The 55,949-nt window shown below is 72.6% G+C and carries 50 protein-coding genes, 1 tRNA gene and 1 pseudogene (1 of these 52 running past the window's edge); 23 read left to right on the top strand and 29 right to left on the bottom strand.

Annotation, left to right across the window (positions count from 1 at the left end):
* On the top strand, positions 1–1,081 hold the 3' portion of the coding sequence (locus tag ACWD12_RS37720) for a TQO small subunit DoxD (protein ID WP_450103394.1). The gene continues 194 nt to the left of window position 1, outside the view; the window shows 1,081 of its 1,275 coding nt (coding positions 195–1,275); its start codon lies off the left edge, out of view; it ends in the stop codon at positions 1,079–1,081.
* A 268-nt stretch (positions 1,082–1,349) separates the two neighbouring features.
* On the opposite strand, the gene ACWD12_RS37715 is transcribed toward ACWD12_RS37720, so the two are convergent.
* Both ACWD12_RS37715 and ACWD12_RS37710 read right to left on the bottom strand, forming a co-directional pair.
* Positions 1,350–1,805, bottom strand: a complete 456-nt coding sequence (locus tag ACWD12_RS37715) for a PPOX class F420-dependent oxidoreductase (protein ID WP_450103393.1) — start codon at positions 1,803–1,805, stop codon at positions 1,350–1,352.
* Between the two features lie 128 nt (positions 1,806–1,933).
* Positions 1,934–3,043: an ABC transporter ATP-binding protein gene (locus ACWD12_RS37710; RefSeq protein WP_450103392.1), complete on the bottom strand. Its 1,110-nt coding sequence runs from the start codon at positions 3,041–3,043 to the stop codon at positions 1,934–1,936.
* Positions 3,044–3,251: 208 nt separating this feature from the next.
* Between ACWD12_RS37710 and ACWD12_RS37705 the strand changes: the two genes are divergently transcribed.
* Positions 3,252–4,391, top strand: coding sequence for a LacI family DNA-binding transcriptional regulator (locus ACWD12_RS37705; protein WP_450103391.1), 1,140 nt, complete (start codon positions 3,252–3,254; stop codon positions 4,389–4,391).
* Positions 4,392–4,655: 264 nt separating this feature from the next.
* Positions 4,656–6,530, top strand: a complete 1,875-nt coding sequence (locus ACWD12_RS37700; RefSeq protein ID WP_450103390.1) for a hypothetical protein — start codon at positions 4,656–4,658, stop codon at positions 6,528–6,530.
* 227 nt (positions 6,531–6,757) lie between these two features.
* Here the strand turns inward: ACWD12_RS37700 and ACWD12_RS37695 are convergent, their stop codons facing one another.
* Together ACWD12_RS37695 and ACWD12_RS37690 are read right to left on the bottom strand one after the other, a co-directional pair.
* Entirely contained in the window at positions 6,758–7,735 is a 978-nt protein-coding gene (locus ACWD12_RS37695) for a hypothetical protein (protein WP_450103389.1), read from the bottom strand.
* 263 nt (positions 7,736–7,998) lie between these two features.
* Complete coding sequence (locus ACWD12_RS37690) at positions 7,999–9,477, bottom strand: carboxylesterase/lipase family protein (RefSeq protein WP_450103388.1); 1,479 nt, start codon at positions 9,475–9,477, stop codon at positions 7,999–8,001.
* A 163-nt stretch (positions 9,478–9,640) separates the two neighbouring features.
* On the opposite strand from ACWD12_RS37690, the gene ACWD12_RS37685 reads away from it, so the two are divergent.
* Entirely contained in the window at positions 9,641–10,897 is a 1,257-nt protein-coding gene (locus ACWD12_RS37685) for an ROK family transcriptional regulator (protein ID WP_450103387.1), read from the top strand.
* 321 nt (positions 10,898–11,218) lie between these two features.
* On the opposite strand, the gene ACWD12_RS37680 is transcribed toward ACWD12_RS37685, so the two are convergent.
* Positions 11,219–11,767 (bottom strand): GNAT family N-acetyltransferase, encoded by a 549-nt coding sequence (locus tag ACWD12_RS37680; RefSeq protein WP_450103386.1) that lies wholly within the window; start codon positions 11,765–11,767, stop codon positions 11,219–11,221.
* Positions 11,768–11,889: 122 nt separating this feature from the next.
* Positions 11,890–13,341, bottom strand: a complete 1,452-nt coding sequence (locus tag ACWD12_RS37675) for a hypothetical protein (RefSeq protein WP_450103385.1) — start codon at positions 13,339–13,341, stop codon at positions 11,890–11,892.
* 445 nt (positions 13,342–13,786) lie between these two features.
* Between ACWD12_RS37675 and ACWD12_RS37670 the strand changes: the two genes are divergently transcribed.
* The 3 genes from ACWD12_RS37670 (at position 13,787) to ACWD12_RS37660 (ending at position 15,971) form a co-directional block, all read left to right on the top strand.
* On the top strand, positions 13,787–15,061 hold the full coding sequence (locus tag ACWD12_RS37670; RefSeq protein WP_450103384.1) for a hypothetical protein: 1,275 nt from the start codon (positions 13,787–13,789) through the stop codon (positions 15,059–15,061).
* A 124-nt stretch (positions 15,062–15,185) separates the two neighbouring features.
* On the top strand, positions 15,186–15,581 hold the full coding sequence (locus ACWD12_RS37665) for a DUF4180 domain-containing protein (RefSeq protein ID WP_450103383.1): 396 nt from the start codon (positions 15,186–15,188) through the stop codon (positions 15,579–15,581).
* Between the two features lie 135 nt (positions 15,582–15,716).
* Entirely contained in the window at positions 15,717–15,971 is a 255-nt protein-coding gene (locus tag ACWD12_RS37660) for a hypothetical protein (protein ID WP_450103382.1), read from the top strand.
* Between the two features lie 12 nt (positions 15,972–15,983).
* On the opposite strand, the gene ACWD12_RS37655 is transcribed toward ACWD12_RS37660, so the two are convergent.
* The 3 genes and pseudogenes from ACWD12_RS37655 to ACWD12_RS37645 form a co-directional block, all read right to left on the bottom strand.
* Positions 15,984–16,481 (bottom strand): hypothetical protein, encoded by a 498-nt coding sequence (locus tag ACWD12_RS37655; protein ID WP_450103381.1) that lies wholly within the window; start codon positions 16,479–16,481, stop codon positions 15,984–15,986.
* Between the two features lie 52 nt (positions 16,482–16,533).
* Positions 16,534–17,137, bottom strand: a pseudogene (locus tag ACWD12_RS37650) (SAM-dependent methyltransferase).
* Positions 17,138–17,234: 97 nt separating this feature from the next.
* Positions 17,235–17,308: transfer RNA gene (locus tag ACWD12_RS37645), tRNA-Thr, on the bottom strand.
* Between the two features lie 243 nt (positions 17,309–17,551).
* Here ACWD12_RS37645 and ACWD12_RS37640 point away from each other — a divergent pair.
* Both ACWD12_RS37640 and ACWD12_RS37635 read left to right on the top strand, forming a co-directional pair.
* Positions 17,552–17,830 carry a GlsB/YeaQ/YmgE family stress response membrane protein gene (locus ACWD12_RS37640; protein WP_450103380.1) on the top strand — a complete coding sequence of 93 codons (279 nt, stop codon included), beginning with the start codon at positions 17,552–17,554 and terminating at the stop codon, positions 17,828–17,830.
* A gap of 121 nt (positions 17,831–17,951) precedes the next feature.
* A complete protein-coding gene (locus ACWD12_RS37635; protein ID WP_450103379.1) occupies positions 17,952–18,794 on the top strand; it encodes an acyl-CoA thioesterase in 843 nt (280 codons plus the stop codon).
* Positions 18,795–18,851: 57 nt separating this feature from the next.
* On the opposite strand, the gene ACWD12_RS37630 is transcribed toward ACWD12_RS37635, so the two are convergent.
* Positions 18,852–20,444, bottom strand: a complete 1,593-nt coding sequence (locus ACWD12_RS37630; protein ID WP_450103378.1) for a GMC family oxidoreductase — start codon at positions 20,442–20,444, stop codon at positions 18,852–18,854.
* 215 nt (positions 20,445–20,659) lie between these two features.
* Positions 20,660–21,268: a flavin reductase family protein gene (locus tag ACWD12_RS37625; RefSeq protein ID WP_450103400.1), complete on the bottom strand. Its 609-nt coding sequence runs from the start codon at positions 21,266–21,268 to the stop codon at positions 20,660–20,662.
* 148 nt (positions 21,269–21,416) lie between these two features.
* Here ACWD12_RS37625 and ACWD12_RS37620 point away from each other — a divergent pair, with 148 nt between their 5' ends.
* Entirely contained in the window at positions 21,417–23,222 is a 1,806-nt protein-coding gene (locus tag ACWD12_RS37620) for an MFS transporter (RefSeq protein WP_450103377.1), read from the top strand.
* A gap of 23 nt (positions 23,223–23,245) precedes the next feature.
* Complete coding sequence (locus ACWD12_RS37615; protein ID WP_450103376.1) at positions 23,246–23,839, top strand: TetR/AcrR family transcriptional regulator; 594 nt, start codon at positions 23,246–23,248, stop codon at positions 23,837–23,839.
* Here the strand turns inward: ACWD12_RS37615 and ACWD12_RS37610 are convergent.
* The 8 genes from ACWD12_RS37610 to ACWD12_RS37575 all read right to left on the bottom strand — a co-directional run bounded on the left by ACWD12_RS37610 (position 23,836) and on the right by ACWD12_RS37575 (position 30,933).
* The gene (locus ACWD12_RS37610) at positions 23,836–24,417 is read right to left on the bottom strand and encodes a HutD/Ves family protein (RefSeq protein WP_450103375.1); all 582 of its coding nucleotides are present in this window, start codon (positions 24,415–24,417) and stop codon (positions 23,836–23,838) included. The genes ACWD12_RS37615 and ACWD12_RS37610 overlap by 4 nt on opposite strands.
* 351 nt (positions 24,418–24,768) lie before the next feature.
* The gene (locus ACWD12_RS37605; protein ID WP_450103374.1) at positions 24,769–26,259 is read right to left on the bottom strand and encodes a class I adenylate-forming enzyme family protein; all 1,491 of its coding nucleotides are present in this window, start codon (positions 26,257–26,259) and stop codon (positions 24,769–24,771) included.
* Between the two features lie 107 nt (positions 26,260–26,366).
* Positions 26,367–26,684: a cupin domain-containing protein gene (locus ACWD12_RS37600; RefSeq protein WP_358361692.1), complete on the bottom strand. Its 318-nt coding sequence runs from the start codon at positions 26,682–26,684 to the stop codon at positions 26,367–26,369.
* A 176-nt stretch (positions 26,685–26,860) separates the two neighbouring features.
* Entirely contained in the window at positions 26,861–27,922 is a 1,062-nt protein-coding gene (locus ACWD12_RS37595) for a D-2-hydroxyacid dehydrogenase (protein ID WP_450103373.1), read from the bottom strand.
* Positions 27,919–28,821, bottom strand: coding sequence for a thiamine pyrophosphate-dependent enzyme (locus ACWD12_RS37590; RefSeq protein WP_450103372.1), 903 nt, complete (start codon positions 28,819–28,821; stop codon positions 27,919–27,921). The genes ACWD12_RS37595 and ACWD12_RS37590 overlap by 4 nt, the downstream gene beginning before the upstream one ends.
* Positions 28,818–30,002, bottom strand: coding sequence for a hypothetical protein (locus ACWD12_RS37585; protein WP_450103371.1), 1,185 nt, complete (start codon positions 30,000–30,002; stop codon positions 28,818–28,820). The genes ACWD12_RS37590 and ACWD12_RS37585 overlap by 4 nt, the downstream gene beginning before the upstream one ends.
* Positions 29,999–30,352 (bottom strand): 4Fe-4S dicluster domain-containing protein, encoded by a 354-nt coding sequence (locus tag ACWD12_RS37580; RefSeq protein ID WP_450103370.1) that lies wholly within the window; start codon positions 30,350–30,352, stop codon positions 29,999–30,001. The genes ACWD12_RS37585 and ACWD12_RS37580 overlap by 4 nt, the downstream gene beginning before the upstream one ends.
* Positions 30,349–30,933, bottom strand: a complete 585-nt coding sequence (locus ACWD12_RS37575; protein WP_450103369.1) for a 2-oxoacid:acceptor oxidoreductase family protein — start codon at positions 30,931–30,933, stop codon at positions 30,349–30,351. Before ACWD12_RS37575 ends, ACWD12_RS37580 begins: the two co-directional genes overlap by 4 nt.
* A gap of 245 nt (positions 30,934–31,178) precedes the next feature.
* On the opposite strand from ACWD12_RS37575, the gene ACWD12_RS37570 reads away from it, so the two are divergent.
* The 3 genes from ACWD12_RS37570 to ACWD12_RS37560 all read left to right on the top strand — a co-directional run bounded on the left by ACWD12_RS37570 (position 31,179) and on the right by ACWD12_RS37560 (position 35,058).
* Positions 31,179–31,847, top strand: coding sequence for a TetR/AcrR family transcriptional regulator (locus tag ACWD12_RS37570; protein WP_450103368.1), 669 nt, complete (start codon positions 31,179–31,181; stop codon positions 31,845–31,847).
* 257 nt (positions 31,848–32,104) lie between these two features.
* Positions 32,105–33,898, top strand: a complete 1,794-nt coding sequence (locus ACWD12_RS37565; protein ID WP_358361710.1) for a diguanylate cyclase domain-containing protein — start codon at positions 32,105–32,107, stop codon at positions 33,896–33,898.
* A 224-nt stretch (positions 33,899–34,122) separates the two neighbouring features.
* Positions 34,123–35,058, top strand: a complete 936-nt coding sequence (locus ACWD12_RS37560) for a hypothetical protein (RefSeq protein WP_450103367.1) — start codon at positions 34,123–34,125, stop codon at positions 35,056–35,058.
* 14 nt (positions 35,059–35,072) lie between these two features.
* On the opposite strand, the gene ACWD12_RS37555 is transcribed toward ACWD12_RS37560, so the two are convergent.
* From ACWD12_RS37555 to ACWD12_RS37540, 4 genes are all read right to left on the bottom strand, one after another.
* Positions 35,073–35,888: an SAM hydrolase/SAM-dependent halogenase family protein gene (locus ACWD12_RS37555; RefSeq protein WP_450103366.1), complete on the bottom strand. Its 816-nt coding sequence runs from the start codon at positions 35,886–35,888 to the stop codon at positions 35,073–35,075.
* Between the two features lie 85 nt (positions 35,889–35,973).
* On the bottom strand, positions 35,974–38,772 hold the full coding sequence (locus ACWD12_RS37550) for a protein kinase domain-containing protein (RefSeq protein ID WP_450103365.1): 2,799 nt from the start codon (positions 38,770–38,772) through the stop codon (positions 35,974–35,976).
* A gap of 156 nt (positions 38,773–38,928) precedes the next feature.
* Positions 38,929–41,334: a glycoside hydrolase family 65 protein gene (locus ACWD12_RS37545; RefSeq protein WP_450103364.1), complete on the bottom strand. Its 2,406-nt coding sequence runs from the start codon at positions 41,332–41,334 to the stop codon at positions 38,929–38,931.
* Positions 41,331–42,119, bottom strand: coding sequence for an HAD-IA family hydrolase (locus tag ACWD12_RS37540; RefSeq protein WP_358362957.1), 789 nt, complete (start codon positions 42,117–42,119; stop codon positions 41,331–41,333). The genes ACWD12_RS37545 and ACWD12_RS37540 overlap by 4 nt, the downstream gene beginning before the upstream one ends.
* Positions 42,120–42,229: 110 nt before the next feature.
* Here ACWD12_RS37540 and ACWD12_RS37535 point away from each other — a divergent pair, with 110 nt between their 5' ends.
* The gene (locus tag ACWD12_RS37535) at positions 42,230–42,436 is read left to right on the top strand and encodes a hypothetical protein (protein ID WP_358362956.1); all 207 of its coding nucleotides are present in this window, start codon (positions 42,230–42,232) and stop codon (positions 42,434–42,436) included.
* Complete coding sequence (locus ACWD12_RS37530) at positions 42,433–42,738, top strand: type II toxin-antitoxin system PemK/MazF family toxin (protein ID WP_235053671.1); 306 nt, start codon at positions 42,433–42,435, stop codon at positions 42,736–42,738. The genes ACWD12_RS37535 and ACWD12_RS37530 overlap by 4 nt, the downstream gene beginning before the upstream one ends.
* 93 nt (positions 42,739–42,831) lie before the next feature.
* Here the strand turns inward: ACWD12_RS37530 and ACWD12_RS37525 are convergent, their stop codons facing one another.
* The 5 genes from ACWD12_RS37525 to ACWD12_RS37505 all read right to left on the bottom strand — a co-directional run bounded on the left by ACWD12_RS37525 (position 42,832) and on the right by ACWD12_RS37505 (position 47,800).
* Positions 42,832–43,695 carry a class II fructose-bisphosphate aldolase gene (locus tag ACWD12_RS37525; RefSeq protein ID WP_450103363.1) on the bottom strand — a complete coding sequence of 288 codons (864 nt, stop codon included), beginning with the start codon at positions 43,693–43,695 and terminating at the stop codon, positions 42,832–42,834.
* Positions 43,673–44,653, bottom strand: a complete 981-nt coding sequence (locus ACWD12_RS37520; protein ID WP_450103399.1) for a 1-phosphofructokinase family hexose kinase — start codon at positions 44,651–44,653, stop codon at positions 43,673–43,675. The genes ACWD12_RS37525 and ACWD12_RS37520 overlap by 23 nt, the downstream gene beginning before the upstream one ends.
* A 7-nt stretch (positions 44,654–44,660) precedes the next feature.
* On the bottom strand, positions 44,661–45,860 hold the full coding sequence (nagA, locus tag ACWD12_RS37515; RefSeq protein WP_450103362.1) for an N-acetylglucosamine-6-phosphate deacetylase: 1,200 nt from the start codon (positions 45,858–45,860) through the stop codon (positions 44,661–44,663).
* Complete coding sequence (locus ACWD12_RS37510) at positions 45,857–46,738, bottom strand: ROK family protein (protein WP_450103398.1); 882 nt, start codon at positions 46,736–46,738, stop codon at positions 45,857–45,859. The genes nagA and ACWD12_RS37510 overlap by 4 nt, the downstream gene beginning before the upstream one ends.
* Before the next feature lie 129 nt (positions 46,739–46,867).
* On the bottom strand, positions 46,868–47,800 hold the full coding sequence (locus ACWD12_RS37505; protein ID WP_450103361.1) for an SIS domain-containing protein: 933 nt from the start codon (positions 47,798–47,800) through the stop codon (positions 46,868–46,870).
* 187 nt (positions 47,801–47,987) lie between these two features.
* On the opposite strand from ACWD12_RS37505, the gene ACWD12_RS37500 reads away from it, so the two are divergent.
* The 4 genes from ACWD12_RS37500 to ACWD12_RS37485 all read left to right on the top strand — a co-directional run bounded on the left by ACWD12_RS37500 (position 47,988) and on the right by ACWD12_RS37485 (position 52,614).
* Positions 47,988–48,773, top strand: a complete 786-nt coding sequence (locus ACWD12_RS37500) for a DeoR/GlpR family DNA-binding transcription regulator (RefSeq protein ID WP_358362947.1) — start codon at positions 47,988–47,990, stop codon at positions 48,771–48,773.
* Positions 48,774–49,136: 363 nt separating this feature from the next.
* A complete protein-coding gene (locus ACWD12_RS37495) occupies positions 49,137–50,426 on the top strand; it encodes an extracellular solute-binding protein (RefSeq protein ID WP_450103360.1) in 1,290 nt (429 codons plus the stop codon).
* 180 nt (positions 50,427–50,606) lie between these two features.
* Positions 50,607–51,659 (top strand): carbohydrate ABC transporter permease, encoded by a 1,053-nt coding sequence (locus tag ACWD12_RS37490; protein ID WP_450103359.1) that lies wholly within the window; start codon positions 50,607–50,609, stop codon positions 51,657–51,659.
* A gap of 1 nt (position 51,660) precedes the next feature.
* A complete protein-coding gene (locus ACWD12_RS37485; RefSeq protein WP_450103358.1) occupies positions 51,661–52,614 on the top strand; it encodes a carbohydrate ABC transporter permease in 954 nt (317 codons plus the stop codon).
* Between the two features lie 163 nt (positions 52,615–52,777).
* Here ACWD12_RS37485 and ACWD12_RS37480 read toward each other — a convergent pair whose 3' ends face one another.
* Positions 52,778–53,119, bottom strand: a complete 342-nt coding sequence (locus ACWD12_RS37480; protein ID WP_358362940.1) for a cupin domain-containing protein — start codon at positions 53,117–53,119, stop codon at positions 52,778–52,780.
* Between the two features lie 263 nt (positions 53,120–53,382).
* Here ACWD12_RS37480 and ACWD12_RS37475 point away from each other — a divergent pair, with 263 nt between their 5' ends.
* The 3 genes from ACWD12_RS37475 (at position 53,383) to otsB (ending at position 55,819) form a co-directional block, all read left to right on the top strand.
* Positions 53,383–53,799 carry a DUF3263 domain-containing protein gene (locus ACWD12_RS37475; protein WP_450103357.1) on the top strand — a complete coding sequence of 139 codons (417 nt, stop codon included), beginning with the start codon at positions 53,383–53,385 and terminating at the stop codon, positions 53,797–53,799.
* A gap of 345 nt (positions 53,800–54,144) precedes the next feature.
* The gene (locus tag ACWD12_RS37470) at positions 54,145–54,849 is read left to right on the top strand and encodes a LytR C-terminal domain-containing protein (RefSeq protein ID WP_450103355.1); all 705 of its coding nucleotides are present in this window, start codon (positions 54,145–54,147) and stop codon (positions 54,847–54,849) included.
* Positions 54,850–54,985: 136 nt separating this feature from the next.
* Positions 54,986–55,819 carry a trehalose-phosphatase gene (otsB, locus tag ACWD12_RS37465; RefSeq protein ID WP_450103354.1) on the top strand — a complete coding sequence of 278 codons (834 nt, stop codon included), beginning with the start codon at positions 54,986–54,988 and terminating at the stop codon, positions 55,817–55,819.
* Positions 55,820–55,949 lie beyond the last annotated feature (130 nt).

Here is a 55,949-nt window from a genome sequence, read left to right as displayed (position 1 = left end):
CCGCCCGGCACGCGACCGGACCGCGGCCGCGCGGACCTCGCGTACGGCAGCCGCGCGCACCGCGGCTCGTACGGAGGCCCGGTCCTCGGCCGCGAAGGCGCAGCCTCCGGCGCCGACGAAGCGCGGGCCGTTGCAGCCGGGGACGTTCCTGCTGCCGCTGCGCGGGTTCCTGGGCATCGCCTTCCTGTTGGAGGGCCTGCGCAAGCTGTACGACCCGGCGTTCCTGGACGCGGACGCGCCCGATTCCTTCGCGCACCGCATCGAGGTGCTGCGGGGCGGCAGCTTCGTGCCCGGCGTCCTCGACCTCGCGTCGCAGCACGCGATCACGGTCGGGCTGCTGTTCGCCTTCGGGCAGGTGGTGGCCGGCGTCGGCGCGCTGCTGGGGCTGTGGACCCGGGCGATGGGCATGATCGGCATGCTGCTGTCGCTCGGCGTGCTGGTCGCGGTGGGCGGGAGTTCGTCGCCGTACCACGCGGCCTACGTGGTGTTCCTGGCGGCGTGGAGCCCGCTGGCACTCGCGGGCGCGCCGATGTATTCGGTGGACTGCTGGCTGTCGCTGCGCAATTGGCGCGGTCCGCTGACGATCCCGGTACGCGCCCGGCGCCGCAAGCTCGGGTACGGCTCGATCATCGCGGGTGCGGGCGTCGGCCTGACGCTGCTCGCGGGTGCGCTGTTCGGGCACCCGACGGCCCCCGACACCACGCTGCCGGCGGGCGGCACGCCCGAGACGTCGGTGTCCGGCCCCGCGGCCTCGGAGGAGGCGCCCCAGCTGCCGGGCCCGGCGGTCGCTCCGCCGCCCGCCCCGCAGTCGGGCAGCTCCGCCGCCCCGGGTACCTCGGGTGCCTCGGGGGCGCCGGGCGCGACCAAGGGCCCAGCGACGTCCCCGTCGACGGCTCCGAAGACCAGCCCGGCGGCCAAGACGCCGGCCGGCGCCACCGCGACCCGGAAGCCGGCGGCAACCACGGGCGGCAACAACGCCCCGGCGGCCGCGACGACGCAGCCGAAGGCCACGTCGCAGAAGCCCTCGAACGCGGGCGGCGCGAGCAACAGCAACCCGCTGGGCGGGCTGCTGGGGGGGTGATCGGAGACGCGGGCGGTGTCCGGTGAGGCGGCCGTGCCGCCGACGCAGGACGGGGGAGGCGAAGACGTGGGCGTGGCCCGGGATTTCCCGGGCCACGCCCGTCGCGTTGGGGCCCGGTCGTTCGCCCGGGCTTGCCAGGCATTCCCAGCTTGCCAGCCTTGCCGAATTTGCCAGCCTTGCCGGGTCCCACGGGTCTGCCCGGTCTACCCGGGCTGCTCGGCTTGCCGGGACCGCGGGTTCTGCGGACAGTTTGGAGAACCCGCTCCCGTCAGTCCGCGACACCCTTGTGCGCGACGACGTGCCGGATGTCCACACGGACCAGCAACTCGCCGGGAACGCCGTTGCGTTGGCCGTACTCCTCGGCACGGTCCTCGCCCATGTACCGACCGCCGATCCGGCCGGCCCATGTCCTCAGTTCCGCCGGATCGTCGATCAGCCGGGCCTCGCCCTCGACGACGACGTAGCTGAACGGCGGCCGGTCGTCGTCGACGCAGAGGCTCACCCGGGGGTCGTTCCGCAGGTTGCGGCCCTTGACCGAGGTCTCGGCGGTGTTGAAGACCAGTTCGGCGTGTACGCCGTCACTGTCGGGGGCGGCGAGTTCGTCGACGTCGAACCAGATGGGTGCGACGTGCGGCCGCCCGTCCGGGCGGACCGTCGCCAGCTTTCCGGTGCGCGGCCCTTCCCTGAGGAAGGCCAGTGTCTCGGCGGGCGTCATGCGTTTCATGGCGTCCAGTCTCCCCGGCCCGGGCCCGCCCGGGGGCGCGGTGGGCGTCGACACGCGTAGGGCCCCACCGGTCGCAACCGGTGGGGCCGTACGCGTCGCTACTGGTGGCGGAGCCGCGTTCCGGGCCGTCAGTCGGCCAGGCGCTCGCCGGTCACGGTGGAGAACAGGTGGGTCTCGCCCGCGTGCGCCACGACGTGCAGCGTCTCGCCCTTGTTCGGGACATTGCGGCCCGAGACCCGCACGACCAGGCTCTTGGCCTCGCCGTCGATCTGGGCGCTGCCGTAGACGTAGGCGTCGGAGCCCAGTTCCTCCACGACGTCGACGACGACCGCGAGACCGTTGCCGGTCTTGCTCAGGCCATCGCCGGTGCGGACCTCCAGGTGCTCCGGGCGCACGCCCAGCGTCACCTTGGTCGCGCCCTCCGCCGCGGCGAGTTCGCGGGCCTCGCGCGAGACCGGGACGACGACGTCGCCGAAGCGCACGCCGTCCTCCGCGAGGTCGGCCTCGATGAGGTTCATCGCGGGGGAGCCGATGAAGCCCGCCACGAAGACGTTGGCCGGCCGGTCGTACATGTTGCGCGGCGTGTCGACCTGCTGGAGCAGGCCGTCCTTGAGCACCGCGACGCGGTCGCCCATGGTCATGGCCTCGACCTGGTCGTGCGTGACGTACACGGTGGTGATGCCGAGGCGGCGCTGCAGCGACGCGATCTGGGTGCGGGTCTGGACGCGGAGCTTGGCGTCGAGGTTCGACAGCGGCTCGTCCATGAGGAAGACCTGCGGCTCGCGGACGATCGCGCGGCCCATCGCGACCCGCTGGCGCTGGCCGCCGGAGAGGGCCTTGGGCTTGCGGTCGAGGTACTCGGTGAGGTCGAGGATCTTGGCGGCTTCCTCGACCTTGGCGCGGATGGTGGTCTTGTCGACGCCCGCGATCTTGAGGGCGAAGCCCATGTTGTCCGCGACGGACATGTGCGGGTAGAGCGCGTAGTTCTGGAACACCATCGCGATGTCCCGGTCCTTCGGCTCCAGGTAGGTGACGTCGCGGTCACCGATGTGGATGGCGCCGTCGGTGACCTCTTCGAGGCCGGCGAGCATGCGCAGCGAGGTGGACTTGCCGCAGCCGGACGGGCCCACGAGGACCAGGAACTCGCCGTCGGCGATCTCCAGGTCGAGCGCGTTGACGCTGGGGCGGTCGGCGCCCTTGTAGGTGCAGGACGCCTTGCGGTACGTGACCGAAGCCATGGTGGTACTCCCCTTCACCGGCAGGAACGTGCCGGACGATCCGAGTGGAGGGCGAATGGTCTAGTCCACCTAAGTGGACTCGCGCCACCGTACCCGCCGTACCGGCCTGTTGTCAGCCCTGTACGTCACTCCCTTCTCCTGCAAGTCCTTGCATCTGATGCAAGCCTCTGCCGAAACCTTCTGAACGCTTCAACTACGCTGGACGGCCATGAGGACACGGTTGGCGGACATCGCCGCCCAAGCGGGGGTCAGCGAGGCGACCGTCAGCCGCGTGCTCAACAGCCGCCCGGGCGTCGCGGAGGACACCCGGCGTGCCGTGCTGACCGCCCTCGACGTCCTTGGGTACGAGCGGCCGGCCCGGCTGCGCCGCCGCAGCGCCGGTCTGGTCGGCCTCATGGTGCCCGAGCTCGACAATCCGATCTTCCCGGCGTTCGCGCAGGTCATCGAGCGTGCGCTCGCGCACCACGGCTACACGCCGGTGTTGTGTACGCAGACCCCGGGCGGCGCGACCGAGGACGACTACACCGAGCTCCTTCTCGAACGCGGCGTCTCCGGCATCATCTTCGTCTCCGGCCTGCACTCCGACTCGGGCGCAGACCTGTCGCGGTACGTGCGGCTCGTCGAGCGCGGCCTGCCGGTCGTCTTCGTCAACGGCTGGGCGGACGGCATCGACGCGCCCTTCATCTCCAGCGACGAGTCGGTCGCCGTCGAGCTGGCGATAGGCCACCTGGCGTCCCTGCGGCACCGGCACATCGGCCTCGCGGTCGGGCCGGAGCGGTACGTGCCGACCGCGCGCAAGATCGCCGGCTTCCGACGCGGCCTCAGGGAGACGTTCGGCATCGACGACGCCGACCCGTGGATCGAGCGCTCGCTGTTTTCGGTCGAGGGCGGCCAGGCCGCGGCCGGCACGCTGCTCGACCGCGGCGCGACCGCGGTCGTGTGCGGCAGCGACCTGATGGCCCTCGGCGTCATCCGGGCGGTGCGCGAGCGCGGTATGACCGTGCCGGGCGACGTCTCGGTGGTGGGGTACGACGACTCGCCGCTGGTCGCGTTCACCGATCCGCCGCTGACGACTGTGCGGCAGGCGGTCGCGCCGATGGGCGCGGCGGCGGTGCGTGCGCTCCTCGACGAGATCGGCGGGGGCCGGGCACCGCGAACCGAACTGGTGTACCGCCCCGAGCTGGTGGTCCGCGGTTCGACCGGGCCCGCAGCGGTGCCGACCGTGGTGGTCCCCGCCGACGTCGAGGCGGCTGCGGCGCACGACCGGGACGCGGTGGTGCTGCCCGCGCCCGTGGTGGTGCTGCCCGGCCAGGTCGGGGACGTACCCGCCCCTGCCGCGCCGGCGTGAGCACGCGCGCCGGATCCGGCTGAGCGGGCTGCCGGGGGTCCGGCCGGGTCGTCGGCTGCCGGGGTCCGGCCTGGTCGGCCTGCTCGCTCTGGTCGGCCGTGGGACGGCCTTGCCCCGCACGCTCCCCCCTCGACTAGTGTCGATCTTCGTCCAGTGCCGTGGGCGGGACCGGCGAAGCGGTCAGGTCGCGTCCAGTCGAGATCGGTCGTGTTCGGTCGTGTTCGGCGGGTCCGGTCGCGGCACCGGTGAACACATCGTGAGGCGATGAAGCACGAGCGGGGGCTCAGCACCGTGGCACACAACCATCCGCACGACTCCGGGGGCCGGGAGGGCGTCGGCGACCCGGTTCAGGAGGCACACGGCGAGCTGGCGATGGCCCGTCTCGCATTCGCCGACGGCGAGACCGGACACGCCGCCGTACACGTCGCGAACGCGCTGTTCTGCGAGCCCGCGCTGCCCGAGGCGCACGAAATGCTCGGCGTTCTGGCCTCCCGCGCGCCCGAGGGCGGCGTCGGCCTGTACGGGCCCGACGAGCACGGCGGCATGTTCGCGGGCAGTGCCGCGGCGCTCGCCCATCTCCAGGCCGCCGCGGGCGACTTCGACCGTGCGCTGACCGGCCTCTCCCAGGTCGCGGCACACGAGCCGCACCGCCCGTGGGCGGCCTCGGCCGGGTGGCTGGGTCCGGACCTCGTGCCGCGCCTGGACCCGGAGGCGTTCGCCCGCACGATGCTGGGCATGGTGCAGGTGCTCGACGACCCCGTGCCCGACGAACACCGGCCTCAGCTGGCCCCGTTCGCGGAGTTGGCGGTGGCGATGACGCAGGCTCACCCGGGCCACGGCTTCCTGCTGTGGGCCGGGTCCTCGTTCATGCGGCGGCTCGACGCGCTCGGCGAGGCGGTGGACTGGGCGTTCCGGGCCTGGACGCAGGACCGTTCGCTGGAGGCCGCCATCATGCTCGGCAACGCGTGGCGCCGGGTGGGGCGCGAGCGCGACACCGAGAAGCTGTGGGCCACCGTGCTGCGCGACCACCCCGAGGACCTGGACCTGCACGTCGACCTAGGCGAACTCCTCGCCGGACAGGGCAGATTCGACGAGGGCATCAGTTGGATCGAACGCGCGCTCGCGACCGACCCCACACATCCGAAGGCCGCCCCCGCGCTGCACGGCGTGCGGTGGGCCCGGGACCGCGACATCGCCCATCTGATAGCGCTGATCGACCACTTGCGGTCGCACCCCGACCACGGGTACGCCCATGAGCTGGTCGCGCGGGCGTGCTCAGGTGCGTGGTTGCGGCATGTGCCGTACCCCACCGAGGCGTTGACGAACACACTGCGCCAACTCCTGGACCAGGTCGAGCCGGGCGACGCGGAGATCGCGATCTCGCTCAGTGCGTTGGAACCGCCGAGTGCGCTGCTCGCGGTACGCGGGGCGTTCCCGCGCTTCGGGCTGACCGTGCAGTCGGTCCCGGAGCCGGACCCGCGGGCGCCGCTGCGGCCGGGCAAGTACGCGGTGTGGGCGTACGCTCCGGGCTCGACGGAGGCGCGGCCGGTGCCGGGCGTACCGGATCCGGCGACCGCGGAGGCGGTGCGCGGCCTTGCCGACCCGTCGTGGCCGCATCCCGCACTGGCCTACGACCGGGCCGTATTGCTGGCCGGCTGCGGCCTCGACGACCTGCTCGGCGTCCTGGCACACCCGCCCGCGCCCGACGACAGCGAGTTGGGGCAGACCTTCGCCCGTCACGAACCGGCCTTGTGGGTACGCCTCGTGCAGATCTGGGCCTGCCTCGGCATCGCCCACCACCGGGCGGACGAGCCGTGGGAGGGCTCGGTTCGCCGCGCGGTGCTGGTGGACCTGGCGTTCGGGCCCGAGGACTGGGTGAGCGACGCGGCGCTGTTCGCGCTCGTCGCGACCGCCTGGCTGGTGCCCGATGTCCGGGACGACGTCGCGGAGTTGGTGGCCCAGCGGTTCGTCGACGCGGTGACGGCGTACCGCACGCGCGAGGTGACGGTGCTGCGCTCGCTCGCGGACCTGGTGTTGGCGACACCACGAATGCCCCGGCAGATTGCGGAGCTGGCGCGGGAGCGCCTGGCCGCGTTGGACGCGGAGTCGGGGTCGTCGTCGGGGGCGGACGAGGGCTGACGCACCGGCGGACTCAACGGCTGATTCGCCCAATTCGACCGACGCGACCAATTCGCCTAATTCGACCGATGCGACCGACGCGACGGACAAGGTCGACGCGACGGATACGACGGTTACGGACGCAGCCGACTCGACCGGAGGATCGCACCGCACTGCCGCTGCGGTGCGATCCTCCGGTCGGTCGGCCGATCTGTCCGCCGATCTGTCCGTCGCTCCCCGTCGGCGTGTCACCCGGCGTGAGTGCCGTGCGTGCCGTGGTGGGCGTGGCCTTCGTGACCGTCACCCCCGGCGTGACCGGCATGCCCGGCGTGGCCTGCGTGTTCCCCGTGACCGGCATGCGCGTCGTGTCCGGCGTTTTCCGGCAGTTGCCCGCCCTGCGGCGCGGGACGCGCGGCGATCGCGGTGAACTCCGCGGTACGCACGACTCCTTCGTGCTGGAAGTCCAGGTAGAGCCGGTACGCCCCGGCGCTCGGCGCCGCCGCGTGGAACACGATCCCGGGACCCGCCGGCGTCACGCCGTCGCCCGGCTCGCCCAGCGGGTGCACGTGGAGGTAGCCGAGGTCGCCCTGCCGCAGCGCGACCAGGTGTCCGTACGCCTCCAGGTACGCCTCCAGGTCGGTCACCGCCTGGCCGTTCTTGGTCACCGACATAGTCAGTAGCCCGCCGTCGCCGGTGGCGAGGTCGCCGTCGAGGGTCACGGTGTACTCGTCCACGTGCGCGGTCCGGGAGGGTTCGGGCAGTGGGACCGGCTGGTAGACGCCCGCCACGGCCACGTCGGCGCCGAGCGTGAGGCCGCCCGCGGGGTCGCCGGTCGGCGTGAAGTCCGCGAAGATCCGGTGGTCGCCCGCGTTCGGGAAGGTCAGCGGGACGGACCAGGTGCCGTCGGCGCCGAGCACCGGGTGCACGTGCTGGAAGCCGGAGAGGTCCCGGCGGGCGACGATGAGGTGAAGTTCCTTGCCGTGCGAACGGTCGTACCGCGTCCAGGGGTTGCCGTCCGGCCCGATGATCCGGAAGCGGAGGTCGGTCGGCATGCCGACCTGCAGCGGATCGGAGGTCGGCACCAGGGTGTAACCGCGTTCGGAGACCTGGAGGCCGCCCGGAAGTGCCGCGCCGTGCCCTCCCGCGCCATGGGCGTGTGCGTGGCCGTGGGCCGACTCCGCGGCGGGGGCCTGGGTGTCGTGTCCGGTGTGCGTCTGGCGGTTCATGTCGGTGTTCCCTCCGTGTCTTCCGGAGGCGTCGTCCTCCGTGGTCGTTATTAGATACCCCCAGGGGGTATCGCGTCAATGCGACTCGCGATGCTGTCTCTCGCCCAGCTCGACAGCACTGCACAGGCCTCTACGCCCGGGGGGTATCCGGTGGAGCGCAGAAAGGCGGGAAGCCACCGTCCAGGAGGGCGGTGGCTTCCCGCATACGATGCGCGGCGGTTTCGAGGCGCGCGGAGGCGGCCGTACGAGCCGCTCGGGTCGGGTCAGCCCCGGCGGCTGCCCCACACTGCGTGCTCGGGCCCGTAGAAGTCGTAGGCCACGCTCGGGTCGGTGTTCCAGATCTGCGTGGCGCGCTCCTCGCCCGTGTAGCGCGGCCACGCGGCGCCCGGGTCGAGGTCGCGGATGAACGCGACCCACGCGCCGTGCATGGCGTCGGCGAGCTTCCGCGGCGCATCCGGGCCGGTCGACGCCTCGGCGCCCTCGGCGTCGAGGAGGTCGAACGCGAACGGCAGGTCGAGGCAGTGGAACGCCATGCCGCCCATCATCCGCGCTCCCGAGAGCCACTCGAACGCGTAGAGCCAGGTGGGGAGTCCGAGCGCGGCACGGTCCTCGGCCACGCGTACCGCCGAGGCGCGGAACAGGTGGTCGGTCAGGCCCTGGCCGAGGATCTTCGCGGGGCTCGAGCCCTCGTGTAGCCGCAGGTACGCCTCGATGGCGTCCGGACCGAGCCCGACCTGTGCGAGCATGCCGCGTACCGCCTCGATCGGCAGGTCGGGCATGCTGAACTCGGCCGCCATGTTGAACTCGTGGTGCGTCGCGCCGAGCATCAGCGGGACCGGGCTCGCGGAACCGTCGCGGATCGCGTCCGGCACCTGCTCCGGGATCAGGTCGCCGTCCGCGAACGGGGCGAGCACCAGCTCGGGCAGCGGCGCCGCGCCCTCGGCCGGTGCCGTCAACGCGTCCTGCAGCGCCAGCATTTCGTCGTCCGACAGGTCGCGCAGCGCGGCCACCGTCGCCGGTGTCCCGGTACGCGCGGTCAGGCGCTCGGCGACCGCGAGGCCGTCTGCGCGGCTCTGCGGCTCCATGACCGCACCCGACACCGAGATCGCGCCGCGAAACAGGTCGCGTGCCGACGGTGTCGCGAGCAGCGTCTGCACGGCGCCGCCGCCCGCGGACTGCCCGGCGATGGTGACCTTGGCCGGGTCGCCGCCGAAAGCCGCGATGTTGTCGCGCACCCATTCCAGGGCGGCGATCCAGTCGCGCACGCCGCGGTTGTCCGGAGCGCCCTCGACGTGCAGGAAGCCCTCGATGCCGAGCCGGTAGCCGAGCGAGACCACCACGATGCCGTCGCGGTTGAACGCGCGGCCGTCGTACCACGGGCTCGCCGCCGACCCGGCGACGAAGCCGCCGCCGTGGATCCACACCAGCACGGGCAGCGCGGACCCGGTGCCCGGGGCCGGGGTGAAGACGTTGAGGTTCAGCGTGCCCTCGCCGGGGACGGACGGCTCGGGGATGATCGTCGGCCCCTCGCCGTCACCGAAGGCGCGGCGCTGCGCGGTCGGACCGTACGCGGTGGCCGCCAGCGGCTCGGTCCACGGGTCCGGTGCCACCGGCGCGGCGAAGCGCAGGTCGCCGACCGGCGGCTTGGCGTACGGGACGCCCAGGAAGCGGGCGGACCGGCCCTGCCAGGCGCCGCTGACCGGGCCCAGGATGGTGGTGACGAGCGGCGGCTGCTGGGTCACGGTGGTGGTCCTTTGCGATGAGGTAACGGAAATCCGGCGTTCGACCCGAGTATCAGTCTGGCCGTTCATATATTGCAAGAGTTAAAAAAAATAGATGTGACGGCCGTCTCCAGGGCCGCCCGCCACCCCGCCCCCCGACCCGCCGCAGGGCACAATCGACCTCGTGAGAGCCCCCACCGACCGACCGCAGACGGCGCCACCCGCGGACACCGCGGCCGTGCGCCGCCACAATCTGGCGCTCGTGCTGCGGCACATCGCGGCGTACGGGCCCTGCGCGCGCACCGAGCTGGCCGCCGCCACCGGCCTCGTGCACGCGTCGGTCACCGGGATCACCGCCGAGCTGATCGAGCGCGGCCTCGTCCGCGAGGTCGGTTCGGCGGCGACGGGCGGGCGCGGTCGGCCGCGGCGGCTGCTGCGGGTGGTCCCGGAGCGGGTGATGGCGATCGCGGTGCAGGTGACGCTCGAACGGGTGGAGGTCATGGTCGGCGACCTCGCGGGAACGGTCGTGCACCGCGTGTCGGAGCCGCACCGCGCGCCGTACGGCTCCCCCCGGCCGCTCGCCGTGGTGATCGCCCGCGAGATCGAGCGGGCGGCCGCGGTGGTGGCGGGGCACGAAGGGGCGCACCTGGCACGGGCCGTCGTCGCGATGGCGGCGCCGGTCACCGGCCCCGGGCACACGGTGCCCGCCGCGATCGACTTCGGATGGCACCGCACCGACCTGCGCGCGCTCGTCGAGGAGCACCTGCCGTCGCTCGCCTGCCCGGTCGACGTCGTCAACGACGCGAACGTCGCGGCGCTGGCCGAATACCACGCGCGGATCGCGGCGACCCGGCCGTCCGGCGAACCGCCGCACACCGTCGCCTACATCAAGGCCGACACGGGAGTGGGCGGCGGGCTGCTGATCGACGGCCGCATCCACACCGGGTCACGCGGTATGGCCGGCGAGATCGGCCACGTCCCGCTCGCTCTCGACGGCCCCGAATGCCGGTGCGGCGCCCGCGGGTGCCTGGCGTTGTACGTCGGCCCGGAAGCACTGGCCACCGCCGCGGGCCTCGCCGACCTCGCGGCGGCCGACGGACTGCCCGCGGCGCTCACCGAACTCGACCACCGCCTGCGCGCGGACGACCCGACGGCCGTCGCCGTCCTCACCGGGGCGGGCCGCACGCTCGGCGCGGCCGTCTTGGCCATCTGGGGGCTGACCGACGCGGGCGAGGTCATCCTCGGCGGCTACCTCGCCACCTGGGGCCGCTGGCTCCTCCCCGGCATCGCCGAGGCGCTGGAAGGACGCCGCGCGGTCGCGGACCGTCTCGAACCGGCCATCGTGCTCGGCGTCCTGGGCGGGGACGCGACCTTGCATGGCGCTCTGCGCATCAGCCGCGAAGCCACCCTCGACGACCCGACAACGGTGCCGATGGCGTAGCCGTACCTCCGGCCGCAGCCCTCGCCGTGCCCGCCTCATGCCCGCTTCGTGCCCGGCTTCGTCCCGTGCTCTCGGTGGGGCGGCCTCAGCAGGTGCTGTGGAAGAGACCGCCGACCCTTCCTCCACCAGGCGGTTGTACTCCGCGACCGCGGCCGTGGTGTCGGCCACCGGCACGGCGATGCCCTGGCCGCGAAGGAACTCGGCGGTCGAATCCGGGACTTAGAGGCGACGGTCGACCCCGCGCGTCAGCACGACGATGCCGCAGCCGTGCTCGGCGAACTCGCCGCGGATCGCCGGGGCGGCGTGGCGATCCGCGGTTGCTCACCACGGCGACCGCCATTCGTGTTCGAGGATCGAGTGGAGGATCGAGTCCCGCCAGGCCCCGCGTACGTACACGTGGTCCCGGATGCGGCCGTCCTCGCTCATCCCCGCCTTGCGCAACGTCTCGGCGGAGGCGGTGTTGAGGGGGGACCGGGCGGCCCAGATGCGGTGCAGCCCGAGTTGCGTGAAGCCGAGAGCGCAGAGCAGGTGCACGGTTTCGGTGCCGAAACCCTTGCCCCACATGTCGGTGCGCAGCGCGAAGCCGATGGTGGCCGCGAGTTGCGGCTCGATGGCCAGGCGGGTGACCCCGACGATGTCGTCAGGGGCGTCGTGCGGGACGGCCGCGAGGACGTACTCGTCGCGTGGTTCGGCATGGGCCGACGCGATGGCGCGGGCCACGACGCCGTCGACCTCCTCGGCGGACCTCGGTTCAAAGCTGAGGTGGCGCGTGGCGTCGGGATCTCCGTAGATCGCCAGCACCCCTGGGGCGTCGCCGTGGTCCAGTTCGCGCAGCCGCAGGCGCTTTCCCCGCACTTCGACCGAGTTCATGCGGCCGATCTACCCGGGTGGGCGCCGCGCGTACCCTCGGAACGGCGGTGCGCGTTCCGTCCGCCTCGGGGCGCGCCCGTCGCGTCGCGCCCCGCACGAACTCGCAAGCCCCCTGTACGGCCTCAGTGCAGTTGCGCCGTCGTGGGGCCGGCGGTGAACTCCTCGATCTCCTCGCGGACGTCCGCCGCCGCCCGGGTACCGAGGAACCGCGCGTCGGACAGCGCGTCGTGCACGCGCCGTACGCTCACCAGGACGCCGAAGTTGCGCTGGTCGAACGGCAGCTCCAGAACCGGACGCACGGCCTCCACGGCACCTTCGAGTTCGCCCGCCGCGACGCGGGACAGCGCGAGGTTGGTCTGCGCGCCGGCCTCGTCGCCGAACGCCCATTCCTCGGGAGGGGCGTCGCGGTACGCGGCGACCGCGGCGTCCGCCTGCGCCTGGGCGCCGCGCGGGTCGTCGCGCAGATGGACCACGGCTTCCGCGACGTAGTAGAGCTGGCGGGCGCGCGGGAACGTGAGGATGCCGCCGTAGGAGTCGAGGTCGTCCGGCCGCAGCGCGTCGCGGGTGTCCTCGGCGCGGGCCGCCGCCGCACGGGCGTTCGGCGCGTCACCGAGCAGGGCGTACGCGCGTGCCTCCAGGCACGCGAGCCAAATGGACGTGGTGCCGCGGACGTCCTCCCCGACCGCGGTGCCGAGCGCGGCGTACCGGGCGGCCTCCTGGGGCCGTCCCGCCCAGTAGTTGATCAGCGACTGCATGCCGCGCACCCAGGCGCGCATGGCGGGGTGGTCGGCGTTGTCGGCGCAGACGTACGCGGTCCGTGCCTGCATCATCGCCGAGCGCGGATCGCCGACGTCGTGGCTGGCCTTCGCGAGCATGCCCGAGGTCATGCCGGCGAGCAGGTACAACTCCTTGGCCTGGGACGGGCGTACCCGACCGTGCTCGAGGATCCGGAACGTGGTGTCCTGCACCTCCACCAGATCACCGAGCAGCGTGGGGAGCGGCAGTCTCGGATAGGCGTCGGCGAGGCGCCGTACTTCGTCGTGTAGTTGCGCCAGGGTCTCGGGCACCACGGTGCTGCCCTCGGCTGCGCTGCCGAATCGGAACGCGCGACGTGCGGCCATCTCGACCTGCCTCTCCCGCTCACCGGTTCCCGGGTCGCCCCAGGTGCCGGTATCCAGTGTGGCGGCGAGCGGCCCGGCCCGGGGCGCCGGTTCGACCGTCCGTGCCGCCGCGGAGCGGTGGACGGACAGCGTCGGGACCGTTCGGGGCGACGCGGTGTGCTCGGGCTGGGCAGGGCCGAGGAGTTCGTCGACCGGGTGGTCGAACAACGCCTCCAGGACACGGCATTGGTCGGGGTAGGGGCGAGTCTTCAGCTCGCCGCCGTACCAGCGCTCGAACTGGCGCTTGGAGACCGTCAGTCCGCGTACCCGGCGGTCCCCCTCGCGCTCGGCGAGGGCTTGTGCGGCGCGCTCGTAGTGGTGCCGGAAGGTCTCGTAGACCTGCCAGTGGCGGCGGGTCACCAGAACCCGCAGCAGCGTCGGCGCCGTCGTCTCTTCCCTGGAACTCTCAGCCATCGAACCCCCGCGTGGGCGGTGCAGCTCGTCCAGTTTCGACGGTAGCCCCGGGGATCTCCACGATTATCCATCGCGCGAAGACGACGGCGACACGACGGTTCGCATGTCGGCCACCGCGACACGAATACGCCGTGGCGGCGCCGTCGCGCCCCCGGAGGACGGTGGCCACGACGGTAAGACGACGGTATCCGCGCGCGGCGGTCCGGGTGACGCTCGACATATGTGGTTGTGCGGACACGCCAATGACGCCGGGTCCGCACCGGGTGGGTGATTCCCTCGCCGGGTCGCCCACCCGTCACAGGCCGCGTCGGGGACGTCCCCGGCGGGGTCGGCGCACATCTGGAGGTTTTTCGATGGAACCGAACAGGCCTGGCACCGAGCGTACTTTGCGGTCACCCGGGGGCGGCAAGAGCCCGTGGCCCGTCGACGGCGGTGCGCAGTAGTCATGAGCCCTTCGACTCCGCAGAAGACCACGCGGCCGCGGCGGCGTGCGAAACAGGGGTCCACAACCGCCGGCCCCACGCACCAGGCGGACCCCGCCAACCCGGACAGCCCGTCCCACTCCGACGGCCCCTCTCCCGCCGAGAGCCCTTCCGGTGCCGAGCGCACCGCGCAGCCTGAGCGTTCGCTGTACGCCGTGCGCTCCGGTGAATCCGCCTCGTCCGCCACACCGTCCGTCGCTGCGTCCTCCGTCCCGTCCTCCGTCCCGGCAACGACGCCGGTGCGGAAGGCCGAGCCGCTGAACGGCATCCCTCAGCCGTCGGCGCCGTCGCCGGACCCCGACCCCGCCGCGGCCGCGCGCCTCGCCGCCGCGCTGGACCACGCCGCCCGCCTCCTCGACCGCGTCGCGGCCGGGCCGACCGTGCACGGGCGACGCGGCCGCAGCGCGGGCCGGCGTACCGAACTCGCGGGCGGCGGCGTGCCCGCGTGGCTTCGTGTGCTCACCACTCCGGTCGCCAAAGCCGCCGACCGGCGCTGGCAGGGCAACAGGACGGCCGAGTTCGCGTTCGGCGACTTGTTCGGAGACCGGTTCGGCGACTTCGTCGACCGGCGGCCCAAGCTGTTGGACGTGCGCGACTGGACGGACGGCGCGTACGCCTACCGGGCCGAACTCCTCCAGTACGTCGGGGCACCGCGATGCTCGTGGAGCCCCGCGGCGGAGACCTTGATCGACCTGCCCGACGCATGGTGGAGCGACCTGCGGCGCACCCTGGGCATCGTCGCCCGGGCGCGCACCCAGCGCACTATCGTGCACCAGGACTGGATCGACACCCTCGTACCCGAGCAACTCGGTTTCAGGGCACCGACGTTGCGCGCGATGGCGCCGGCCCACGGCTCGCTGCACTGGGCCAATCTCACACAGGGCGCCCCGGACCTCGGTCCCGACCTCGCTGCCGAGGCCGGGACCGAGCCCGGACCGGAACTGCTCGGCTGGGCGGCGTGGGGCCGCGCCCCGTTCGGCTACGACGCGGCGACGCTGTACGCGCACAGCCTGCCGGTCCCGGAGCTTGCCGCGCGGGTGCGTGCCGCGTTCCCCGAACTCGACACCGCGGACGGGCGCGTCGCCGAGATCGTGGTGACCGCGGAACTCCTGCATCGGATCGCGCGGGGGAACCACCGCGGGCTCGACGTCCTGGCGCCGCACCTGCGGGACCAGGCGAGGCGCCTGCGGCCGGCCGTCGGTCGCGTCCCCAAACCCAGGAGGGCAGTGCCCGCCTGAAAATGAGTCAGGCCCGACATGTGGGCGCCCCTACACTCCGACGAGACGTTGTGTGACGTCCGCGCCGGTGCTGTGGGGGCGCCGCACGGCCGCGTCACACCCATCACAAGGGAGCCGCGCGGTCATGTCCGACGTACTCGAACTCATGCACGGCACACCGGTCTTGGTGTGCGCTCCGGACGGTGGCGTCGTGGGCGGCGAACACGATGCCACCGACCTGATCGGTGACGCCTTCGGCCACGGCGCAACGTGGGTGGCCGTGCCTGTCGAACGGTTCGGGGACGGCTTCTTCGACCTGCGAACCCGGGTCGCGGGGGACATCGTCCAGAAGTTCGCGAACTACCGCATCGGACTGGCCGTCCTGGGTGACGTGGCCCCCAGGACGGCCGCAAGCAAGGCGTTCCGCGACTTCGTCCACGAGGCGGACCAGGGACGCCAGTTGTGGTTCGTGCCCGATCTCGCGGCACTCCGCGCTCGCCTGGCCCCGCCTGCTGCCGCCGACGGGCCCGTCACCAGCTGAGCGGACTGCTACGTTCCGCTTTCCTGTTTCCGCGCTCCGCGCTCCGCGTTCCGTTTCTCCGCATTTCTCGTGGCCATCGGGCTTCTCGCGTGCCCGTGTGCCTGCGTCCGGCCGGGGGGCGCTACCTTGACCGTCATGGATGAGACGGCTGCCCTCGACCTGGCCACTGCTCGCTTCCGCGACGCCGAGGCGGCATTTGAGGCTGCCAAGCGCGACGCCGCCGTGGCGGCGGTCGAAGCGCTGCGCGCCGGCATCCGTCCCGCCGACGTCGCGGCCCACTCGCCTTTCAACGTCGCGTACGTCCGCAAGCTGGCCCGCGAGAACGGCATCAGTCCGGCAGCCAAGCGCGCCAGCCGCCCGGTGCCGCCGGACCCGGACGAGTCCGCGTGACAAATCTGCCTGCTACTGCCCGTAGGGATGCGTCCGCTGCGGGTGTGGCGCCTGGCCGGGGTACGGCTGCTGCTGCATGGGAACCTGCGGGCCGCCCTGCGCATGCCCGTACAAGACCTGCATCAGGTAGTGCATTTCATCCCGCCACATGCGGTGCACATTGATGCGGCTCGGCTTTTGGCCCCCCGGCAGCATGAACCGGAAGGAGCTGTAGAGCGCGGCGGGCCGGACGTCGCCGATCAGATAGGGCGCCGGGTGGCGCGGGATCGCGTACAGAACCTCGTGCGGCCGCGCAGTCCACTTGCTCGCCCGCTGCACGAGCACGACCTGCTCGGTGACGGTGATGAAGTAGGACTTCACAAAGAGCAGCCACAGCGGCGTGATCATCGCCATCATCATCGGATGGGGCCCGCTCATCGCCATGATCGTGACGACGGGGCGGTCGGTCGGGTTCTGCCGGTAAATGGAATGTCCGACCTGCTGCAGGATCGTGGCTTTGCGCATTGCCATGTGCGGGCCCTCCTCAGGCGCTCGTCGTCCGGCGCAACTTGCCGATCCCGCCTCACGACACCCGCTGGTACGGCGGCAGGGGATCGTCGATTGGTTCGTCGGGCCGCCACGCGACCAGCGGCACCACCCCGGGCTCGACCAGCGCGAACCCGTCGAAGAACGCCTCGATCTCTGCGACTGTGCGGAACCGCCCGCTGCCGAGGCTCCGTAGTATCAACTGCTCCATCGAGGCAGCCTCGGGCCCGCTCGCGCAGAGAGTGCGTGAGGTAGAGGTAGCTGCCGGGCGCGACGGCGTCACGGTACGCCGCGACGACCCCGTTCGGGTCCTCGGCGTCGCCGAGGTGGTGCACGACGCCCAGCATCAGCAGCGCGATCGGCCGGGAAAAGTCGAAGAGGTCCGCGACCTCGGGACGGGACAGCACGTCGACGGGGTCACGCAGGTCGGCGGTGGCGACCTTGGTGAACGGATCGGAAGGCTTGCGAGGCTGCGGCGCCGTGAGCCCCCGTGTACGCGGAGTAGGAAGCGGTGAGCGTGGCGGAGCCTTTTGGCACCGCCACGCTTTGTCGTTGGTGGACGTCGCGCGGCGGGCCCCGTGTCGGTGGCGTACACACCCCACCCCGACGGGGTACCGCCCCCGCCACAGTTCGCGCCGCATCCGGGAGTAGATGGCGAAGACGGGGCGCGGCGCGTCGGGGAGCGGGCTGGGAATGGCTAAGGCCCAGGTCAGGGGAGTCTGACTTGGGCCTTTGAGGAGCCCCGAGTCGGGTTCGAACCGACGACTTCCGCTTTACAAGAGCGGCGCTCTGGCCAGCTGAGCTATCGGGGCCGGGGTTGTGCGGTGTCCATTGTGCACTGAGCTTCACACGCTACAAGCCACCGGTCCGAGAGGGCGACGGGTTTGTACCGAACGCGCGAGCGGGGCGGATCGTGGCCGTACGGGGGCGTGTGGGGGCGGCGGGTTGCTGTGGCGTGGGTGGGCCGATCATGCGACGCTCGTTTTGGACCGAAAAGTCCGAATACCGACCGCTGTGCCCGTACATCGCGGCGCGCACTGGACCAGGAGGCTCACATGGGGTTCTGGGACGTCATCGGTCTCATCATCGCCGGTTTCATCATCGGCATGCTCGCCCGGCTGTTCCTGCCCGGCAAGCAGGGCATCGGCATGCTGGCCACGATTGGCGTGGGCATCGTCGGCACGCTGGCCGGCTACGGCATCGCCGCCGGGTTGGGGGTCGAAGAGACCAGGGGTGTCGACTGGCTGAGATGGATCATCAGCATCGCCGTGTCGGTGGTCCTGGTGTCGCTGGTCGCGGGGTTCATGCGGAAGAGGGGCAGTTCGCACGTCTGAGCGCAGTAGGCGTTGACAGGTGGGCTTGCCGAGGTCGGTGAGCGGTGCGGGGTGTCAGGGGGCGGAACCTCAGGTTCCGCCCCCTGACGCGTCGTCAGATCGGGTTTGCGATCATGCGTTCATGGCCTCTGGAACCGAGTTGTGGCCGGGTATCGACCTGGCGGACCTGATGGACGCCCTGGACATCGCCGAGGCGGCGCCGGGGCGGTTTCGGGCGCGGAACATCGTGTCGCGGATCCCGACGACGCTCGGGAGCCAGGTGCTCGCGCAGACGGTTGCCGCCGCGGAGCGTACGGTGCCGGGCTTCGCGGTGCAGTCGGTGCAGGGGGTCTTCCCGCGCGGCGGCATCGCGGCGCAGCCGGTGTCGATCGAGGTCGAGGTCGTGCAGTCGGGGCGCGCGCTGGCCACGGTCGCGGTGGCGTTCCGGCAGGAGGGCCGCGAACACTCGCGTGCGCTGGTGATGCTGACGCGTGACGAGCCGGACTTCCTGCGCCACCACCGCCCGCTGCCGGACGGCATACCCGGCCCCGACGCGTGCGCGGACCTGCCGGTGGCGATGCTGCCGTGGGAGGTGCGGACGTACGGGGGCGCCGATGCGCTGGCACTCGGACTGGCCGGGCCGCCGACGCTGGACGTGTGGATGCGCTGCACCAAGGTGCCCGACGAGGCGTCGTTGTCGCGGTCGCTGCTGGCGTACGGCACGGAGGGGTTCCTCGGGCCGGTGGCGCTCCGCCCGTACACCGCGGACGCCGTCGCGGCGCTCGGTGGCAAGGGCACTTCGGTGATGCTCGCCCAGAACGTGACGTTCCACGAGCCCTTCTCGATCCACGAGTGGCTGCTGCTGCGCTGCGAGAGCGTGTACGCGGGGCGCAGCCGCATGCACGGCCGCATCCATGTGTACGGGCAGGACGGCCGGCTGGTCGCGTCGGTGTCGGCGGACGGCCTCATGCGTGTGGCGGAGTAGGGGCGGGTGAGGGCGCGCGACGGGGCGGGAGGGTGTGGTGCCCCGCCGCGCGGTTGGTCAGGGGTGCGAGGCGTCGATCAGGTCGGCCGCCCGCTCGCCGATCATCACCGTCGGCGCGTGCGTGTGCCCGCGGTTGATCCTCGGCATGACGGACGCGTCGGCGACGCGCAGGCCGGTGATGCCGCGTACCCGCAACTGCGGGTCCACGACGGCTTCTTCGTCCACGCCCATGCGGCAGGTCCCGACCGGGTGGTAGAGCGTCTCGGCGTGATCGCCGACGTAGCGGTTGAGCACGTCTTCGTCGTCGCTGCCCGGCCAAGGGGTCATCGGGGCCCCGACGTAGCGGCCGAGCGCGTTGGTGTTGAGGAGGTCGGCGGCACGCCGCAGTCCGGCGACGAGTGCCTTGCGGTCTCCTGGGGCGGTCAGGTACGCCGGGTCGATCGCCGGCGGCGTCGACGCGTCCGGCCCGGTCGCGACGATCGTGCCGGTGCTTTCCGGCTGGAGCAGGATCGCGGCGACCGTGAGGCCGTGCCCGAGCGGCGGTTCGAGGCCGTGGTTGATGTACGGGCCGGGCGCGAAGATGATCTCGACGTCGGGGTGTTCCAGTGACTCGTCGGTGCGGATGAAGGCCGCGGCCTCGCCCACGTTGGAGGTCAGCATGCCCCGCGCGAACAGCATGTAGCGCAGCAGCTCGCGGGGCGACGGCTTGTCCGCGGCGGCGAGCGTCACCGGTTCGGTGCAGTGCACCACGGCGACCGCGACGAGGTGGTCCTGCAAGTTGCCTCCCACACCCGGCAGTTCGTGGCGCGGAGTGAGGTCCGCGGCGCGTAGCGCCTCGGGGGCGCCGATGCCCGACAGCATCAGCAGGTGCGGTGAGCCGATCGATCCGGCGGACAGCACGACCTCGCGCCGGGCGGCCACTTGGTGGGTGCGGCCGGAGGCGTCGGTGTACTCCACGCCGGTGGCCCGCAGTTCGTCGTCGATGAGCACGCGGCGTACCGCGGCGCCGGTCGTGACGGTGAGGTTCGGGCGCTTGAGCGCGGGCTTGAGGTACGCGTCGGCCGCGCTCCAGCGTCGGCCGCGCCGCTGGGTCACCGGGCACGGCGCGTACCCCTCGTTGTCGGGGACGTTCATCTCGTCGAGTCGCCGCATGCCGACCTCGGCGCACGCGGCGAGGAACGCCGCGGTGGTCGGATTGGGGTCGCGCAACTCCTGTATGTGCAGGGGCCCGTCGGTCCCGTAGACGCCGTCGTGGTTGGAACCGCTGCGGCGTTCGGCACGCCGGAAGTAGGGGAGCACATCGTCGTACGACCAGCTCTCGGCGCCGAGTTCGGCCCACCCGTCGTAGTCGGCCCGGTGTCCGCGCACCCACATCTGCGCGTTGATCGACGAGCAGCCGCCCAGCATTCGGCCGCGCGGCCAGTACAACTCCCTTTGCGCGAGCTCGGCTTGCTTGCCGGTGTGGTAGTTCCAGTCGTACGAGGTCTTGAAGAGCTTCGGGAATCCGATCGGGATGTGGATCTCCTGCTTGCGGTCGCGATCCCCCGCCTCCAGTAGCAGGACCCGCGAGGACAGGTCTTCGCTGAGCCGCCCGGCCAGGACGCAACCGGCCGAGCCGGCACCGACGATGACGTAGTCGTACGTGAGCATGAGACGGCCTTCCCTCGGGTCCGGTGGTTCCGCTGGTCCGGGCAGGCGGAGCAAGGTGCCGAGGGCGTACGCGAGTTGCCGCGCGCAGCGATCGCGGCACCGGTCGTGGCGGGTGGTGGTCCGCGGTGACGGCGCGCATAGGGCGGCGCACAGTGCGTACAGACAGGAGTCTGACGACTCCGGGGCCGTCGGGGTAGGGGGAGCGGCGAAGTACGTTAAGCGAGCGATCGGTAGCGGCCCCGGAAGTGCAGCAGCGGCTGGCCGGCGGGGCTCGGCAGATTCGCCGAGAGGACCTCGCCGATCACGAGGGAGTGGTCGCCCGCCTCGACGATCTGGTGCGTCCGGCACTCCAGGGTCGCGAGCGCGCCGCCGACGAGCGGGGCGCCGGAGATCGCGCCGTGTTGGTGCGGGACGTCCGCGAACATCAGCCGGTCGCTCACGCGCCCCGGGATCGCGAACCGGCCGGCGACGTGCCGCTGGCTCTGCGACAGCAGCGAGACCGCCCACAGGGGTTGCGCGTCGAGGACCTCGCGCATCCGGGCCTGGCGGCGCAGGCTCACGAGGACCAGGGGCGGTTCGAGCGAGACGGAGAGGAACGCGGTCGCGGTCATGCCGACGTCGTCGCCGCTCGCGGTGTCGCTCGTCTCGTGCGTCTCGTGGGCGGTGACCACGACCACTCCGGCGGCGAAGCGGGAGAGCGCGGCCTTGAAGGCCTCCGGGTCGACGGACGACGGCGATTCGGGCTGCGATTCGGGCTGCGATTCGGGCCGGGATGCGTGCGACGGTACGGGCGGGACCTCGGACGGCGAGGCGGGCTGCGACATGGGCTGCGGTACGGACGGCTCTGCGGGCTCGGGGATCTCCACGGCCCCCAGCCTAGGGAGTTTGAGGACCCGACCTGGGAGCGCCGCGGCCCCCGGCCGGTCGCCGGCACCGGCGGGGCATGGCGTATCGTCCCGAAGTCATCGACTCATGACTTGTCGGGCGGGCCGGACGGACCGGGAGAACCGGGGGAAGGACCGCGCGACCGGTCGTGAGGGGCGGCCACCGCACAGGCTGCCCGGAGGCGCGGGACAGGACGTACAAACGGCACGACCAGGCACGGCAGGCAAGCAGGCACGACAGGCGAGCAAGCGACACGGCAAGCAGGCGGCACGGCAAGCAGGCACGACGGCCGGCACCACGATCGGCCGGCACACGCAATCTGGGGGCACGGCCATCGAGCACCACAACCGCGACCGGGACGCGCGGGAGCGCAAAGACGAGGTCACAGGCACAGGCAGCGACAAGCCCGGGCGTACCGAGCCCGGCGGCCGTGCCGCGGCTGCCCGCGCCCGGGCGCTGCTGCCCGTCCTGATGTTCACCTCGGTCGCGGTGTCGGTCATGACCACCCTCGGGGCACCCATGGTCCCGACGATCGCGCGCGAGCAGGGCGTGTCCATCGACAGCGCGCAGTGGATGCTGACCGCGACCCTCCTCACCGGGGCCGTCGCCGCACCCGTCATGGGCCGCCTGGGCGACGGGCCGCACCGGCGCGGGGTGATCCTCGGGGCGCTCGGCTGTGTCGTGGCAGGCGGCGTCCTGGGGGCCGTGGCGCCCGGGTTCGCGTGGCTGATCGCGGGGCGGGCCCTGCAAGGCGCCGGACTGGGCATCATGCCCCTCACCATCGCGGTCGCGCGCGACCACCTCGATCCGGCACGCATGCGGTCGGGCATCGCCGCCCTGTCGGTCACGACATCCGTCGGTGCGGGGCTCGGCTATCCGGTCACCGGCTTCATCACGCGCGAGTGGGACTACCGGGCGGCCTTCTGGTTCGGCACCGGCATCGCGGCCGTCGCGCTGGCCCTGGTCGTCCTGGTCGTCCCGGTGGGATCGGCCGCGCGGCGCCGACCGCTCGACATCCCCGGCGCGCTGCTGCTCAGCGGGGGTCTGACGTGTCTGCTCCTGACGGTGAGTCAGGGGGAGCGTTGGGGCTGGGGATCGGCCACGATCCTCGGGCTCGGCGCCGGTGCCGTGGCGCTGTTCGCATTGTGGGCGTGGCAGGCGCTACGGGCCGCCCATCCGCTGGTCGAGTTGCGCCTGCTGGCCAACCGCGAGCTTCTGACGGCCGATGTGGCGGCGGTTCTCGTCGGCATCGGGCTCTACATGACGATGTCGCTGATCAACCTGTACGCCCAGGTTCCTACCGAGACGGGGTACGGATTCGGTCTTTCGGTGGTGGGTGCGGGACTGGTACTCATGCCGCTTTCGCTCGGCAGCCTGGGCGCGAACCGGCTCGCCGAGCTGTTCGCCGCCCGATTCGGCATGGGGCCGGTGCTGCCGCTCGGCTCGCTCGTGGTGGCCGCGGACATGGTGTTCCTGGCCTTCTTCCGCGACCACTTGTGGCAGCTGGTGACGGGCGCGGTGCTGCTTGGGGTGGGGGTCGGCACCACGTTCGCGGCGATGCCGGCGCTGATCGTCAAGGCCGTCCCGCCGCACGAGACGGGCAGCGCGACGAGCCTGAACGCGGTGCTGCGCTCGGTCGGCGGCGCCATCGGGTCGGCCTTGATCGCGGCGCTGCTGGCCGCGTACACGCCCGCCGGCGGCGGAGTGGCCGAAGACCGCGGGTACACCGCCGCGTTTTTGGTTGGCGCCGCCGCGTGCGTGCTCGGCGCCCTGGCCGCCGTTGTTCTTCCCGACAGACGATCGGGAACGTCGGCCGGATCGCCTCCCGTCCGAACGGTCGAACAGGTACCTTCGAGAGCCCTCAACGGCCCAGGCGAAGGAATCACCCGGTGAACAGCTCGGCTACCGAACGTGCGATGACGGAACGGCCGCGCAGGCGCGACGCCGCCGCGAGTCGCAAGGCGCTGCTCGACGCCGCCCGCGCGCTGTTCGGCGAGCGCGGGTACGACCGTACGACTCTCCGCGACATCGGGGACCGGGCGGGCGTCGACGCCGCCCTTGTGGCCCGCTACTACGGCAACAAGGCGGGCCTGTACCTCGCCGCGATCGAGGAGGACGGCCAGGACGCGGCGTCGGCGCGCCGCGATCTCGCGCGCGTCGGGGCGCTCGCCGACTTCCTCGCCGCCCGCATGGACGACCTCGGCGGTCCCGGACCGATGTTCCGGGCGGCGCTGGGCGAGGAAGGGCACGAGGCGGTGCGCGGTGAGGCCTCGGCCGCGGTACGCCAGTCCATGGTCGACCCGATGGTGGAGCGCATCGTCGAGCGGACCGGCGTCGAGGAACGCGTCGCCCGCCGCCGCGCGGAGTTCGCGGTGGCCTCGCTGATCGGCGCGGTCGTCATCCGACCGGGCGGGTTCTTCCCCGAGCTGACCAACCTCTCGCGGGACGAGCTGGTCGGCCTGGTCGAGGAGGCCTTCGGCGGGATGCTGGGCGAGCAGCCGAACGACTAGGCGTACGAGCGGAGGCCGCGCATATCGCGGACGTTGCGGATCCCGGCCTCCAGCGCGACCGAATCCGGCGCCAGCGGCGTGACGGCGCCCTCGGAGTCGCCGTCCCACCAGGCACCCTGACCGGCCGTCAGCACGGTCGCCCCGCTCTGCCAGGTGCCTGCGAGCACGTACAGCAGGCCGGATCCGCCGGCGCGCGGTGTCGTCTCCGCGGCGGTCCGGCGCACATCCGCGGCCCATGCGCCGCGCATCGTCATGATGTTCAGCACCCGGCACGCGCCGCCCCCGAGCGAGGCGCGGATCGGGAGGTCTCCCGAGAAGGAGAAGGGCTCACCGACACGGACCAGTTCGTGCGCGGGCACGGCGTCGGCGGACAAGGTCACCCCGTCGCCGGCGAGGAGCGTGATCGTACGGTCGACTCCGGGGAACGCGGAGAACGGCCCGTCGGCGGCGATCGTGGCGACGCTGGCCCGCCACCTGAAGCCGTGGCCCTCCCCGGGCGAGTACGCGATCTCGCGCGTGTCCCCACCCCCGTTGCGCCAGGGACTGACCGGCAGCGCCGCGACGTCGAAGAACCGCAACCGTGCCTCCGCGGGCGATCAGGGGGTGACCGGGTGAGTGGCCACGTAAGCGAGTGGCCAGGTGGGTGACCAAGGGGGTGGCCAGGCCCAGGAGCCGGCCGGCGACCAGGTCGACGGCAGGTCATCGGCAGTTCGGAGACCAGGTCAAGGACCGGGCAACCAACCGGGCAACCGACCGGTCGACCGGTCAGGGCACAGACGGTACCCCCTGCGGCGGGTGCGCCCGCGCGGGGCCCGCGCATGACGGCGGCGTGCCGGACGTCACGTGGGCGCGGGGCAGGCCGGCGGGCCGGGGGCAGACAGACCGAGGCAGCCGGGGCCGTCCGGCGCGCGGCCTTCCGGCCCTCCGGCTCACGGTGTCCGCGCGGCCAGGATGTCGTCGACGAGTTGCTTGCGCTGCACCTGGCCGGTGGCCGCCGTACGCGGGAGCTCGTCGGCGTAGAAGACCCGCCGCGGGTGCTTGTGCGAGGCCAGGCGGCCTTCGCAGACCTTGCGCAAAGCGGCGGGGCCGGGGATGGACGCGGGGTCCTCGGGGACCACCACCGCGCAGACGACCTCGCCCCAGGTGGTGTCCGGCAGGCCGATGACGGCCACCTCGCGGACACCTTCGACGGTGGCGAGGACGCTCTCGACCTCGGCCGGCGCGACGCTCTCGCCGCCGGTGCGGATCAGGTCGCGGGTGCGCCCGGAGATGCTGAGGTACCCCTCCTCGTCCGTCGTCGCCATGTCACCCGTGCGGTACCAGCCGTTCTGCAGCGCCTCGGCGGTCGCGTCGGGGTCGTCGAAGTAGCCGTCGAAGAGCAGCGGTCCGCGTACGCACAGCTCGTTCTCGGGGGACAGCGCGAGGTGCTGGAAGATGCTGGGCACGCCGCAGCTGCCCGGCTTGCGGAGCACGTCGGCGCCGTCGAGGGAGGTGACGTTGCCCGCCTCGGTCGACCCGTAGAACACGCGGAGGGTGGCGTTGGGCGCGGCCTTGGTGATGCCCGACAGCAGTTCCGGCGTCGTCGCCGAGGTGCCCGTGTCGGCGAAGCGGAGCGAGGGGAGCGTGCCGTCGCCGGTGTCGGCGAGCTGCTCCTCGGCGAGTGCGGAGAGCACGCGTTCCCAGACCGCGGGCACGCAGTTGAGGCGGGTGGCCTCGTGCCGGCGTACCGCGGCGACGATGGACGCCCCGTCGGTCTGCGGTACGAGCACCAGCGTGTCGCGGGCCTGCCACTGCTGGAGCGCGATGGTCCACGCGCCCATGTGGAACATCGGGTAGACGCACACCATCGTGCCCCGCGGTTCGAGCTGTGAGCCGGGATGGGTGCGCAGCACGTTGACGCGGTGCGACAGCACGACGCCCTTGGGCTTCCCGGTGCTGCCCGAGGTGAAGAAGATCGTGTGCGGGTCGGACTCGTCCGGCTCGGCGCAGTCCGGTGCCTCGGCGGGCTCGTCGGCGGACGCCTCGACCAGCTCGGCGAGGCCGACGTGGGCCACGCCGACGGCTTCGGCGACCGCCTCGCCGTCGACGCGCGCGTCCGCGACCATCAGGGTCGGCCGGGCGGCCCGGGCCAGCGCCTCGGCCTCGTCGGCCGGCAGCGCCGGGCCGATGGGGACGTAGACGGCGCCGATCCGGGCCAGTGCGGCGAAGACCGGGAGGACGTCCAGCGAGGTGGACGCCCAGCACACGACGCGGTCGCCCTTGGCGACGCCGAGGCCGAGCAGGGCGTGGGCCGTACGGTTGCCGGCCTCCGCCAGCTCCGCGAAGGTGAGCGTGCGGTCGCCGAGGATCGCGGCGGCATGGCCCGGCACCGCGCGTGCGGCGCCCGCGAAGACCTCCCCGATGACGAGTCCCTGCCCCACCCCGTACCTCCCGTGTCGTGCGCCTTGGTGCAAGATCTGGCCCCCGTACGCTAAGCGCCGGACCGCATGCTGGGAAGAGCCGTTTTCGCCGCCCCGGGCAACCCGGTTCAGGCGTCCTTGAGTTCGACGATGATCTCGTAGTACGGCCGCTCGCCGACGTTGACGGCCGTTTCCACGCCGCCGCGCTTCATGGGCACGACGACACCGGGGACGACGTCCGCGGCGAAGTACTCCTTGTACTCGCCGGCGGTGTCCGGTTCGGGTTCGACGGCGATGCGGTCGCCGCCGATCTGCACGAGGTAGTAGTCGAGGTCGTGGCGGTGCACCGCGCTGCGCTCGCCGGGGGCGAGGGCGAGCTCCCAGATGCGGACCTTGTCGTCCTCGAAGAGGACCCTGCTGCCGATGCCGCCGAGTTCGCGGTCCATGGTCGGCCTCCTGCTGGTGTGGATGGGCGGGTGAGGAGAGGTGAGGTGTCGCCGAGACGACGTGTCACGACAGGAAGGTTGGGCTCGGACGCTGCCGGTGCCCGGGGTCGGTGCCGGGGTCGGTCCCGGGTCGGTGCCGGGGACGCCGCCGGACGGTCGCGTCCCGCAGCCGCCGGTCAGTACCCGCTGGCCGGATCGACCGCGTTGCGCAGCGGCTCGCCCGCCAGGTACTTCGCCAGGTTCTCGCGGAACAGCCGGAACACTCCGGTGAAGTGGTCGCGCCCGTCGCTGGAGCAGTGCGCGGAGATGTAGATGTTCGGCGCGTCCCACAGCGGGTCCGTGGCCGGCAGCGGCTCGGTCCGGGCGACGTCGATTGCCGCGGCGGCGAGATGGCCGGACTCCAGGGCCTCGATGAGGTCCTTCTCGACCACGAACGACCCGCGCCCGACGTTGCAGTAGAACGCGCGCGGCCGCATCGCGGCGAAGGCGGCGGCGTCCATGGTGTCGACGGTGTCCGGGGTTTCCGGCGCCGCGGAGATCACCGCGTCGCATTCGGCGAGCATCGCGTGCAGGTCGTCGGGGTGGAAAAGCCGGTCGACGTGGTCCGCGGGCTTGTCGGTGCGGCGCCGCGTCGCGTACACGGTCATCCCGAACGCCTGGGCGCGCTTGGCGATTTCGCCGCCGATGCCGCCGACGCCGACCAGTCCGAGCGTACGTCCCGACACCTGCGCCCCGAAGACCGCCTGCCAGTTGTGCTCCCGCTGCCGCTCCTCCAACTCGCGGTGCCCCTTGAAGTGGGCGAGCAGCCGGGCGAACGCGAACTCCGAGATGGGCGTGCCGTTGACGCCGGCCGCCGTGGTCGCCGCGACACGTTCGGTGGGCAGGCCCGCCGACACGAGTTGCCCGTTGCCCGCCGCGACGCTCTGCACCCAGCGGAGGTTCGGGGCGAGGTCGGCGACGTCGAAGGGGAGGTCGGCGACGAGGGCGACCTCGACGCGTGCCAGGCCCTCGCGCTGATCGGGCGTCAGCTCCGGTGCCCGGGCCCGCAGTCCCGCGTCCGAGGCGGAGCCGGGGTGGCCGCGTTCGGTGCGCAGTTGGTTGTCCTCGACATAGCGGCATTCCACGATCTCGACGCGGGGGTCGAGCGCGCGCAGGGAAGCGAGGTCGGCCTCGTACGTCTCGCGAGGCCGCACGTCCCACGCGGGCGGGTACATGATGCCGACGACGATGGGGGTCATGGCGTCGTTCCTTCCGGTGCGCCCTCGCGCACGTCGTGCCGGACGTCTGTGCGGTCGCGCTTGGGATTGTGCCCCGGGCCGCCCTTGGGGCTGTCCTTCAGGACGTCCTTGAGTACGCCCGGGCGGTGGGTGCGGGCCAGCGCGTCGTCGAGGTACGCCGGGGCGTCCACGGTGTCGACGAACCAGCCGGTCGGGCACATCGTCAGGATCTCCACGAACGAGAACCCCCGGCCCGCGAGTTGGGTGCGGAAGGCGTTCTTGATCATGCGGTTGGTGCGGGTGATGTTGACGGCGTTGTTGACCGCCCCGCGGGCGACGTACGCGGCGCCGTCGAGCTGGGCGATCAGGTCGGCGAGCCGGATCGGATAGCCGTGTGCGGCCGCGTCGCGTCCGTCGAGGGTGTTCTTGGTGCGCTGCCCGAGCACCGTGGCGGCGGTCATGTGGCCGCCGGTCTCGCCGAACACCCCGTTGTTGAGCATGAAGCACGTGATGTTCTCACCGCGCGCGGCGGCGTGCAGGACTTCCTGGAGGCCTTCGTTGACCATGTCGCCGTCGCCCTGGACCGTGAAGACCAGCGTGTCCGGGCGGCAGCGCTTGACCCCGGTGGCCAGCGAGGGCGCGCGCCCGTGCAGCGCCTGGAGTACTTCGATGTCGAGGTTGTTGGAGTAGGCCGTGTAGCAGCCGATGCCGAACACCGCGATGGCACTGGCCACTTGCCCCTGGTCCTCGACCGCCTCCACCATCGAGCGCATGGCGATCGGCTCGCCGCACCCGGGGCACAGATGGTGCGCGCCCACGTCGATGAGGGAGGGGGTGAAGTCGTGGACCAGTTTCGCGCCGCACGCGGGCGGCGCGCCGGTGGGCACGACGGGGAGTTCGGTACGCCCTTGCGTGCTCATGCCACACCTACCGTTCCGTGCGATCCCGTGGCGGCCGGCGGCTCGGTCGTCGTCCCGGACACCGCCGCGTCGTGCACTTCGGTGAGCCGTCGGCGGAGCACCACGACGTCCAGGTCCGGGGCGATGCCGAACCCCGAGGGATCCAGGCTGAGTCCGCCGATGAACCGCACCGGGACCGCGCCGAGGACGGCGAGCCGCACGTCGTCGAGCATCTGCCCCTGGTTGTTCTCGTAGACGGCCACGACCCCCGCCCCCCGCGCGGCCTCGGCGACGGCCTCGGTCGGGAACGGTACGAGCGTGATCGGGCGGAGGTAGCCGACGCGGCGTCCCTCGGCCCGCAGTTCGCGCACCGCCTGCCGCACGTACGCGCCGGGCGTGCCGTACGCGACGACGACGACCTCGGCGTCCTCGGTGAACTCGGCCTCGAAGCGAGGCGGTTCCTCGGTCACCATGCGCTCCATCACCGTGACGTGGCGGTGGTAGAACTCGGCGAGGTCGTAGCCCGCGTCGGCGCGTCCCGCGGCGTGCCGCTGCTTGGCGTCGCTGAGCGGGGAGATCAGCTTCGCCGCCCCGGTGCCGCCCGAACTGCCGTCCAACGCCCAGTCGCGCGGGGGGAGAGTGGGGAACTCGGGGCGGCCGATGGTGACGGACTGATGCGTGTGGGCGAGGTAGTAGTCGCCCATCACCAGCACCGGGCTCCGCCACTTCTCCGCCAAGTGAAAGGCGAGCTGGGTCAGTTCGACGGCCTCGGGGACGTCGCACGGAGCGAGGACCAGGTGGCGGTAGTCGCCGTGGCCGCCGCCGCGCGTCGCCTGGAAGTAGTCGCCCTGGGCGCGGGCCATGTTGAGGACGACAAGCGGGAGCCGGGCGTACACGATCTCGGCGAGCGACTCCTGCATGAGCGAAAGGCCCTGGCCCGTCGAGCCGGTGGCGGCCGGGGTGCCGGTGGCGGCGGCGCCCCACGCCATGCCGACGGCCTCGAGTTCGCTCTCGGCGTTGATGCAGACGCCGCCCGCTTCGGGCAGGCGTGCGGCCATCCTCTCCAGGACCTCGGTGAACGGGGTCATGGGGTAGCCGGCGAAGAAGCGGCAGCCGGCGGCGATCATGGCCTCGGCGATGGCCGCCGAACCGGGCATGATGCGGGCGGTGTCCGGGTCGGTCGTGGCCGTGTGGGACGTCATGCGCCGCTCCCGTCGCCCGTTGCCTGATCCCCGCCGCCCTGATCCCCGCCGCCCTGCCCGTCGGCGCCCTGCCCGTCCGCGGGCCGCCCGTCGGTATCCTGCCCGTCCGCGGGCCGCCCGTCGTCCTGCGGTTCGTCGTAGCGGTAGACCTGGAACACGAAGTCGGGGCAGATGGCCGTGCACGCCTTGCAGGCGATGCAGCCGGGCAGCAACTGCGGGTAGCGGTATCCCCGTTCGTTGACGATGTCGTCGGTCATGCGCAGTACGCGCGGTGGGCATGCCTCGATGCAGAGTTCGCATCCTTTGCACGCCTCGGTGTCGATGACGAGCGTGCCGAGGCTGACGGTCACGTCGCGACCTCCTGCGGGACGGGAGGCTTCGACCACGCGTCGAGCAGCGGCCCGGCGGCCGCGTACCCGGCGCGCAGGGCGGCCTCGTTGGTGGCCAAGTGCCGGTGCCGGTAGGCCGGGAGCACGTGCGGCAGGCGCGCGATGAGGGTGTCGAGCTCCGCGATGCGGGTCGCGGAGGCGTACGCCCCGAGCGTGACCATCGTGACCGCGTTGGCGCTTCCGGCCGCGGTGGCCAGTTCGGTGGCCGGGACGCCGACGACAGACCCGGGGTGCCCGGTGTCGCCGCACAGCGTGGTGTTGATCACGAGCACGCCGTCCGGCCGCAGTTTGGCGAGCGTCGGTGCGGCGTGGGCCGGGTGCAGCACCAGCGCGGACCACGTCGAGCCGATCGTCGGCGGGGACCGCACGGGTTCGTCGCCGAGCACGAGCGTGGTGTCGGAGTTGCCGCCGCGCATCATGCCGCCGTACGAACCGAAGAACATCGCGTGGCGCCCTTCGGCGACCGCCGCGTCGGCGAGCAGTTCGGTGGCGAGCTGGATGCCTTGGCCGCCGATCCCGGTCCACAGGATCTCGCGTTGCACGGGCCGCGCCTCCCTTCCGGGAAGAGGGTGGGAACAACAGACGTACCTATGAGAACGTTGTTCTGGACAGTAGCTTGCGATGTTCCGGACAACAAGAGCCGAAGGGCACGGGCGGGGCGGCGGGGCCGGACGACGAGGGAGCCGGTGCCCCGACGATCCGGCGGCGCGGCCGGCCCGGCTGGTCCGCACGGTCCGGCCGACAGGCGCCGGACAACAGAGGGCGACAACAAAGGGGAGTGGGGCGCATGACCGAGGACCAGTCACCTCCCGCGCCTGTGGGGCTTGTTCGCGAGGCCGTGCGGCGTCCGCTGGCGGCCCGCTGGGCGGTCTACACCGAGGAGGTCCAGCGCCTGGTCGACGCGACGTACCGGGTGGTCGAGCGCACCGGCAGCCTGGACCCGACGGTCCGCGAGATCCTGCGCGAGTCCGGCCTGTCGAACCAGGCCTTCTACCGGCACTTCCGGTCCAAGGACGAGTTGCTGGTCGCCCTGCTGGACGACGGCCGCCGGCGGATGGCCGAGTACCTGCGGCGGCGCATGGAGGCCGCCGAGGACACCCCCGGCCGGGTGCGCGGCTGGATCGAGGGGGTGCTCGCCCAGGCGGGCGACCCCGTCGCGGCCGCGCGTACCCGGCCGTTCCTGTCCCATCAGGACCGCCTCGCCGAACTGTTCCCCGCCGAACAGCGCAGCTCGGCCGAGGCGATGCTCGCTCCGCTGGAAGGGGTCCTTCGCTCGGAGTACGCGGAGCGCCGTCCGGATGAAGTGCGCGATCCGTCCGCCGACGCCCTCGCCGTCTACCGGCTGACGCTCGCGGCGCTGCACGACCACCTGCGCGCACGCACCTCGCCCACATCGGACGAGACCGCTCATCTGGTGCGCTTCGCGTGCAACGGTCTGGGGATTTCGGTTGTCTGACGACCAGTCAGACTGTTGAATGAGGCCGCTCCCGCTCCCGGACGGCGGAACGTTTTGTGAGGGGGTATCCGGTGTAGCGCGTGAGGTAGCTCACAGAACGGGCACTATTGATGACAGTACGTCGCCGTTTCTGAGCCCGCTGTGATTCAGTTTCCCTGGCAATCGGACGATATCTGTTCAGAAGACGCTCGCGATTGAGAGCAACCGACGAACGAGAACCACCCCAGAAGCACTGTCGCCGACGCTCGGGGAGACCGATGACCGCCGAGACGGAAACACACGTCCGGTTGGCGACCCTGCGCCTCCTCTACCGGGTCGTCGCGGACCTCAACGCCACCCGCGACCTGCGCGACACACTGCAGGCCGTGGCGGACGGCGTCGTCTCCGGACTCGGTTTCGGCGCCGCGGCGGTCAACGTCGTACGGCCGGACGGCGACTTGGAGGTCGCCGCGGTCGCCGGCAGCGAGGAACTCGCCGCGGCCATGGCCGGCCAGATCGGGCCGCGCTCCGACTGGGAGCGCCTCCTCGCCGTCGCCGAACGTTGGGGCCCCCTCCGGTTTCTGAGCCATCGTCAGGGCCCCGCGGATCCCGGCCGGGTACCCAGTTGGGTGCCGGACATCCCGGTGAGCGACCACCCGGATGCCTGGCACCCGTACGACGCACTCCTCGCGCCGCTCACCACCCCCGAAGGCGAACTCGTCGGCATCCTCTCGGTGGACCTCCCCGTCGACGGACGCAGGCCCGGCCCCTGGCGCTGCGAAGTCCTCGGCATGTTCGCGGCGCAGGCCGCGATCGCCGTCGACAACGCCCGCCTGCGCAGCGAGATGGTCCGCGCGGTCGCCCGGCTGGAGGACGAGCAGCACGCGTTGCGCGCCAGCGAGGAGAGCTTTCGGCACGCCTTCGAGTACGCGCCCAGCGGCATGGTCATGACCGGCGTACGCGGGACCGACCGCGGCCGCCTCCTGCGCGCCAACGACGCGCTCTGCCGCATGCTCGGCTATCCCGCACCCGTCCTGCGCCGCCTCGGCCTCGCCGCGGTCGTGCACCAGGACGACCGGGACCTGCTGGCCGGACACCTCGGGGGCAACACCCCGGTGGAGGGCTGCACGGAACTGCGGCTTGCCCGCAGCGACGGGACGTACCGCTGGGTCTCGCTGCGCACCTCGCACGTCGGGGACGGCGACGGAAACCCCCGGTTTCTGCTCACCCACGTCGAGGACGTCGAGGACCGCAGGCTGCGAGAGCAGGCGCTCGTGCACCAGGCCAGCCATGATCCGCTGACCGGGCTGCCCAACGGCCGCGAGCTCCGGGCCCGCCTGGACGCGACGTTCACCCGCATGCCGCGCCTGACCGAGTTCCCGGCCGGGGTGCCCCATCCCGCCGCGGGCCTGGCCGGGGTCGGCGCCGGGCAGGGGCTGCCGCACGGCGCCGGACACGCCGTGCACGCCGGCGGCGCGCAGGGCGGCGGCCACGGCACCGCGCACACCTCGGCACACAACTCCGGCCCCAGCCCCGGCCATGGTGCCGGTCATGGTGCCGGTCACAACACCGCGCACAACGGCGGCCACGGCACCGGCCACGCGGCCGCCGCGGTCAACGGCGTGCCCGCCGTGAACGGCGTCGGGGTCGCCGGGATGCCCGGCGCGGACGGCAAGGGCCTGGCCCTGCTCTTCTGCGACCTGGACGGGTTCAAGCGCATCAACGACGAGTTCGGGCACCACATCGGCGACGTCGTCCTGGTCGAGGTCGCGCGCCGGCTCACCGCCGCGGTCCGCGAGGGCGACACCGTGGCCCGGCTCGGCGGCGACGAGTTCGTGGTGCTGGCCGACGGGATCGGGCGTGACGAAGCCCACGATCTGGCGGTACGCCTGCGCCGCGCGCTCTCCGTGCCGATCCGGGCCGAGGGCGAGACGGTCCCGCTGGACGGCGCCAGCTTCGGCATCGCCTGGGCGGATTCCGCGGAAAAGCCCGAAGACCTGCTGCGTATCGCCGACGAGCGCATGTACCGACAGAAGCGAGGCCGCGAGCGGGCGCACCGGCGGGCGGGCTGAACGTTCCGCCGACCGGCCCCGTCCTACCGGTCGGTTGCGTCCGTACGGCCGAATCCGCGGGCGGAGGTTTGTCGTCCGCGCGATGGACTGTGGCCATCCTGGCGTCCGTCGCCCGTTAGTGTGATGCACCAGCCTGTCGACTCGAATTGAATCGATGTGCCCGCCGCCAGCCGCCGACCGGCCGTGCGGCGCACACTGACTGACGCACAGGAAGGGCGAACCCGATGACGGTGGGTAACGAGGGAGAGCCGGACGACCCGTACGGCTACCTCTACCGCCCCGGCCCGGGTGACGCGCAGGGCGGCCAGGAAGCGCCCGCGGGGTTCGGCTCGTCACCGTACGTCCAGGTCGGGCAGACGCGGTACGGGCAGCCGCAGCCGTACCAGCAGCCCTATGCCCCCGACCCCCAGGCGACCCAGCCCGTTCCGGGCATGTCCGCGCAGCCCGCGCCGGGCGGACCACCGCCGGGCCAGGTCCCGTCCCCGCGCCGCGACGGCGGCCACGGCGGCGGATCACGCGGCACCTCACGCGGCGGCCGCGGACCGGTGATCGGCGCGATTGTCGCCATCGTCGTCGTGGTGGCGGTGATCGTGGCCGTCGTCGCCATGAACGGCGACGACAAGGACAAGAAGAACGACGCCGCGACCACGCCGTCGCCGTCGACAACCCCGTCGTCCCAGTCCAGCGCCCCGCAGTCGTCGGCGGCCCCGTCGTCGTCCGGGCCGGAGAAGATCGGTGCGGTCGAGGCCGAGGACGCGACGCTCGCCGGTGGGGCCGCCAAGGCCAACGACGGCAAGGGCTACACCGGCAACGGATTCGTGGCCAACCTGGTGAACGGTTCGTCGATCAGTTGGACCGCCGAGGTCCCCAAGGACGGCCAGTACTACCTGCGGATCATCTACAGCAACGCGGAGAGCGGCAAGGGAGCGGACGGGCAACGGCAGTTCAAGCCGCTGGCCGTCTCGGTGAACGGCAAGGCCTCGTCGACGCCGATAAAGCTCTACGGGCTCGGCTCGGACTCCTACGGTTACACGTGGGGGATCGTCAATCTGAAGCAGGGCTCCAACAGCCTTGTCCTGTCGTGTGCCGAGGCCGCGGGTTGTCCGGTGAAGGTGGACAACGTGTCTCTGTCGACCACGCAGCCGACGAACACCGACTGATCCCGGCGCGGTTGCTACGCCGTCCCGTCGGCGCGTGACACCGACACCTGGCCTTCCGGGGCCAGTCTGGTCAGGGCCGCCGCGCTGCCGCCGTTGACGGCGACGGCGAGGCGGTCGGCCGAGTCCAGCACCGCGACCGGCTCGCCGAGCGGCACGTCCGCGAAGGTGCGGCCGAAGGCCACGGCCCACTCGCCGTCGACGGTGCGCACGGTCACCGACCCGCCCGGCGCCGCGCCGATGGCCGCCAACTCGGCCGCGCCCAGCGACGTCTGGACGTTGCCGAAGCGGTCCACGGTCAGCACCTCGCCGTGTGCGGTGTCGTCGACGACGTAGGCGACCGGGTCCGGGAGGCGTACCAGGCCGCCGGGATCGAGCCGGGGGCCGACCCGGTGCGCCGAGGTGCCGGTCGCGAGGTGGGCGGCCACCGGGGCGAAGACGTCGCGGCCGTGGAACGTCGCGGAGACGCGCGGCAGCATCAGCTCGCTCGTGGTCAGCTCGTGCGCCGACAGCGCGCCGCCGACCGCGTCCGCCGCCCACATCAGCAGGCCGTTGTCCGGCCCGACCAACAGGTGTTCGGCGGTACGCACGAGCACGCCGCGCCGCGGGGTACCGACGCCGGGGTCGACCACCGCGACCGTGACACCCGGCGGCAGGTACGGCAGCGTCTGCGCGAGCAGCGCCGCACCCCGGCGGATGTCGCCCGCCGGGACCTCGTGGGTGATGTCCAGCACGCGCGCGCCCGGCGCGATCCGCGCGATGACACCGCGGCACGCCGCGACGAAGCCGTCGGCCGTGCCGTAGTCGGTCAGGAACGAGATGTGCGCGTCCATACTCCAACGGTACGGATCGTCCGGCCCTGGCGGACCGGGCTGCGCACGCCCCTGCCGACCAACCCGAACGCGGACGCCGACCCGACTACGGACGCAGCCCGTACACCGTCGCACCCGGCCCGGTCGGGAGCGTCGTGGACGGCGTCCCCGTCGCGGTCTTCGTGGCACTCGGCGTCGCCGACGGGTCGGCCGGCTCGCCCGGCGACACGACCAGGTGGAACCGGCCCTTCGCGGACAGGTTCCCGGAGATCCGGCCCACCGGGAAGTCCTGCTTCCAGCGCTGCCTGCCGGTCTTCGCGTCGATGCCGAACGCGGCGGCGAGCACGCCGTTGCGGCTCGACGCACCCACGCACACCACGCCGTTCGCGACCTGCGGGGTGGTCAGTTCACCCGGCGTGCCGGTCGGGAAGTCCCAGAGGCGCCGGCCGTTCTTGAGGTCGAAGGCGTAGACCCGGCCGCTGCCGAGCGGCGGTTCGGGGGCGGTGCCCGGGCTCGCGGTCGGGGTCGCGGACGGCTTGGTGAAGCCCGACTGGAGGTCGGACGGCCACGTCGACACGTAGAGCGTCGTGCCGTCGACGGCGGCGTCCGAGACCATCAGGCCTTCCGGCTTCTCGTCCCAGCGCACGCCGCCGGTCGTGGCGTCGTAGAGCTGGATCCGCGCGTCCACCTTGTCCTTGTTCGACTGGTCGTTGCCGTTGGTGATCACCACGACGGTGGCGGTCGGGACGTCGACGACCAGCCGTCGTGCGTCGCCCGCCGGCAGGTCCGGGACGCGCCAGTCGGTCTCGCCGGTCTCGAGCCACACCGCGGACAGGGAGCGCTCCTCGGCGTAGCTGCTCGACGCCTGCGACGACGGGGCGCGGACGAACACCCGGCCCAGGGCCACCACCGGGGGGCCGAGGTCCTTCTCCTTGGCGGCGGTCCACAGGACCTCGCCGGAGCCGGCCGTGAGGTCCACCTTGTAGAGCATGCCGAAGTCGCCGTAGGAGTCGGCGGTGCCGGAGACGATGGCGGTGTTGCCTTCCACCCAGGGCGTGTTCAGCCACGGGGCGGAGGAGTCGGCGGTGTAGACGGGCACGGGGGCGCCGTCGGGCCCGTCGGCGGCGTCGTACGCGTACACGTAGGTCTTGGCGGGCTCCGAGTCCTTGGGCGGCGACGTCACGACGACCACCTTGTCCGTCGCCGCGTGGCCCAACTGGACGCCCATCGAGTCGTGCTCGACCTGCCACACGATCGTGCCGGGCTCCTTGCGCGCGGACTTGTCCTTCTCCGTGCCGAGCGAGATCCCGTAGATCGTGCTGTGGTACTTGCTGGGCGCCGAGCTGTCGCCGACCTCGGCCCAGCAGTTGACGAACACCCGGTCCTCGGTCACCACCGGGCGGTTGACGTTCGGGGCGGCGGTGCTGCGCGTCCACAGCTGCTTGCCCGAGTCGACGTCGATGCACACGACCAACCCGGCGGTCTGCGAGCCCTGCGACTTCGCGCCGGACCCCGCGATCACCAGGTATTTGCCGGAAACGACCGCGAACGCCTGGGCGGTGGGCCCGACCGGGGTGTTCCACGCGACCCGTGCGGAGTCGTCCGAGTGGGTCAGCAGCCAGCCGGTCGTCCCGCCGACCGCGGCCACCCCGGCGGCCGCGCCGCCGATCAGGAACGAGCGGCGGCTGAGCCCGCGCGTGCGCCCGCTCGGCGCGGCGGCCGGCGTCGTCGCGGGGGCGGGGCCGGTGCGGGGGCCGGTGTCGTGCGCGATCTCGAAGACGTTGGTCGCGGCCATCGTCGCCGCGGGCGGCCGGGGCGGCGGCATCTGAGCGGTCGGCGCGTTCGGCGCCGGGGCCGGCGGGGGCGCGTGGAGGACGTCGGTGACGCCCTCGGCGCCGTTGTGCGCGCGGGTCGGCGGCAGTTCGGCGTTGTCCGTGCCGAACGCCGTGGGGGGCGCCGGTGCGGACGGCAGCGAGTCGGTGGGGTCCGCGTTGTGACGGCGCATCAGCTCAGCGGCCAGGGCGGGCGGCAGCCAGGCGCCCGCCACGGCGGCCTCCGCGTCGTCCAAGCCGCCGACCGTGCGCAGCAGGATGTCGTCGAGCGTGGGGCGGGCCGCGGGGTCCTTCGCGAGGCATTCGGCGACCAGGCCGCGCAGGCTCTCCGGGACCTCGTCGAGCTTGGGCTCGCCGTGGATGATCTGGAACAGCAGTTGCATCGCGTTCTGCGGGGTGGACCCGAAGGGGGTGCGCCCGGTCGCCGCGTATACCAGCACGCCGCCGAGCGCGAAGATGTCGGTGCGCTGGTCGACCTCCTCGCCGGCCGCCTGCTCGGGGGACATGTAGCCGGGCGAGCCGATCGCGCCACCGGGCGACGTCAGCCCGTGGGTCGCGAAGTCGAGGGCGCGCGAGATGCCGAAGTCGATCACGCGGGGCCGGTCGCGCCCCAGGATGACGTTGGACGGCTTGAGGTCGCGGTGCACCAGGTCGGCCCGGTGGATGGCCATCAGGGCCTCCACGAGCTGCGCGCCGAGCACCCGTACCGCGCGCTCGGGCAGCGGACCGTACGTCGCTATGGCCTCGGACAGGGGTATGCCCGTCAGGTACTCGGTGGCGAACCACGGCGGGTCGGAGTCCGCGTCGGCCGCCGCGATCGGCGCCGTCCACGCGCTGTCCACGCGCCGGGCGGCCGCCACCTCGCGCCGGAACCGGTCCCGGAAGCCGGGGTCGAACGCGTACTCCGGACGTACGGTCTTGACCGCGGCCCGCAGCCCCGACGGGGACACGCCGAGGAAGACCTCGCCCATGCCGCCCTCGCCGAGCCTGCCGCGCAGCCGGTACGGACCGAGCGTGCGCGGATCCTCCGGGCGCAGCGCCTCCATGACCACCCATCCCAGCTTCGACAGCACCCTCCGGCGCGGACCGCGCGCCGGAGATCGACCGCCAGCGTAGTGGCCGCCGGTCCCGGCGGCAGCGGCACACCGTGCTCGGCGGCCACTCTGGGGGGCTTCCCTCGACCACCGAGGGGGTGGTGCGGACGGTCGCGCGGACCGTCCGGAGTTCACTCAGTCGCTTGTCTGATCCGCGGGGGTGTCGTCGGAGGCCAGGAAAGGCCCGGACTGCGCGTGCCGCCGCGCGGGTTCGCGGCCGGGCGGCTGGCTGAGCCGCTCCAGCGGCACCGGGCGCGGGATCGGGCGGCTGGCCGGCCTGTCCTTCGTGACCACGACCTCCTCCTCGTCGTGCATCAGCTTCAGCGAATCCCCCTCGCGCAGCGAGTACGTCACCTCGGCGCGGGTGATCTCGGTGTGCAGCACCAGCTCGCCGCGCAGGCGCATGGAGAACGCCACCCGGGTCAGCCCGGACGGCAGGCGTGGCCGGAAGACCAGGTGGTCGTCGTGGTCGCGCAGCCCGCCGAAGCCCGCGACCAGCGCCATGCAGGCGCCGGCCAGCGACGCCATGTGCAGGCCGTCGCGCGTGTTGCCGCCCAAGTCGTGCAGGTCCATCAGGGCGGCTTCGGCGAGGTAGTCGTACGCGAGATCCAGGTGGCCCACCTCGGCCGCCATCACCGCCTGCGTGCACGCCGACAGCGACGAGTCCCGGACCGTCAGGCGCTCGTAGTACGCGAAGTTGCGGGCCTTCTCCTCGGCGGTGAACGCGTCGCCGCGCACCTGCATCGCGAGCACCAGGTCCGCCTGCTTCACGACCTGCTTCCGGTACAGGTCGTAGTACGGGTAGTGCAGCAGGAGCGGGTACTTCTCGGCAGGCGTGTTGTCGAAGTCCCACATCTCGTGGTTCGTGAAGCCGTCGGCCTGCGGGTGCACGCCGAGCTTCTCGTCGTACGGGACGTACATCGACGCGGCGGCGTCCCGCCACTGCGCCATCTCCTCGGTGTCCACGCCGAGCGCCGCGGCCTGGTGCAGGTGCCGTGTCGCCGCGTCGGCCGCCGCGCGCAGGTTCGCCTGGGCCATGAGGTTCGTGTAGACGTTGTTGTCCGCGATCGAGCTGTACTCGTCGGGGCCGGTCACGCCGTCGATGCGGAATTGGCCCTCGGCGTCGTGGTGCCCCAGCGAGCGCCACATGCGCGCCGTCTCGACCAGGATCTCCATGCCGTAGTCCCGCTCGAAGCCCGTGTCGCCGGTGGCCCGCACATAGCGCTCGACCGCCCTGGCGATGTCCGCGCCGATGTGGAACGCGGCCGTGCCGGCGGGCCAGTAGCCCGAGCACTCCTCGCCGCGGATCGTCCGCCATGGGAACACCGCGCCCGCCAGGCCGAGTTGCGCGGCCCGCTCGCGGGCCAGCGGCAGCGTCGAGTGCCGCCAGCGCAGGGCCTGGGCCACCGCGTTCGGCAGACAGTACGTGAGCACGGGCAGGACGAACGTCTCGGTGTCCCAGAAGCAGTGCCCGTCGTACCCGGGGCCGGTCAGCCCCTTGGCCGGGATCGCCCGCTCCTCCGTGCGCGCACCCGCCTGGAGCACGTGGAACAGCGCGAACCGCACCGCCTGCTGCAACTCGATGTCGCCGTCGACCTCGATGTCCGACCGCTTCCAGAAGTCCGAGAGGTAGTCCTTCTGCTCGGCGACCAGGCCGTCCCATCCGGTGTAGCGGGCCGCAGTCAGGGCCGCGGCGACCTGGTCGCGGACGGCCGGCAGCGAGCGGGCGGCGGACCAGCCGTACGCCAGGAACTTGACGATCCGCAGCTTCTGACCCTGCTTGAGGACCGTCGTGACGCTGTAGCGCGCCTGGTCCTCCTCGGTCTCCGTCTCGGTCTGGTGCGGCCCCTCGCACTCGACGATGTGGTCCATCGTCGCGGCGACGCGCAGGCCGCTGAATCGGGTCTGGTGCACCAGCACCGCCTTGCCGCCCTGGTGCGAGTGCTGCTCGGCGACGAGCGGCGCCTCCAGGACGGCGGCCGCGCGCGGGTCGCCGTTGGCGGACGGCAGCTGCTCGTTGGCGACCAGTTCGGACTGCACCACGATGCGGGCGGGCCCGTCCATCGGCTCGACCTCGTAGGCGATCGCCGCGACGGCCCGCTGCGTGAGCGAGACCAGGCGGGTCGAGGTGACGCGCACGGTACGCCCGGCGGGGGAGGTCCATACCGCCCGGCGCTTGAGCAGCCCGTCGCGGAAGTCCAGGCGCCGCTGGTGCTCCTTGAGGTCGCCGTAGCGCAGGTCGAACGGCTCGTCGTCGACCAGCAGTCGGATGATCTTGCCGTTGGTGATGTTGATGACGCTCTGCCCGGACTCCGGCTGGCCGTAGGCCGTTTCGGCGTACGGCAGCGGGCGCAGCTCGAACACCCCGTTGAGATAGGTGCCCGGCAGCCCGTGCGGCTCCCCCTCGTCGAGGTTCGCCCGCATGCCCACGTGTCCGTTGGACAGCGCGAAGACCGACTCCGCCCGAGCCAGGACGTCGAGGTCGAGGGACTGCTCGGTGAGCCCCCAGGGCTCGATGGTGTACGCGTCGTGCGCCGTCATGCCGTGTCTCGCTCCTCGTGCGCTCGGTCCGGCCCGGCCGCCGCCGACTCGTCCATCAGCTGCGCCAGATCGGTGACGACCTGGTCTGCGCCGTGCCGCAGCAGGGCCTCCGTCTGACCGACCCTGTCCACGCCGACAACGCACCCGAAGCCTCCGGCGTGCCCGGCGGCGACGCCGGCGAGGGCGTCTTCGAACACCGCGGCGCTCTCCGGCGGGTACCCGAGCTTGCGCGCTGCGGCCACGAAGGTGTCGGGGGCGGGCTTGCCCGGCAGGCCCTCGTCGTGCGCCACGATGCCGTCCACGATCACCTCGAACAGGCCGTCGTACCCGGCCACGTGCAGGACGTCGCGGCAGTTGGCGCTGGAGGAGACGACCGCGCGGGGCACGTCGAGTTCGGCGAGCTTGCGGACGTACGCGAGGGAGCCCTCGTACGCGTCGACGCCCTGCTCCTTGATCATCCGCAGCACGGTCAGGTTCTTGAGGTTGCTCAGGCCCTGCACCGAGCGGCTGCCGGGGGCGTCGTCCGGGTCGCCCTCGGGCAGGTCGATCCCGCGGGACTCCAGGAACGCGCGCGTGCCGTCGAGGCGCGGTCTGCCGTCGACGTACGTGTCGTAGTCCGCGCCGGCGTCGAACGGCACGAAGGGCTTCCCGTCGCGGTCCGCCTCCTCGCGCAGGAAGGAATCGAACATGTCCTTCCAGGCGGCGGCGTGCACCTTCGCCGTCTGCGTCAGCACGCCGTCGAGGTCGAACAGAAACGCGTGAATGGATTCCGGCAGTCCCAGCATGCGCCCACTTCTACCCGTCTCCGTGGCGATCATCCCCGTTCCGGATCATCTCGGCGGCTTCGGGATACCCGCTACGTTGGTCCCCTGCCTCGGGGAAGGGGATGGTCGGCATGGCGGTCGTGGAGGTCACACTGTCGCTTCCGGGCGATCTTGTGGCCGCGGTGGGCGAGGCGTCCGGCGGGGACATCTCCGCCTATGTCGTGAAAGCGCTGCGCTCGGCGCTCCTGATGGACGCGATGCGCGAGGTCGCCGACGCGGGGCATCCCGCTCCTCCGCCGGACGACGTGCTGCACGCGGCCGAGACGGATCTGCGATGAGGCGGGGGCAGGTCTGGCGGATTCCCACCGTCGGCCGGGAACGCACCGTGCTGGTCGTGGGGGCCGACGAGGTCACCGCGCTGTACGGCCAGGCGCTGTGCGTCGTGGTGCACGAACCGGGGGCCTTCCCGGAGTCGCTCGTCACCGTGCCGCTCACGGAGCCTGTGCAGGGCGTCGTGGGGGTGCCGGACGTCGCGGGCTTCCGGCAGGCGCGATTCGACCACGGCAAGCTGCTCGGACGGGTGGACACGGACACGATGGAGCGCGTCGAGATCGCGCTGCGGGCGATCCTGGAGCTGTGAGCCCGCGGAGCCCGCGGAGCCCGAGGGCCCGCGGAGCCCGAGGGACCTGCGGAGCCCGGGAGTTCGGGGGCGCTTGCGGGCGCGACGGGGACGTCAAACCGCGGGTGCGGCCGCCACGACCGTGAGCAGGTGGCGTACCGCCTCGGCCATGGCCTCGCGCGCCTCGGTCAGGTACGGGCGCGGGTCGGTCCGCCCGGCGTGCCGCGCCAAGTGGCCGCGTATCGCGCCGCTGTAGGCGATGTTGAGGGCCGTGCCTATGTTGACCTTCGTCATGCCGTGCGCCGTCGCGGCCCGCAGTTCATCGTCCGGCACCCCCGACGACCCGTGCAGCACCAGTGGTACGCCGACCGCCGCCCGCAGCTCCGCGATCAGCCCGTGGTCGAGCCGGGCGGTGCGCGTCGTCATCGCGTGGCTGCTGCCCACCGCCACGGCGAGGGCGTCGACGCCGGTCGCGGCGATGTAGGCGGCGGCTTCATCCGGTCGGGTGCGTGCGCCGGGCGCGTGCGCGTCGAGCGCCGGTTCACCCGCTTTGCCGCCCACTTCGCCGAGTTCCGCTTCGAGCCACAGGCCGCGGGCGCGGGCCCAGTCGGCGGCCGCGCGGGTGGCCGCGAGGTTGTCGGCGTACGGCAGCTTGGACGCGTCGAACATCACCGAGCTGACCGCCGTCCCCTCGACCGCGTGCAGCAGAGCCTCGGACACCACGTGGTCCAGGTGCAGTCCGACCGGGACCGCGGCCTCCTCGGCCAGCGCGGCGCAGCCCGCCGCGAGGGGCCGCAGCCGCCCGCCGTGGAACCGCACGGCGTTCTCGCTGACCGCGAGGATCACCGGCAGTCCGGCCGCCTCCGCGCCCGCGACGACGGCCTCGGCGTGCTCCAGGGTGATCGCGTTGAACGCGCCCGCGCCGCGTCCGTCCCGGCGGGCCGACGCGACGATGTCACCGGTGGGGGTGAGTGGCATGCGCGGTGTCTCCGATCGTCCGGTCCGGGGGCGGTTCGACGGCCCCGACGATGACGTGCGCGCGGGCCGTGACGTAGGTCGTGCGGTCGATGTCGCCGGCTTCCGGCGACGCCACGGCCGACGCGGACCATGCGACCGCCTCGGCGAGCCGGTCGGGCCACGGACGTCCGCCCAGGAGGCCGGTGATCAGTGCCGCCACGCCGGCGTCGCCGGCTCCCGTCGGGTTGCCGGTGATGGCGTACGGCAGCCGGGCCCGCCACCAGCCTCCTCCGGTCGCGGCGAGCAGGCCCTGCGGGCCGAGGGAGGCCACGACGGCGTCGCCGCCCGCCTCGCGCAGCCGGGCGGCCAGTGCGGCCACCGCGCGCGGCGGGTCGGATTCGTCGGTGGCTTCCCGCAGTTCGTCGGCGTTGGGCTTCACGATGTCGGGCCCCGCCGCGACACCCGCGTGGAAGGCCGGACCGGAGGTGTCGAGCAGTACCGGGACGCCCGCGTCACGGGCCAGGGCTATCAGGGCGGCGTACGTGTCGTCGGGCAGGCCGGGCGGGAGGCTCCCGCACAGGGCGACGGCCCGTGCGCCGGGGAGGAGTTCGCGGTAGGTGCGGACGACGCCCGCCCATTCGTCCGCGGTCACCCGAGGGCCCGCCTCGTTGAACACCGTCGCCTCGCCGGCCGCGTCCACGACGGTCGTGGTGCGCCGGGTCTCGCCGGCCACGCCGACGGCGGCGTCCCGCAGCCCGGCCGAGGCCAGGCCCTCACGGACCGCGTCGCCGGTGCGCCCGCCGAGCGGGCCGAGCACGGTCGCGGATATGCCGAGCGCGGCCAGCACCCGCGCCACGTTGACGCCCTTGCCGCCGGCGCGCGCCGCGACCCGGCCGACCCGGTTGCTGCCGTTCCAGACCACTTCGTCGAGGTGGTAGGTGACGTCGAGTGCCGGATTGGGCGTGACGGTGAGGATCATCGCGCCGTCACGCACCCGGCTGTCCGGGCCCGCCCGCCGGAGCGTCGCCCACCCAACTGCCGCCCCACAGCACGCCGGTGACGCGCAGGTCGGCGTCGAGCACCACGAGGTCGGCCCGCTTGCCCACCTCGACGGACCCGGTGCGGTCGGCAAGTCCGAGGGCACGCGCGGGGGTCGTGGACAGCGCGCGTACGGCGTCGGTCATCGGCAGGCGGTTCTCGCGTACCGCGGTACGCAGCGCGCGGTCCAGGGTCAGCGTGCTCCCGGCGATCGAGTCGCCGTCCACCAGGCGCGCTATCCCGCCCTCGACGCGGGTCGTCATCGGGCCGAGCGGGTACGTGCCGTCCGGCATCCCCGCCGCGCTCATCGCGTCGGTGATGAACGCGACGCGCGACGAACCGGCCGCCTGGAAGGCCAGGTTGACGATACCGGGATGCAGGTGCACGCCGTCGTTGATCAGTTCCACGACGACGTCGCTGTCCTGGAGCAGGGCGGTGACCGGGCCCGGTTCGCGGTGGTGCACGCTCCGCATCGCGTTGAACAGGTGCGTGGCGACCGACGCCCCGGCGGCGAGCGCGGCCAGCGTCTCGCGGTGCGTGCCGTCGGTGTGCCCGACCGCCGCGAGCACACCCGCGTCCACGAGTCGGCGCACCAGGTCCACGCCGCCGTCGAGTTCGGGGGCGAGGGTCAGCATGCGGACGGTGCCGCGCCCGGCCTTGAGCAGGGCGTCGACCTCGGCCCGGTCGGGGTCGCGCAGCAACTCCGGGTCGTGTGCCCCGCAGCGCGCCCGGCTGAGATACGGGCCCTCCAGGTGCAGGCCGGCCAGCACACCGTCCTCCACCAGCCCCGCCAACTGCGACACCGCGCGCATCAGTTCGTCGTGCGGCGCGGTCACCAGCGACGCCATCGTGGTGGTGGTGCCGTGCGCGCGGTGGAAGGCCGCGACGCGCAGGGCCTGTTCGGGGTCGCCCGACATGTACGACGCGCCGCTGCCGCCGTGCACGTGCATGTCGACGAAGCCGGGGACCAGCCAGTGCCCGGTGAGGTCGACCGCGTCGTCCGGGACGTGGCCGGGGCGTTCGGCGTCCGCGGCGGGCGGCGTACCGACAGCGGTGATCACCCCGTCGGCGAAGGCGACCTCGCCCCGGTCGAGGATGCCGTCGGGAAGCACGACCCGGGCGCCGGTCAGCCGGGTCACGCGCGTCACCGGGCCACCCCGACGGCGTCCCAGGCCAGCAGCGCCGCACCGTGGCATCCCGCGTCGTCGCCGAGCGCGGCGGCCTCGATGCGTGGGACGTGCTGCACGGTCGCGCGTTCGACCATCGCCGCGCGCAGCGGCGCGATCAGGGTCTCGCCGGCCCGGGACAGGCCGCCGCCGATCACGATCAGGCGGGTGTCGAGCAGGGCCAGGGCGATGAGCAGGCCGTCGGCGAGCACCGCGACGGCCTCGTGCCACACCTGGGCCGCGACCGGGTCGCCCGCGCCGACGCGGGCCACCACCTCGGCGGCGGTGGCGTGCGCGCCCGGTACCGCCTCGGCATAGCGGCGGGCCACGGCCGGGCCGGACATCTCCGCCTCCAGGCAGCCGCGCGCGCCGCAGCCGCAGGGCGCGCCGCCGGGGCGGACCACGATGTGGCCGATCTCGCCGGCGCGGCCCTGGGCGCCCGCGTAGGGCTTGCCGTCGACGACGAAGGCCCCGGCGACTCCCGTGCCGAGCGGCAGGAACAGGAAGTTGTCGCTGCCGCGCGCCGCGCCGATGCGGCCTTCCGCGAGGCCGCCCGCGCGTACGTCGTGGTCGAACGCCACCGGCAGGCCCAGGCGTTCGGCGACCAGTGCGCGCAACGGCAGGTCGCGCCAGCGCAGGTTGGCCGACCAAACCGCGACGCCGGACCGCGCGTCGACGATGCCGGGGACCACGACGCCCGCGGCCCGCGGGGCCAGGCCGAGCCGTACGGCCGTCGCGCGCAGGTCGTCGGCGAATCCGACGATGCGCCCGGTGACGGCTTCGGCGCCGCCCTCGCGTCCGGTCGGGCGGCGTTCGGTGTGCAGGAAGGCGCCGTCGGCGCCGACCAGGCCGCCCTTGATGACGGTGCCGCCGACGTCGAGGGCGACGACACACGCGGGCGCCGGCCCGGCGCCGCCGTCCGGTACCGGACCGTGCGGCGGCGCGGGGTCCTGCGCCAGTTGCACCTGCTCGCCTTGCGGATTCACGTTCTACTCCTGCTCAAGCACGACCGACCGCGTCAGGTGGCGCGGGTGGTCCGGGTCGAGGCCGCGGGCGTACGCGACGGCCGCCGCGAGGCGCTGTACGCGCACGAGTTCGGCCATCGGGTCGGCGCTTGTGGCGACCAGTCGTCCGCCGGTGGCCGCGACGTCGTCGGTCAGGCCGTCGGGGACCGGGCCGAGCACCCACGTCACCCGACCGGGGGCCGCGATGCTGATGGGCCCGTGCCGATACTCCATGGCCGGGTAGCTCTCCGTCCACGCACCGGCGGCCTCGCGCATCTTGAGCGCGGCCTCGGCGGCGAGCCCGACCGTCCAGCCGGTGCCCAGGAAGGTGAACTGCTCGGCGGCGACCAGCGGTTCGGGCAGCGGGTCGACGGCGGCCAGGGCGGCGTCGCGGATCACGGTGTCGAGGTCCTCGCCGAGGTGCGCGCGCAGCATGGCGAGGGTCGTGGTGGCGAAGCGGGTCTGGACGACGGAGGTCTCGTCCGCGAAGTCGAGCATCACGGTCTCGTCGGCGGCGGCGACCACGGGGCTGCCGGGGGTGCCGGTGACGGCGGTGCACGCGACGGTGCCGCGCAGGGCGGCGAGCAGGCCGAGCACCTCGGTGGTGGTGCCGGAGCGGGTCAGGGCGAGCACCCGGTCGTACGCGCGCCCGGCCGGGAACTCGGAGGCGGCGAACGCGTCCGTCCAGCCGTGGCCCGCCTGCTCGCGGAGTGCGGCGTACGCCTGGGCGACGAACCACGAGGTGCCGCAGCCGACGACCGCGACGCGTTCGCCGGGACGGGGGAGCCCCGCGACGGGGTCCTGCTTGTCGGTGGCGAGTGCCGCCGCGCGTGCCCACAGCTCCGGTTGGGACGCGATCTCGGTGAGCGTGTGTCCCGCACCGACGGCGGGGCCGTCCGTGCCGTGGCTCGGCGTCATGGGCGCTGCCTCCCGGGGGCGGATCGAGCCCCGTGGTGCTCGAATGTGCTCATTGAATAGCAGTTGAAAGCATAAAACTGCAAGAACGCCATACAGTGTGCTGTACGGAGGGCGTAGGTCGGCGGGCCCGCCGTGCCCACCGCGCGGCGCACGCGGGAGGATGAGTCCCGACACTGGGAGGTCTTGGGTGAGCCGGTACGAGCGGTGGGGCGCGCTCCTGGAGCTGCTGGCCAAGGAGGGGCGCCTGGAGGTCGAGGAGGCCGCCGACGCGCTCGACGTCTCCGCCGCGACCATCCGGCGCGACCTCGACCAACTCGCGCAGCAGCAGATGCTCACGCGCACTCGCGGCGGGGCGGTGGCGCACTCGGTCTCCTACGACCTCCCGCTGCGCTACAAGACCGCCCGGCGCGCGCCCGAGAAGCAGCGCATCGCGGTGGCCGCGGCCGGGCTCGTCCAGCCGGGCCAGACGGTCGGCCTCAACGGCGGCACGACGATGACCGAGGTGGCCAGGGCCCTGGTGACGCGCGCCGACCTGCACGCCGACGGCGACGCGACGTCGCTGACCGTGGTGACGAACGCGCTGAACATCGCGGGGGAGTTGGCGGTGCGCAGGCACGTCAAGATCGTGGTGACCGGCGGGGTGGCCCGGCCCCAGTCGTACGAGCTGATCGGGCCGCTGGCCACCGGCATCCTGCGCGAGGTGGCCTTGGACGTCGCGATGCTCGGGGTGGACGCGGTCGACGTCGAGCACGGCGCGAGCGCCCACCACGAGGGCGAGGCGAGCATCAACCAGCTCATGGCGGCCGGCGCGGAGCGGGTCATCGTGGCGGCGGACTCGTCGAAGCTGGGCCGCCGGGCGTTCGCCCGCATCTGCCCGGTGGACGCGATCGACATCCTCGTCACCGACGCCGCGGCGCCGGACGCGGTGGTGGACCGCTTCACCGAGGCCGGCGTACGCGTCGTCCGCGTCTGACCCGGTTTCGGGGCGTCCTCCCGGCTCTTCCGGGTGACGGCATCACTTAATCGTTATCGATCGACAACTCGCGGGTTTGTCGGATTACTTCGCGAAGGTCGGCAATTGTCGTGCGCTTTTTCCCCGTGCTGAAACGTGTCTCCTCGGGAAGCGCGGAATTGGTGTAGACCTTTTGCCGTCGGGGGTGTTGACTGCATACCAGCGGAGTCCCAAGATGCTCGTCACTGCTTGAAAGTTTGTGGGACAGGCAGTTTGCGAACACATATGAGCAAGGGCAAGCAGGCGGCTCCGCTTGTGCCGGAGCCGACGGCGACCAGTCGTGATCTCCGGTGAAAAGGTGGTTTCAGGGTGAAGCGTCACCTGATGGCAGCGGCTGCAATTGGACTCTCCGCGTCGTTGATGCTGACCGCGTGCGGTTCCGACGACGACAAGGACGACTCGTCCGACAACGGCGCCCAGGGCGGCTCGGGCGCGCCGAAGGACGCCACGCTCAAGCTGGCCGTCGCCGACTACGGCTCGGGTGACGGCAGCACCAAGGCGTACTGGGACGGCGTGATCAAGAACTTCAACGCCAAATACCCCGGGATCAAGGTCGACCTCGAAGTCATCAGCTGGGATGACATCGACAAGAAGGTCGCCACGATGATCCAGAACAAGCAGCTCCCGGACATCCTGCAGACCGGCGGTTATGCCGACAAGGTCGCCGACGACCTTCTCTACCCGGTCAAGGACGTCATGTCGGACGCCACCCGCGCCGACCTCATCGAGTCCTTCCTGCCCTCGTCGTCGGTCGGCGGCGAGCAGTTCGGCATTCCGTTCACGTCGAGCGCGCGGCAGATGTTCTACAACAAGGACCTGTTCGCCAAGGCCGGTATTGCCGAGCCGCCCAAGACCTGGGACGAGCTGAAGGCCGCGGCCGAGAAGCTCAAGGCCGCGGGCGTGGCCACGCCGTACGGCCTGCCGATGGGCTCGGAGGAACCGCAGGGCGAGTTCATGAACTGGTTCCTCGGCAACGGCGGCGCGTACAAGACCGGCGACAAGTACACGATCAACAGCCAGGCCAACGTCGACACGCTCAACTGGATCAACGACAACCTCGTCAAGCCCGGCCTGACCGAGCCCAACCCCGGCACCAAGAAGCGCGCCGAGATCTGGACCGACTTCTACGGCGGCAGCGCCGGCATGGTCAACGGCCACCCGACGATGCTTCCGCAGCTCAAGAACAAGTACCCGAACATCAACTTCGGCACGGCGCCGATCCCCGGCAAGTCCGGGCCGCTCACCGAGACGCTGGGCGTCGCGGACTACGTGATGGCGTTCAAGCAGAACGGCCACAAGGACCAGATCAAGGCGTTCCTCGATGTCGCGTACAACACCGAGAACCAGCTGAAGTTCCAGCAGGACAACTCGTTCGTCCCGGTGACCAAGTCGGTCATGACCAAGATGGCCGCGGACCCGGCGAACGAGAAGCTCAAGCCCTTCATCGAGATGATGCCGAACGCCAAGTTCTACCCGGTCAACGACACCGCGTGGGACGTCATCTCGCCGAAGATCAAGACCGAGCTGGGGGCCGCGGTCGGCGGCAAGTCGCCCAAGGAGGTCCTCGACCAGCTCCAGAAGGCGGCCGAGGAAGCGGTCAAGATGCAGCAGTGACGACCGCGGCCGGGCGGCCTCCGGGAACGGAGCCGCCCGGCCCGCCGCGACACCGCCCGGGGCGGCCGCCGCCGCCCCGACTCCCGCCAGGCCCGACCGGTGCCGTCCGGACGTCCACCCGCGTCCGGGCGGCACCCGCCGGCGCCCGAACGACCCCTCGCGAGAGGGAGGAGCGAAATCGTGCGCGCGTCACCATCGCCGGCCCCCTCGCCGGAGAGCCCGACACCGACGGGTCCGACGTCGGGGAGCCCGACGTCGGGAAGCCACACACCGGACCGTCCGTCGCCGGGCGGACCGCCCGTCGGGGGGCCGCCCAAGGGGCGAACCGCGAAAGGCGGTTCGCCGAAGGGCCGGCGCGGCCGCAGTCCCTGGCGGCGCTTCGAGCCGCTGCTGTGGCTCGGCCCGGCCATCCTGCTGATCGCCCTCGTCGTGCTGTGGCCGGTCGTCGAGATGGTGCGCAGCTCGTTCCTGCGCATCCGCAGAACCGGCGTCGTGAAGGGCTCCAACGGCTTCGACAACTACCAGAAGCTGTTCGACGAACCCGACTTCGGGCACGTCCTGCGCAACACGCTGGTGTGGGTCGTCTTCGTCGTGGCCATCACGCTGGTGCTCTCGCTGGGCCTCGCGCAGCTCTTCAACCAGCAGTTCCCAGGCCGCCGGGCGGCCCGCTGGGCGCTCATCATCCCCTGGGCCGCGTCGGTGTTCATGACCGCCGTGGTGTTCCGCTGGATGCTGCACCACAGCCGGGGCGTCATCAACACGCTGCTGGTCGACCTGCACGTCATCGACAAGGGCGAGGACTGGCTCGGCAAACCGGAGACCGCGTTCCCCTGGATGATCGCGGTCGCGGTGTTCGTGTCGCTGCCGTTCACCACGTACACGCTGCTCGCCGGACTGCAGACGATCCCCGCCGACGTGTACGAGGCGGCCCGCATGGACGGCGCGTCCAAGTGGCGCACCTACCTCAGCGTGACCCTGCCGCTGCTGCGCCCCGCGATCCTCGTCGCCGTCGTCATCAACCTCATCAACGTCTTCAACTCGTTCCCCATCATCTGGGCGATGACCGGCGGCGGACCGGGCTACCAGACGGACACCACGACGACGTTCATGTACAAGCTCAAGTCCACCGACATCGGCGAGAGCGCGGCGATGTCCGTCGTGAACTTCGGGCTGATCATCGTGCTCGTGCTGGTCTACCTGCGGGTGAGCCGGTGGAACAAGGAGACGGACTGACATGGCCGACCCGACCGCCGAGACGGTGGCAGACAAGGTGGCCGACGCCGGGAGCCGGGCCACGGCCGCGGACGCGACCGGCGGCGCGACGGGAGGCGGTGCGGGCGCCCTGGCCCTGCCCGCGCCGCGCCGCCGCCCCACCGGCACCGGGCGCAAGCTCGCGATCGGCGCGACCGCGTGGGTCGTCGCCATCCTGTTCGTGCTGCCGTACCTGGAAATGTTCGTCACCGCGCTGCGGCCCGCCGACCAGCTGACCGAGGACAGCTACCTGCCCTCGGAGTTCCAGTGGTCGAACTTCGTCGACGTATGGAAGGACTCGACGCTCGGCGACAACCTCAAGGTCTCGCTGATCGTGTGCGCGCTGTCGACCCTGCTGGTCGTCGTCGTCGCGCTGCCCGCGGCGTACTACACCGCGCGGCGCCGCTTCCGGGGCCGCGGGCTGTTCCTCCTGCTCGTACTGGTCACCCAGATGTTCCAGCCGACATCGCTGCTGGTCGGCCTGTACCGGGAGTTCTTCATCTTCGACCTGCTCGACTCCATGTGGGCGCTGGTCCTGGTGAACGGCGCGTTCAACCTCGCGTTCTCGGTGTGGATCCTGACCGCGTACTTCAGCTCGATCCCGGTCGAGCTGGAGGAGGCCGCGATGATCGACGGCGCGTCGCGGCTCGGCGCGCTGCGCCGCGTCACGCTGCCGCTGGCGATGCCGGGGATCGTGACCGCGGTGATCTTCACCTTCATCGCGGCGTGGAGCGAGTTCGTGGTCGCGCTGACCCTCATCACGACCCCGGAGAAGCAGCCGCTGACGGTCGGCATCAACAACTTCCTCGGCGTCTACGAGGTGCAGTGGCAGTACCTGTTCGCCGGGTCGGTGATCGCGATCGTGCCGGTGGTGGTGCTGTTCGCCTTCATCGAGAAGCACGTGGTGTCGGGCCTGACCGCGGGTTCGATCAAGTAGCCCGCCCGACTGCCCGCCCGACGAGGACTCCGATCCCGGGACCGAAAAGGCCGGGCAGGGCGCGCCCCCGAAGCGCCCTGCCCGGCCTTTTCCCGCTGTGCTGACGGCCGTGTTCGCCGACGGCCCGGGCGCCGACCCGCCGGGTCCGCGGCCGGGTCTCGTTTCAGTACTGGATGACGTACGCCTTGCGCAGCGTCTCGTGGACGGTCCAGCGGGTCTTCGCGCCCTCTTCCAGGACGCACGCGTCGCCGGGGCCGACCTCGACCGTCTCGCCGCCCTCGACCTCGATGGTGGCGCGACCGCTGACCACCACGAACATCTCGTTGGCCTCGGTGTCGGTCACCACGCCGGGCGTGATCTGCCACAGACCGCGGATGATCTTCCCGTCCTCGGACTCCCACAGCACCTTGCCGGAGACCTCGGGCGAACCGGAGACGATCTGCGACGGGTCGAGCGGGTCCGGTTCGAGCTCGGCGTCGGGGATGTGAACGGCAAAAGTCGACATGGGCGGAGCTTAGTGCCCGAATGGTCCGGCTCCGCCCACCGGGGAGGGGGCTCGACGGGAGGTCGGCGGGGGTGCGGTTCGGGTCAGGGGCGGGCGCGCCGGCGGAGCGTACCGTGCCCGGCGGCCCAGTCGGGTGAATCGGGTGGTTTTCCGGCCCGGGCCGTGGTGGCGGTGCAGGGTGACGTCGGTGGCGGCGGGCACAATGACGGGCACGGGCCGAGAGCCCGCGCAGGACGCACGGCGACGGAGGAGCGGGCGAGGCGATGAGCGACCGGGACACGGACAGGTACGAGGCGACCGCGCGGATACCCGGACTCGACGACCTCGCGGTCCTCCCGCAGCAGGCCCCCGAGTCCGACCATGCGCAGGTCACCGGCACCGGCACGAACACCCCTGGTGCGAACGGACCCGGCGCCGACGGGGAGGGCGGCCTCACGGCGCGCGACGTCGAGATCCTCGACTTCGAGCGCCAGTGGTGGCGGCACGCCGGGGCCAAGGAGCGGGCGGTACGCGACCGTTTCGGCTGCTCGCCGACCCGGTACTACCAGGCGCTGAACGCCCTGCTGGACCGCCCCGAGGCGCTGGAGCACGACCCGATGCTGGTCCAGCGCCTGCGTAGGCTGCGCGCCGCACGCCAGACGGCCAGGTCCGCGACGACGGTCCGGCGACACCGGCCCTGAGGGCAGGTACGTCGGCCCGTCGCGGCCGAGTCCGTCATGGAGCCGACCGAACGGAGTTCCGTGACGGGCCAGGCCGGGGGCGTTCCGCGGGTCGCCCCCGGACTGCCCTCCCGGAACCCACCTCTGACCCCGCCCCTTGTTCAGGTAGGGGGCCAACGAAAGCCCTTATTACCACCGCGTGTTCGCACCAGCCTGCGATTTCGGCGGCCGCCGAGCCGTCGGCCGGCGAGCCTGCGGCCTACTGACGGACCGGGCGGTGGCCCGCGTCCGAACATCTGTGTCCGCCTGCCTGCCCGCGATGCCGTCGCTGTCCCGCCCGTCCCTGGACCGCCGGAGTGAACGCCGATGTCCCTCAGCCGTTTCCGCCGCCCGCGACACCCCCGTGATCTCACCGACACCGGCGACACCTTCGAGGGCTTCGGCCGCGGCCCCGGCGTGTGGCGGCGGCCCGACCACCTCGACGAACCGGACGCCGACGCGGTCCTGGACCCGCTGGACCGCCTCGGTGCGGCCGGCTCGTCGGCCGTCGCCGTGGTGGCGGTCGCCGCCCTGGTCGGCGGGCTCGTCGCGGGGTTCGGCCATTCGACCGGCGGCGGTACGGCCGCCGCGCCGGCGGAGCCGATCGCCCCGCACGCCGTTCCCGCGGCGGCCGCCGCCCCGGCGGTCCCGGCCCCGGCCGGAGCGCCGCCGCCGGCACCCGACGCGCCACGCGGGCTCGGCGATGTGGTGGTGCTCGACCAGGCGCGTACGCCCGCCGCGGCCCGCGCCCTGACCGCGAAACTGACCGCCGCGGGCTGGCGGGTCACCGGAACCGGCGCCTGGCACGGGCGTGTTCCGGCGACGACCGTGTACCACCCGGCCGGGCAGGAGGCCGCGGCGAAGCGGCTCGCCGCGGCGTTCCCCGAGGTACGCCGGATCAAGCCGACGTTCCAGGGCATCTCGCAGGCCCGCCTCGTGGTGATCGTGGTCGACGCGCCGAACGCGCCGCTGGTCCGGAAGGTGTTGGGCACCGAGACACCCCGGGCCCCGGCCGGCGTGCCACCCCGCTGACGGCCTGCGCCACGGGCAGCCCGCCCCACGGACACGCCGCTCCGCGCCGTCGCCCGCCTCGCCCCCGCCGAGCCCGGCGCGCGGCGGGACGTGCCGGATCCGGGAGGTCCGGCCGTCCCCGGGTAGGTTGGAGGCCATGGAGCTGCCGCACCCGACGACGCCCGCAGGCAAGGCCGGACTCTCGGCCCTTCTGGACGACCCGGCCCGGGGGGTGGTGGCCCTCGACTTCGACGGCACCCTCGCCCCGATCGTCGACGACCCGCGCGACGCCCGCGCGGACGCCGACGCGGTCGCCGCGCTCGCCCGGCTCGCCCCGCACCTGGCGGCGGCCGTCGTGATCACCGGTCGGCCCGCCGCGGTGGCCGTCGAGTACGGGGGCTTCGCCGACGTACCCGGCCTGGACGGCCTCGTCGTGCTCGGCCACTACGGGCTGGAGCGCTGGGATGCGGCCACCGGGCGGGTCACCGCGCCCGACGTACCCGCGGGCGTCGACGCGGTACGCCGTCAACTACCGGTCTTCCTCGACTCCTTGGGCCTGGCCGACGTCACCTGGTCGGAGGACAAGGGCAGCGCGGTGGCGGTGCACACGCGTCGCGCGCCGGACCCGCAGGCCGCGTTCGACGCCCTCCGCGCACCGCTCGCCGAGCTTGCGGACGCGAATGGCCTGGCCGTCGAACCTGGGCGCTACGTCCTGGAGTTGCGTCCGCCGGGCATGGACAAGGGACGGGCGCTGACCGCCTTCGCCGCCGAATGCTCGGCCGGGAGCGTGCTGTTCGCCGGCGACGACCTCGGCGACCTCGCGGCCTTCGACGCCGTGGAGCGAATGCGCGGTGAGGGAATCGCGGGCCTCACGGTGTGCAGCGCCTCCACCGAGGTGCACGAATTGGCCGAGCGGGCCGACGTGGTCGTACCGGGCCCGCCCGGCGTGGCCGCGCTACTGGCAGCCCTGGCCGACCGCCTGACCGCCTGACCGACCGTCTGCCCGGCCGGCCGACTGCCCTGGGCAGGCGGCCGCCGCGGGGACAGCGCCCCCAACAGGTGGCGGTACCACAGCAGCGGGGGGAGCGCGGGGGCGGGGGCGGGGGGGCGCGGGGTGGGGT

The sequence above is a fragment of the Streptodolium elevatio genome (genome assembly GCF_053592165.1).
The sequence above is the reverse complement of the archived record's forward strand: the minus strand, read 5'-3'. Positions and strand labels throughout refer to the sequence as shown.

Bases quoted from the DNA above. Each gene is read 5' to 3' on its own strand.
- ACWD12_RS37715 (WP_450103393.1), bottom strand. From the start codon at position 1,805: ATGAAACGCATGACGCCCGCCGAGACACTGGCCTTCCTCAGGGAAGGG.
- ACWD12_RS37710 (WP_450103392.1), bottom strand. From the start codon at position 3,043: ATGGCTTCGGTCACGTACCGCAAGGCGTCCTGCACCTACAAGGGCGCC.
- ACWD12_RS37705 (WP_450103391.1), top strand. From the start codon at position 3,252: ATGAGGACACGGTTGGCGGACATCGCCGCCCAAGCGGGGGTCAGCGAG.
- ACWD12_RS37700 (WP_450103390.1), top strand. From the start codon at position 4,656: ATGAAGCACGAGCGGGGGCTCAGCACCGTGGCACACAACCATCCGCAC.
- ACWD12_RS37695 (WP_450103389.1), bottom strand. From the start codon at position 7,735: ATGAACCGCCAGACGCACACCGGACACGACACCCAGGCCCCCGCCGCG.
- ACWD12_RS37680 (WP_450103386.1), bottom strand. From the start codon at position 11,767: ATGAACTCGGTCGAAGTGCGGGGAAAGCGCCTGCGGCTGCGCGAACTG.
- ACWD12_RS37675 (WP_450103385.1), bottom strand. From the start codon at position 13,341: ATGGCTGAGAGTTCCAGGGAAGAGACGACGGCGCCGACGCTGCTGCGG.
- ACWD12_RS37670 (WP_450103384.1), top strand. From the start codon at position 13,787: ATGAGCCCTTCGACTCCGCAGAAGACCACGCGGCCGCGGCGGCGTGCG.
- ACWD12_RS37665 (WP_450103383.1), top strand. From the start codon at position 15,186: ATGTCCGACGTACTCGAACTCATGCACGGCACACCGGTCTTGGTGTGC.
- ACWD12_RS37660 (WP_450103382.1), top strand. From the start codon at position 15,717: ATGGATGAGACGGCTGCCCTCGACCTGGCCACTGCTCGCTTCCGCGAC.
- ACWD12_RS37655 (WP_450103381.1), bottom strand. From the start codon at position 16,481: ATGGCAATGCGCAAAGCCACGATCCTGCAGCAGGTCGGACATTCCATT.
- ACWD12_RS37640 (WP_450103380.1), top strand. From the start codon at position 17,552: ATGGGGTTCTGGGACGTCATCGGTCTCATCATCGCCGGTTTCATCATC.
- ACWD12_RS37635 (WP_450103379.1), top strand. From the start codon at position 17,952: ATGGCCTCTGGAACCGAGTTGTGGCCGGGTATCGACCTGGCGGACCTG.
- ACWD12_RS37630 (WP_450103378.1), bottom strand. From the start codon at position 20,444: ATGCTCACGTACGACTACGTCATCGTCGGTGCCGGCTCGGCCGGTTGC.
- ACWD12_RS37625 (WP_450103400.1), bottom strand. From the start codon at position 21,268: ATGTCGCAGCCCGCCTCGCCGTCCGAGGTCCCGCCCGTACCGTCGCAC.
- ACWD12_RS37620 (WP_450103377.1), top strand. From the start codon at position 21,417: ATGACTTGTCGGGCGGGCCGGACGGACCGGGAGAACCGGGGGAAGGAC.
- ACWD12_RS37615 (WP_450103376.1), top strand. From the start codon at position 23,246: ATGACGGAACGGCCGCGCAGGCGCGACGCCGCCGCGAGTCGCAAGGCG.
- ACWD12_RS37600 (WP_358361692.1), bottom strand. From the start codon at position 26,684: ATGGACCGCGAACTCGGCGGCATCGGCAGCAGGGTCCTCTTCGAGGAC.
- ACWD12_RS37595 (WP_450103373.1), bottom strand. From the start codon at position 27,922: ATGACCCCCATCGTCGTCGGCATCATGTACCCGCCCGCGTGGGACGTG.
- ACWD12_RS37590 (WP_450103372.1), bottom strand. From the start codon at position 28,821: ATGAGCACGCAAGGGCGTACCGAACTCCCCGTCGTGCCCACCGGCGCG.
- ACWD12_RS37585 (WP_450103371.1), bottom strand. From the start codon at position 30,002: ATGACGTCCCACACGGCCACGACCGACCCGGACACCGCCCGCATCATG.
- ACWD12_RS37570 (WP_450103368.1), top strand. From the start codon at position 31,179: ATGACCGAGGACCAGTCACCTCCCGCGCCTGTGGGGCTTGTTCGCGAG.
- ACWD12_RS37565 (WP_358361710.1), top strand. From the start codon at position 32,105: ATGACCGCCGAGACGGAAACACACGTCCGGTTGGCGACCCTGCGCCTC.
- ACWD12_RS37560 (WP_450103367.1), top strand. From the start codon at position 34,123: ATGACGGTGGGTAACGAGGGAGAGCCGGACGACCCGTACGGCTACCTC.
- ACWD12_RS37555 (WP_450103366.1), bottom strand. From the start codon at position 35,888: ATGGACGCGCACATCTCGTTCCTGACCGACTACGGCACGGCCGACGGC.
- ACWD12_RS37545 (WP_450103364.1), bottom strand. From the start codon at position 41,334: ATGACGGCGCACGACGCGTACACCATCGAGCCCTGGGGGCTCACCGAG.
- ACWD12_RS37540 (WP_358362957.1), bottom strand. From the start codon at position 42,119: ATGCTGGGACTGCCGGAATCCATTCACGCGTTTCTGTTCGACCTCGAC.
- ACWD12_RS37535 (WP_358362956.1), top strand. From the start codon at position 42,230: ATGGCGGTCGTGGAGGTCACACTGTCGCTTCCGGGCGATCTTGTGGCC.
- ACWD12_RS37530 (WP_235053671.1), top strand. From the start codon at position 42,433: ATGAGGCGGGGGCAGGTCTGGCGGATTCCCACCGTCGGCCGGGAACGC.
- ACWD12_RS37525 (WP_450103363.1), bottom strand. From the start codon at position 43,695: ATGCCACTCACCCCCACCGGTGACATCGTCGCGTCGGCCCGCCGGGAC.
- ACWD12_RS37520 (WP_450103399.1), bottom strand. From the start codon at position 44,653: ATGATCCTCACCGTCACGCCCAATCCGGCACTCGACGTCACCTACCAC.
- ACWD12_RS37505 (WP_450103361.1), bottom strand. From the start codon at position 47,800: ATGACGCCGAGCCACGGCACGGACGGCCCCGCCGTCGGTGCGGGACAC.
- ACWD12_RS37495 (WP_450103360.1), top strand. From the start codon at position 49,137: ATGGCAGCGGCTGCAATTGGACTCTCCGCGTCGTTGATGCTGACCGCG.
- ACWD12_RS37485 (WP_450103358.1), top strand. From the start codon at position 51,661: ATGGCCGACCCGACCGCCGAGACGGTGGCAGACAAGGTGGCCGACGCC.
- ACWD12_RS37480 (WP_358362940.1), bottom strand. From the start codon at position 53,119: ATGTCGACTTTTGCCGTTCACATCCCCGACGCCGAGCTCGAACCGGAC.
- ACWD12_RS37475 (WP_450103357.1), top strand. From the start codon at position 53,383: ATGAGCGACCGGGACACGGACAGGTACGAGGCGACCGCGCGGATACCC.
- ACWD12_RS37470 (WP_450103355.1), top strand. From the start codon at position 54,145: ATGTCCCTCAGCCGTTTCCGCCGCCCGCGACACCCCCGTGATCTCACC.
- otsB (WP_450103354.1), top strand. From the start codon at position 54,986: ATGGAGCTGCCGCACCCGACGACGCCCGCAGGCAAGGCCGGACTCTCG.